The organism is Aquidulcibacter sp. (genome assembly GCF_044346625.1).
Classification (GTDB): Bacteria; Pseudomonadota; Alphaproteobacteria; order Caulobacterales; family Aquidulcibacteraceae; genus Aquidulcibacter.
On sequence record NZ_JBIIYV010000011.1, the window covers coordinates 1 to 56,845 of the forward strand.

Here is a 56,845-nt window from a genome sequence, read left to right on the forward strand (position 1 = left end):
CCCAATCCTAAACCAGAATGATCAATGACCAACCGCCAATCCCCCCGCTCCGCCAGCTATGTGACGAGCGCTGCGCAGGGGGATTAGCTGTCACCGCGTGTTACACCACCAAATGGGACGTGATCTGCTCTGCAGGCAAACTATCTTCTAATGAGGTTAGGTTACGGTCATGCAACTGACGATCTTTGAAACTGGCCGCCCGCCTGAACCCATTCGGGGGCATTTTCCCTCCTACCCCGCTATGCTGGAAGCCCTTTTGGCTCCTCATATGCCGGGACTCGTCTGTCAAATAGTACACGTGTTAGACGGGCAAGAGCTTCCCGACCCCAGTTCGGTTGAAGCCGCTCTCATCACCGGCTCACCCGTTGGCGTTTATGATGACTTTGATTGGATATCCGACCTCAAAGACTGGATCCAGCACGCTGGCGCGAGGCAAGTCCCACAGGTGGGGATATGCTTTGGCCATCAACTCATGGCAGAGGCCTTTGGTGGACGTGCGCACAAAGCACCGCAAGGCTGGGGTTTGGGCCGTCATACCTATAACGTAGGCAATGCTGAGCCTTGGATGGTGGGGTCAAAGCAAAGGCTGCATCTGGCGGTGAGCCATCAAGATCAGGTGCTGGAGGCACCAGCCACCGCGCGAGTCTTAGCCAAGTCAGATTTCACGCCTTACGCCGCCTTGGTATATGATCACGCGCCAGCTCTGTCCTTCCAAGGCCACCCCGAATTCTGCTCCAGTTTCGCCGATGCTTTAATTCGGTCGCGCCGTGGCACACGGTTTTCTGAAGACATGGCCGACGCCGCGCTAGCGAGCCTGGAAGCACCTTTGGATGGTGACGTGGTCGCGGCATGGGTTGCAGGTTTTTATGCCCATGCCTTAAGTTCTAAAAATGCCAATCTGGATCGAGCCGCTGCTTAGAAAAAGCGACGGCTAGGCTTGGGTCGCCCATGGCCATAAAGCCGCAATTGCGGCAGCCATCGCTGATCTTCCCATAAAGGAAGGCTTGGCCATTTAAGTCCAACATAGCACCTCCAGCTGCAGTCAACACGGCATCCCCCGCTGCCGTGTCCCATTCCATGGTCGGACCAAAACGAGGATAAAGATCGCCCTCGCCTGCCGCGATCAAGCAAAACTTCAAGGATGAGCCCCGTCTGACCAGTTCCGAGACTGGGATTTTCTTCAAAAAGGCTTCGGTGGCAGCGTCTTGATGGGAGCGGGAGGCCAATACGGCCAAGGTCTCGCGCGCCGCGCGCGTCTGGATCAACTGCCAACCTCCACTATGGTCAATCTGCCAAGCCGCACTGGGGTTCGTCCGTGAATCCCCCACCCAAGACAGCCCAGTTTCGGGCATATGAACAATGCCGACCACGGGCCTGCGCCGCCGCACATAAGCAATATTGACGGTATAATCAGGATCACCCGACACAAATTCCCGCGTGCCGTCGAGGGGATCGATCAGCAAGAAGTCGGCATCTGGATCGGCTACGGCCGTTAAACCATCGTCTCCCTCTTCCGTGATTAGCGGAACATCAGGCAGAAGTGTGCTTAAACCCTCTAGAATAACCGCATTGGCGGCTAGGTCCGCTTCTGTGACGGGTGACCCATCAGACTTTGCTTGGGCATGGATCCCGCCGCGCTTAACTTCCAAAATGGCAGCACCCGCACACCGCGCCAACGCTTCAAGCGCGATTACCAATTCGTCTGGCACCGAGGAAACTGGGCTTTCGGAATGTTGCATATCAACCTTGTTGTTAAGAGCTGGGCAGTATCGCCCTATGTCATGGTCGGGTTTTGCGGGAGTAAATACCCGGCTGATCAAAAGTTATGGGCCAAACCCATTACATGATCAATCAACGGTACGGCCTGATCAGATTCATAGGGTTTGGCAGGGCTATGTCCCCACACAGGCCCCGGCCAAGCGGGATCATTATCATGACGACCAACAATATGAATATGCAGCTGACGCACCATATTGCCCAATGCGCCAATGTTGACCTTGCTGACACCGGGAAGACTGGCCACCAAAGTGCCAAGCGCCTGAATTTCGGCCCAAACCTGCTCAGCATTCTCAGGCGTTAAACCAAAAAGCTCTACCGCCCCTGGTACGCGTGGAACAGCCACCAGCCATGGATACCGCACATCATTCATCACCCGCACCTCACATAAGGGGAAGTGCGCGGCAAAGAGCGTATCAGCTGCCAAGCGGGGGTCGAGTGAAAAGGCCATTAGCTGAGGAAACTCGAGCGCAAAGGAATCGCTGCCCAATAGTCGAACTCCAGGATGGCATCGGGGCTATCCGGTCCTTGGAAGTCATAAGCGGAGACATTCTTCGTCGCGATCAGGCGCAGACGCAACGCACCATGTCCGTTGCTCAACAATGCCTTGTCGAGCACTTCGCTCCAAGCGTAAATCGTGTCGCCCGCGAACAACGGATTGATATGACGACCGGCGTTAATTGCGAGAATTTCGGCGGCATTGGCTAAGCCGTTGAAGGCCAAAGCGCGGGCAATCGAGATCACAACCCCACCGTAAATCAGGCGCTTACCCTGTCGGGACTGCGCTTGGGCAACCGCATCGAAATGTACTTTGGCGGTGTTTTGATAAAGCCGCGTGGCGATCTGATGCTCTGCCTCTTCGACCGTCATACCGTCAACGTGATCGATACACTCCCCAATCTGATAATCCTCAAACGCATAGGGCGAGCCAGCCAATTCGAAATCATAGTTGCCCGACCAAGCAGGCACCGGCACGGGTAAGTCTTCCGGTGCGACAAAAGCGGGCAGCTCTGGTATGATCGGCGTTGGCGCAGGCGCTTCACAATCGCCCTTGTGCACCATGACCCAACGTACATAGGACAAAATGGCTTCGCCCTGCTGATTGAAGCCAGTCGTGCGGACATATACCACGCCTGTTTTGCCATTTGAGTTTTCTTTGACGCCAATCACTTCCGAAATGGCTGACAGCGTATCGCCCGGGAAAACAGGCGCAAGAAAACGACCGTCAGCATAGCCCAGATTGGCAACCGCATTGAGACTGATATCTGGCACGGTTTTGCCAAAGACCGTATGGAACACCAACAGGGGGTCGATTGGAGCGGCATCCAAATCGCCATCACGGGCAAACGCGTCCGAACTATAAAGTGCGTAGCGAGAGCCTGTCAGTGCTGCGTAAAGCGCGACGTCGCCCTCGGTGACCGTCTTCGGCGTCGCATGCCTTAAGACCATGCCGACTTGGAAGTCTTCAAAATAAAGTCCCGGATTTGATTTGGTCATTAAAGTGCCTCTCTGCGCCGTTGGTTAGCGAGCGAAAGGCCCGCCTGCAAGGCTTTGAAGCGCTTGAAGTTGGCGACCAATGTTCACATGTCCGACAAAGCATTGCGCGGACCCATAAGCCATGAGCTTGGCCAAAGCATGACAGATCAACCCTTTGTGATAATCAGACCTGCAGATGGCCTCTCTTACGGATGGAAAGTGCCTTCGAAGTTATAGCGCACAGACCGAAAGCGCCCTATATCAGCTTTTCTCTGATCAATTTTTGGGGGTAAAGGTTTGAGCTCTGGATTATTGGCGCTGCTGGACGACGTCGCAGCAATTGCAAAAATCGCGGCCGCAAGTTTGGATGATGCAGCCGCTCAAGCTGTCAAAGCAGGCGGTAAGGCTGCGGGCAAAGCGGCCGGCATTGTCATTGACGATGCGGCGGTTACGCCGCGCTATGTGGTGGGCTTTGCTTCAGAGCGGGAACTCCCCATCATCGGCAAGATTGCCTTGGGCTCACTTAAGAACAAGATGCTCATCCTGTTGCCCGGGGCGCTATTCTTGAGCTTCTTTGCGCCTTGGATCATCACCCCACTCTTAATGTTGGGCGGTGCCTATCTGTGCATGGAAGGCTATGAGAAGGTAATGGATATTGTCCGCCCTCATGGCGGTCATGGCGACGAAGACGCGGCAGACGATGGAGACAAAACCTCCCTCGAGTTGGAAAATGAGAAAGTAGCCAGTGCTGTTCGGACCGACTTTATTCTCTCGGCTGAGATTATGGCTATTACGCTTTCAACTGTCGCAACCTCACCTTTGTGGCTGCAAGGCGGGGTTTTGGCGGTCGTAGGGCTTGGCATGACCGCCTTGGTTTATGGGGCGGTTGCCTTAATCGTGAAGGCCGATGACGCAGGTGCTGAAATGGCACGCTCCGAAAATGGGGCAATTTCGGCCTTCGGGCGCGGCCTCGTGCTCGGTATGCCAGTTTTCCTAAAAGTGTTAACTTGGGTCGGTATGGTCGCCATGTTATGGGTCGGCGGTGGGATCATGGTGCATGGCCTTTATGAACTAGGCTATTCCGCGCCAGAGAAAACCATTCATCACTTCGCAACCTCGGTCGCGGCAGTCGTACCCGTCGTTACAGGTTTTGTAACTTGGTTGGTCAGTGCAGCGATTGCAGCTGTAATTGGCCTGATTATCGGTGCAATAGTTGAACCGATCGCCCATAAAGCGCTGGTCCCAGCCTTCAGCGGTTTGAAGGGCTTGTTCAACCGGAAAGCGTGAAGCGATGATTTGTTAACCTACTTGACCTGAGGCCTATGTTAGGCCATCCGTTATAACAAATGTCAGTAGTACATTCTCCCTCGCGTCATGTCTGCTCCGCAGCCAGTGCACCAACCACCTGGTACCACGCATCAGCAAAGCGCCCCTTTGACCGAACCACCCCCTTGGTTGGGGAAATGACCGCCGATGTCGTGATCATTGGTGCGGGCTTTACCGGTGTTTCTGCCGCGCTTGACCTAGCCACGGCAGGTCTGAATGTGGTCGTGCTTGAAGCCAATGAGATTGGGGCTGGAGCATCTGGCCGAAACGGTGGGCTTGCCTGCTCCGGCTGGCGTCATGATCAGAAGTGGTTGGAAGCGCGCATGGGGCACGAGGATGCACGTCGGCTATGGTTGTTAGCTGAAGATGCGAAAGCTGATCTGGTCGCGCGCATGCATGAACTCCATATCGATGCGGATTGGACCCCGGGGCAGATCCTTGCCGCCCATACACCCGCCTTAATGCAGGAGCTCGACGATGATGCGGACCATATGGCACGCGCTTACGGCCATGAACGTCCAGGTCGCCTCGACAAAGAGCAAGTTGCGCACGCCCTTGGCACATCTGCCTATCTCGGTGGCTGGCGCGATCCATCGGCTGGCCACGTCCACCCTCTCAAGTTGCTCTATGGCCTGATGCAAGCAGCCCTAGTCGCCAAAGCAAATTTGCACGAGTACAGCCGGGTGATCGAAGTTGGGTCTGACGGCGGCAAGCGCTTTGCGAAGACCCCGACAGGACGGGTTGTAGCCGATCATATCCTTTTATGCGGTGACGGCTATCTTGACGGAATTGAGCCCGATGTGGAGGCCCGCGTGCTTCCCATTGGCAGTTTCATCATCGCAACCGAACCACTGCCCGCGAACAGCCAGATCCTACCGCAGCACGATTCTGCCATGGATACGCGCTTTGTTGTCAATTATTGGCGCAAGACAGCAGAACGGCGTTTGATTTTTGGCGGCGGTGAGAAATACACGCCAAGCTGGCCCAGCGATATAGAGAGCTTTGTACGGCGCAATCTGGTGAAAATCTACCCAGAACTCAGCGACATACAGGTCACTCATGCTTGGGGCGGGGCTCTTGGTATCACCCCCACCCGCCTGCCTTACTTGCGTCAGGTCCGTCCTGGTCTGTTGTCGGCGTCAGGCTACTCTGGTCAAGGTGTTGTTCTGGCACCTTATTTTGGACGTATTCTTGCTGCCTGCGTCTTAAGCCAGCATCGCGACTTAGACGTCCTGTCACGCATGCCCGTGCCGCATTTCCCGGGCGGTCGCGCACTTCGCTGGCCGCTTTTGACGGCAGCTATGTCTTGGTATGCGCTGCGAGATAAACTACCGTGAGACGATCCACTGGCTGAGGAGGCCAAGACGTGAAGCTTTCTGAGCCCCGCCTGTTTCGCACCCAATGCCTGATCAATGGCGCTTGGACCGGCACCAGCGACGATGCAATCTATGACCCTGCAACCGGTGACGTCTTGGGCAAGGTCCCAAGACTTGGTCGCGAGGCGGCCGAAGAGGCTGTGGCAGCTGCACATGCTGCGCTTCCTGCCTGGCGGGCCAAGACCGCAAAGGAGAGAAGCGCGATCCTGCGGCGCTGGTTTGACTTGATCCTCATCCACCAAGAAGATTTGGCACAGATCCTTACCGCAGAGCAGGGCAAGCCGATCACGGAAGCGCGCGGGGAAATTGCCTATGCCGGTTCCTTCATCGAGTTTTATGCCGAAGAGGCTAAGCGCATCTATGGCGAAACTTTACCTTCACCAAAGGCGGATAGCCGAATACTCGTATTGCGACAGCCGTTAGGCGTAGTAGCGGCCATTACCCCATGGAATTTCCCTGCCGCCATGATTGCTCGCAAAGTCGGCCCAGCGTTGGCTGTGGGCTGCACCATGGTCTTAAAGCCTGCTCCCGAGACACCCTTTACCGCGCTGGCTTTGGCTGAGCTGGCTTGTGAAGCCGGCGTCCCTGCAGGCGTGCTTAATGTCGTAACTGGTGATGCTGTCGCGATTGGCGAAGTCTGGTGTGCCAGCGATGTTGTGCGGGGTTTGTCCTTTACCGGCTCTACTCCGATCGGCAAGCTCTTGATGCGCCAATGTGCCGATACCGTGAAGAAGCTGGGCCTTGAGCTGGGTGGCAATGCACCCTTTGTCGTATTCGATGATGCCGATCTGGACGCAGCGGTCGAAGGCGCTGTCGCGTCGAAATTTCGCAATATGGGTCAAACCTGTGTGTGCGCAAACCGGATTTATGTGCAAGATCAAATTCACGATGCCTTTGTTGCCAAACTGACCGCAAAGGTTGCCGCCATGAAAGTAGGGCCGGGGACCGAAGACGGGGTTACGCAGGGACCTCTCATCAATCAGGCAGCCCTCGCCAAGGTCCAAAGCCATGTTGCCGATGCCCTCAGCCAAGGCGCGAAGGTTCAAACTGGTGGAAAGGTTAGCGCTTTAGGAGGTACTTTCTTTGAGCCCACCGTCATAACGGGCGTAACGTCGGCCATGAGGTTCGCCCAGGAAGAAACCTTCGGCCCTGTCGCACCAATCTTCCGCTTCCAAACCGAAGCCGAAGCCGTTGCGGCGGCCAATGACACACCATTTGGCTTGCAGGCTTATTTCTATACCAAGGACTTAGCGCGCACCTTTCGTGTTGCTGAAGCATTGGAAGCAGGGATCGTGGGGGTTAACTCTGGCCTGACCTCATCAGAAGGCGTGCCTTTCGGTGGGATCAAGCAAAGCGGCTTGGGACGCGAAGGCTCGCACCACGGGGTCGAAGAGTATCTTGAACTAAAATACGTCTATTTGGGCGGCATTAATTGAACTGAAACTGTGTATAAGTGACGCCCATCCCGCTCGTGTTAATCTTTGTTAACCAGTCTTAGCTTAGACTTAACAAAGTCAATCAAAACGAGCGGATGCGTACAGAAAGTGCCATTAGACTTGTCAGCCTTTTTGGCCCAATGGGGGCGTGATGTCGTGACGGCGGGTGGGGCCGCCGCTGTGGCCGGTTATCTCGCATACCGCTTTGGCAAGCAAAGACGTGTCCCCCTTTCTAGCCCCCGTGCCAGTGCAGCCATCGCTGCCTCAGGTTCTGTCGCGCTCGTCTGGCCGGACAATGACGATGGAGAGGGCTGGGGTGAACCGGAAGAAGAGGCCGATGCCTCGACCCGCGCGACCCTACTAAAACGTCTCGACCTCACGGCAAACAGCCCGGTCGAAGAGCCTTCGACATTCGATATCCTAGAAGCCATGGTAGCCGCCTCTGCTGAACTCGGCACACGCCTCGCGCTCTTGCGCCAAAGGGGCGAAGCCTTCACCCTTTCGGTTTTGGGGCTAGAGGTCATGGGCAAGCCTCATGGTGCGAAAGCCATTGTCTGGCTAACGCCCGGTGCGGCCGCAGGGGACCTTGCAGGCGCTGAGAAAGCCAATTTCCCGGCTTGGCGTACCGACAGCCAGGGTGCGCTGCTCTGGGCCAACACCTCCTATCTGAAAGCGGTAGAAGCGGTCGATTTGGAGGATGCGCGCGCACGCGACTGCGCCCTAGACCAGAAAGCGCGAGACGATGCAGCCCAAGCCGCAAAAGGCCAAGCCTTCGCCTATACGCGGGCAATTACCATTGATGGCAAGCGAAGAATGTTGCGGATCAGCTTGTTCCCGGCAGACGACGGGGCTTCTGGTGTTGCCTTCGATGTTACTGAAGAAATCGAAGTGCGCGACACCTTAGCGCGAGAAGCCAAAGCGCATGAAGAGACGTTGAACCATTTAACCGACGCAGTCGCGGTGTTTGACTCAACCCGTCGCCTGACAACGCACAATAGCGCCTTCTCAAACCTGTGGGGTCTGGAAGATGCGTGGCTAAATGATGGGCCAAGCCATGGCGAATGGTTGGATCGGTTGCGCCAGTCAGCCAAAATTGCCGCAACACGTGACTTTGCAGCATGGAAGGCGAAGGAACTCTCCCACTATCAAGAACCCGGCCTGATCCCGGATGAAACCTGGACCATGCCGGATGGTCGCATCTTGCGTGTCGCGCGGCAACGCCAGCCTTCTGGCGGGCTCTTGATTCTGTTTGAAGACATCTCCGACAAAATGGGCCTGCAGGCACGGTTTAAAACTTTGATTGAGGTTCAGCGCGCGACACTGGACAAATTGGGCGAAGGGGTCGCGGTGTTTACGGCGGACGGGCGACTTTCCTTAGCCAATAGCGCATTTGCCCGGATGTGGGGGCTCGACCAAAGCTTCCTTGATGCGCTACCAGAATTTGATCTGGTTGCAGAGCGCGCGATCCTTGTACACCGCGATCCTGCCTTCTGGAGCGAGTTAAAGGCCCGGATATCTGACCCGTCACCACGTTCGCGTCAGGAAAAGCAAGGTGAGTTTGTCTGCGCCGATGGCACAAGCCTTACTTGGTTGACACGCCCCTTGCCAGATGGTGCAACTTTGGCAGCCTTCGCAGATGTGACGGCTGCCCGCGAAGTGGAGACTGCGCTGCGCGATAAGGCGGCGGCCTTCCAAGACGCAGACCGGCTTAAGACTGAGTTTGTACGCAATGTCAGTTATCAATTGCGTACGCCGCTGACCACCATTGGAGGCTATGCAGAGCTTTTGGCAGCGGGCGTAGGTGGCACTTTGACCGAGTCCCAATCAGACTATTTGAATGCTATCGGATTGGCCTCTGGCCAATTGGAAAAGCTTATTGAGAATATTCTGGACTTGGCCATGATTGACGCGGGCCAGATGTCACTGGACTTGGGTGATGTCAGTTTGGCGGAAACCCTCGAAGTCACAGCGGAAATCGCACGTACCAATTCGGTCAATGACCAAGTTCGAATTGTGGTGGAGTGTGACGATAGCGCTGGGATCATCCGTGCAGACAAGGCCCGCATTCGGCAGATATTGTTCAACCTTGTGTCGAATGCACTGCGTTTCACGGGTAAAGGCGACATGATCACCATTGGCGCGCGTCGGTTTGACGATACAGTCCGCCTCTGGGTGAGTGACACTGGCCCCGGTATCGATATGGCGCGTCAGGCTTCTGCCTTTGAGGGCTTTGCAGATGGCGACCGGCGTGCAGGCGTCAGCCTAGCCTTAGTTAAGCGCTTTGTAGAGTTACATGGCGGCTGGGTTTCTTTGGCGTCCCCTAATGCCAAGGGTGTCACCGTGTCCTGCTATTTGCCAGCTAGGGCTACCCATCTCCATGCAGCGCCAGAGCTGGATCTGGTTAGCTAGTATCTCTTTAGGCGTTCGCATAGGTAGAGTGATCGTGGTCACGGGTGGCCACCGCGCTCGCCAAAGCAGCTTGAATGCCCTTTACGAGAGATTCAGGCGTCACGGGCTTCGCGATATGGACGTCGCAACCAGCATCAAGCGCCTGCACGACGTGTTCGTTCATCGCATTGGCACTGAGCATCGCGATAGGGGTGCGGGGCAGTTGTGCTGTCAACTCAAGAATACGGATCGCCTGAGTGGCCTTAAGGCCATCCATTTCTGGCATTTGCATATCCATCAAGACAACATCAAAATTGCCAGCTTCAAATGCCTCTAAGGCCTTCACACCATTTTCGACCACAGTGAGGTCGACGCCATACGGCTGTAAGATCATCGCCACCACTCGCTGATTAGTCGGATGATCTTCTGCCAACAAAATCCGTAACAGCCGCGACGGCTCGATTTCATCGGTGGCTGCCGGGGTCACAGTAGCTGAATGCGTCGCGCTTAGATTGTCAGAAGCATCCAAGGAAATGGACCGGGCCAAGGGAAGTTTCACCATGAAGGTCGAGCCTTGGTTTGGGACCGACATTACACTTATGGTACCTTCCATCATCTCGGTCAGCGCCTTACAAATCGACAGTCCGAGACCTGTGCCACCAAACTGGCGCGTAATGGACCCATCAGCTTGCTCGAACCGATGGAATAAGCGGGCGCGCGCTTCGCTATCAAATCCGATACCCGTATCGGAAACCTTGATGATTAGAGTTGCAGCGTCCCCATCATTATCTGGCTCGATAAGCTCAACCTGAACTGCGACCCCACCCTCTTTGGTGAACTTCACTGCATTCGACGCGAGGTTGGAAACAATTTGGCGAATTCGAACCGCATCGCCTTTGAACAAGCCGCGCGCATTGGTTCCGAAGGTTAGACTGAAATTCAGGCTTTTCTCATTGGCTGCGGTCTGCATCAAGTGCACGGCCGCCTCGATCGCCTCTTGTAAATCGAACGTATCGACTTCTAGGGACAATTTGCCAGCCTCAATTTTCGAGACGTCGAGAATGTCGGTGAGGAAGCGTTCGAGGGTTTGGCCCGATTGGCGGATTAAGCTGACCATCTCAAACTGTTCGCCGCTCAACTCAGTGCGACCCAGCGCTCCTGCCAAGCCAATCACCCCGTTTAGAGGCGTACGAATTTCGTGGCTCATATTAGCGAGGAAAACACTTTTGGCTCTGCTGGCAGATTCCGCGGCAGCCCGGGCTTGGCGGATTGCAGCTTCAGATCGGCTATTGCGCAGAACATAGGCCAATTGGTGTGTAATCAAGCGCCAGTTGATGGGCTTCACAACAAAAGACGTTGCCCCTGCGGCGAAAGCCAAATCAATAGCCTCCATATCATCACGGCCCGTGATCACGACAACAGGCACACCCATTAGCCGTGGATCGCGCGCCATCGCTTCCATGAGCTCAAAGCCATTCAAATTCGGCATATCGAGGTCAACGAGCGCGACGTCAAAGTCGCCCTTTCGTAGGGTCTCCATGGCGATCAGGCCATCTTCTGCAACACAGACTTCCATGCTCGGACTGGTGAGATGGGAAATGGCAAATTCGCGCAGGATGGGGTCGTCATCGACCACCAAGACCCGCGCGAAGTCCGTCATTACAAAATGGTCAATGCTGGCGGGCGAGGTGTTCATGTGCCCCCCAAGCCTAAAGGACGTAGCGCACAGCAGGGTTGGACGCGCGAACCACGCAGCTTCCGCAGCCGAGCGCTTCGCTTAGTCTTTGGCAGTTGGAGAGGCATAAAGCGCTGCACCATTGCGTTGATCAAACCCCACACCGAGCAAATTTACCGGAATTTTGCAGAAAAATGTCGCAGAAATTCCTTAACTTTGGGTCAAATGAACGTGGAATTTTTTATTTAAGCCCCTAAAATCTCTACACATATCTAGAGTAGCGGCGCGGGGAGTAGGCCTAAATCTTCTGGACTAGAGTCAAGTCAAGGGCGACCGTCAAATTTTTCCCTAATTTGGAGAATATTGCGCTGTCTTTAATAGGCAAAAGGTCAATCAACGGAAAACGTCGCGATTTCCTCACGTAACTGGCCAATGCCAAGATTCTCATGCGATGAGATCGGCAAAACCTCAGGGTGTGCAGCAGGACGCTTCTTCAATGCCTCTTTGGTGGCGCCAAGAACGGCATCCAGCTCCCCTTTCTTCAATTTATCGACTTTTGTGAGGATGATTTGGTAAGATAAGGCCGACGTATCCAGCATGCGCATGACTTCAAGGTCATTAGGCTTAAGCCCATGGCGGCTATCGACCAAAACGAAGGCCCGCTTCAAGGTTGCACGGCCCCGCAGGAAGTCACGCGTCGCTTCGTTCCAGCGCGCAATCTCTGTTTTCGACGCCACCGCATGGCCATAGCCGGGCAAGTCAACAATCCGAATACGCTCTACCTCGTCTTTACCGGCGATGGCAAAGAAAATGAGTTCACGTGTACGTCCAGGTTCGGAGGATGCCCGCGCCAGGCCTTTCCGACCAACTAAAGCATTCACAAGGCTGGACTTGCCGACATTCGAACGCCCGGCAAAGCAGACTTCCGGGGCACCCATTGGCGGCAAATCAGACATGGTCTTGGCCGCCCAGAGGAAACGCGGCTCCAAACGAAACAGCCGTTCTCCTGGCGGGAGATCACGCATCGGAACCATGGGTTCAGACATGATCAGGCCGTCTTTTTCTTGCCAAGCTTGGCAAAAAATTCGTCAATCGGGTTTGAGGTTCCTGACCGCTTTGCAATCACATATTGCTGCACAATCGTGAGCAGGTTGGACCACGTGTAATAGATGACCAGACCAGAGCCGAAGCCTGCGAAAACGAATACGAATATCCATGGCATCAGCGCAAAGATCTGGGCTTGCATCGGATCCGTGGCCGTTGGCTGCATCTTTTGCAAGAGCCAGAACGAGACGCCATACAAGATCGGCCACGCACCAATTGCCAAGAACGTCCCAATGAGCGGCAAGGCTGTTGGGTCATAGGGAAGCAAGCCGAACAGGTTAAAGACAGTCGTTGGGTCCTTGGCTGACAAATCGGGGATCCAGCCATAGAAAGGCGCGTGGCGCAGTTCAAGCGAGATCGAAAGCACTTTGAACAACGCGAAGAAGATCGGCATTTGCAGCAGGGCTGGAATACAGCCGGCGACCGGATTGATTTTCTCGGTCTGGTAAAGCTTCATGGTTTCTTGCTGCTGGCGTTGCACGTCTGCGGCAAAACGTTCTTTGATCTCGGCCATTTTGGGTGCGAGATCGCGCAGTTTCGCAAAGCTCTTATAGCTCGTGTAGACTAGCGGGAAGGTAACGATCTTGATAACCACGGTCACTATCAAGATAGCAACACCAATGTTATTGGCCACCAAACCATTGAAGAACATCAACATCGCGTAGAACGGCTTGGTCAGGAACCAGAGTATACCCCAGTCCACCCCGTCCGCAAACTCGTGCAAGCCCAATTGCTCCCCAAGCGCACGCAATTCCGACACCCGCTTCGATCCAGCGTAGAGGTGCTGGGTTGTGGTCAGGCTTTGGCCGACGCCCAACGCGACAGGGGCAACCAAGTAACTCGACTCAAACACCTCTTCATTAGGCAATTGGGTGACTTTAAACGCCCCCTCAATCCTGGCTTTTTGATCCGGGATGAGGGCTGCGAGCCAATACTTGTCCGTGAATCCAAGCCAACCGCCTAAGGAAGCTTGCTGCAGGGCTTCGCCCTTCTCAAGCTTCTGATAAGTCATTTTTTTGAGCTTGTTGTCAAACATCCCCACCATGCCTTGGTGGTTGACGGGATCAGGTAGCTCTTTGGTTTTGGAATGGCGGCGGATTGCACCGTAGGGCTGCAGCGTGACGGGGGCCGCGCCTGCATTCACGACCGTGTCGGTGACGGTAAAGAGATAATTCTTATCAACCTTCACGACGCGCTTGAACGTCAAGCCTTGGCCGTTTTCATAGGTCAGAGTGATTGGAGTGGCAGGCGTCAGTTTCTCGCCCGCTTTGGCCTGCCAAATCGTGTTGGGTCCAGGCAGTGCACCAGCACTGCCATCTGGGGCAGTAAAGCCAAAGAACGCGTAATAGCCATCTGCTGTTCCTTGCGGATGCAGGAGTGTGACCGCCTTAGAATCCTTTTTGATTGTGTCCTGATAGCGCTTCAAAACCAAATCGTCGAAGCGCCCACCCAAGGTCGACACGGTACCGCTGACAGCATCGGCATCAATGCTAATGCGTTGGCTTAGGCCCAAAGCGTCTGGACGGCTGACCGGCTGACCGGCAGACGCTGCGGCTTGAGCAGGCGTAACAGCTTGCTGAGCTGGAGCAGTCTTTTGTGCGGCAGCTTGCGCCTCGCGCTTTTGCGCCATCTCTGCCTGCCGAGCCTTTTCGCGCGGTATCTCGTAGAAGTATTGAAAGCCCAGAAGGATCGCCAGCGACAAGGCAATCGCGATCGCGAGGTTCTTTGTATCAGGCGCTGAGGGTGGCGGAGACATGGGAGACGGGGACATTGGGGTCCTTGCTATCAGCTTCTAAGATGTGGCTGTGGCGATTGTTACAGATAGAGGGGCAGACTTCGCCGACAGCCTTAAGAACAGGGTAGTCAGGTCGTCAAGCAAAGCAGGCCATTCTGCTGTCACAGTTGCAGTACGTGCGACAGCTACATAGTCAAAACCCGGCCGACCATGAAGCGGCAATAGCTGTAACATTGCCGCGCGCAAGCGGCGACGTGCCCGATTGCGCGTGACGGCATTGCCGACTTTTTTGGAAGCCGTCAGGCCATACCGGATCAGGCCCTTTGTTTCAGCCGCTACATCAGCAGAAGGCCTAGCCTGCAATAACACAAATCGCCCAGCGGCCTTGCGACCCTGAGCGACATGCAAAAACTGACGACGGATGGTCAGCCGATCAATGGTGGCAGGCGGACTAACGGACATGGGACTGCCCAGGCCGCCGATAATCCTAAGCGCTCAAGCGCTTGCGGCCCTTGGCGCGACGACGAGCCAAAACCAGACGACCGCCTTTAGTGGCCATACGGGCGCGGAAACCATGGCGACGAGCGCGGACGAGGTTAGATGGTTGAAACGTGCGTTTCACGGTTGTTACTCCTGGCGGACAACCGCCTTGATCGAGAAGAAATTTGAACGCGCGCTGTTACCGAGCGCGTGGCGAAGAGTCAATCTCTGCACGCAGGCAGAGACTTCCATTCAGAGGTTAGAACTGCTTTCTAAAGCTCAACTCCACAGAACGGCCGCGTGGTGCCAGCAAGGCCTTTTGATAAGCTTCGGGCGTATTGCCTGCAGAGTCGCGGACGCTCTGAGCAGAATCTATCAGATTGTCGACTCGCAAGATCAATCGAGACCCTTTCAAGAAGGGTGCTTTCTTGACCCAGTTTGGACGCGCTTCGAAGTTTAAGAAGCCGCGCAAATTGACGGCAAATAGATCATCAAAGTAAAGGTCCGTCGCGCCAGGGACCCCGCTTGCACTGGCAATAATCTTGCTCTGCCCGCGCCATTCCCCGAAAGCGCGGAAGCCAATCCCCATATAGGACCAACCGCCATTAAACTCGACTGTGTGACGGCGTGAGCCACCACCGTCATCAACAGCTGCCCCTTCGAGCAAATCCAGCTTTGGCAAATTGGGGGCCAGAACGATGGAGTCTTCCAGCTTGAGGGAATGGAAGATGGAGATGCTCCAACGACCGGCCTGACCACCTTGTCCACCGCCAAAGCCGCCGCCGCCAAAGCCACCACCGCCGAAGAAAACCCCGGCGGGAGGCCCACCGCGCCCACCAAATCCGCCGCCAAATCCGCCTGGAGTGCCCGTGGCGGGACGTTGACCGGCTGGTTGGCTGGTTTGACCTGTTGTTGGTGTACTCGTTTGGCTCGCACCCGTTCCAGCGCTAGATCCGCCTTGGGTTCTGCTAGGAGGCGTCGCGGTACTTTGTAGCCCATTGCCACTTGCGTTCTGGGGAGTTGGCGGGCGTTGTCCACCACCACCTGGACCACGCCCCATCTGTGGACCGAAGCCTTTGGAAAAGGAAAAGCCATAGCGGAAAATTGTACTGTCAGCGGAATCGTAATTGATCGGGCGCTGGTCAATCCCCGTGAGAACGCCGGCACTATTGCGTTCAAACCGGCGCGGATAAGCAGCCTCTAATGCGGGCGTTAGAAGTGGAAATGAAGCGATGGTGTCTTCGCTGGAATTAACTGCATAACTGAGTGTCAGATCGAGGCCTTCGAACTTGGCGGGCGAATAATTCACACTGAACGTGGTATCTGCGCGGCTTTCCGCCTTTAGGCCGGAGTTTCCGCCGCTTGTGCGATTGACCAAAACAGTTTGGCCGGTTTGAAAATCAAAAACCGCGGACCCCGGCGTGACGAGAACAGGATTACCCAATTGCTGAATGCTAGGCGCGGCTTCTGAAGCATCATAAGCCATGGAAAGGCGAACCGTGCTGATCGGGGACCAATTGACGCCGAGCCCACCTCCTTGCAGACCGCCAAAATCTGACAGGTCGGTGTAAAAGCTGTTCACGCTGACACTCAAATCGCCAAACTTTTCACCAAAGCCCGAACGCCGACTGGTTACAGGGATCGAGAGATTGCCCCGCGCCGTCACATCACCCCGGCTGAGATTGGTGAGCGTGACCAGCCCATTGCGGAAGGACTCCGAATCGAGCTGGCGATCTTGATAACCAATGCGGAAGGATCCCCGGATCGGCCCCGCTGGCACATCAAGAAGCGGCCCGGTTGTATTGTAAATCGCTTCAAAAACGCTGGCCGTAGAATTGGATGTCTGTGGCTGCGTCAAGGCAGACAGTGTTTTGGTATCTGACTTTGTTTGATCAGCAGAGCCTGTGGCCGTCCACTGCCAGCCGGCGGTTGTGCCGTTAACAGTGACAGCTGCACGCGAGGTGTCGACTTTTGACGTGCGCTCGATGGGCGTGATCGCGACCGGCAGCCCGGTTGGGGTAGGGGCTAGACCCAACAGACTTTGACTTTCGTTTGAGTCAAAGCGGAGGTCGAAGGTGGCCCCCATCGATTTTCCGAAATTGCGATTGTAACTGATGCCCAGCTCTGCGGCCTGTGTCTCTGGTAAAAGCGTCCTAAACGCAGAACTGGTTGGCGATGTGGCACGACGTACGCCACGCTCAGCCTCTGTGACGCTGTTCTGACTTGACACCTCTCCATTGATCGACAAGCGCCCTTTGGCCCCGATGGTTAACAAGCCAAGTTCCAGTTCACCGCGCGATTGCTCACCTTCCGCCGCTGTCCCTGCGCTCAACTCCGTCGTGATAGCACGAAAATTGTCTTTCAGAATGAAATTGATAACGCGCTGATCCGCCGAATAGCCATATTGGAGCGCGGTCGATTCAGGGAAAATCTCAACACGCAAAATTGCTTCTGAAGCAAGGCCTTGCACATCCCGGAAGCTGCCGATGCGGCGACCATTCAGCAAGATAACAGGCGGACCGCTGCCACGACCACGACCGGAACCTGCGCGCGGCCCTAAAGCTGCCAGTACCTCAGCAATGTTGGAAGCCCCGAGGGCTGTGATTTCAACTGGGTCCAAAGTGGTTTCTGGGACAGCATCTCCGGGCACAGAGTTTGGGCCACGCTGTGCACGCACCACAATTTCATCGACCGGCTGTTCTTCGACGGCGGTTGCTGGATCCACGGGTTGGGCCGTTACGGGGACAGAATTAGCTTTGGCTGGCTGCAGCGAGGCGGTTTGGGCCAAAAGTGGCGTTGAAACAACAAAAGGCAAAAGCGCAGCCGCGCTGCTTAAAAGTACGAAACGGATGGACATCGGGGAGACCTATTTTTCTTTTTGGACGGCTTTAAGCCAGCCAGTTGGAATTTTGCTTAGCGTGTTCAACGTGGCTATACGTCTATTCCGTCGCATAAGATGATGACAAAGTTGTTATGATAAAAACGAGTGCTAACGGACCATTTTGCCAAAGGTTCAGCGAGTAACAGCTTCCCATATAGGACTTCAATTCCAGGCCGAAAGATGATGAGCAGAATCAATCGACAGATTATCTTGATCGAAGGCCCAATCGGCGCAGGCAAAACCAGCCTCGCCCTGCGGCTGGCGGAGGATTTGGAAGCTAAAGGACTAGAAGCCCGTGCTTTTCTGGAGTTCGATCCCGATCACCCTATCCGAACGGAGCAAGTCGATCTTTTGTCGGGTCGGGAGCCTGAGCCCAGAGCGTATGGGCTAGAACCTTGGGCGCGACTGGCGGCCCAGTGTGTTGTCAATCGGGGAATTGTTTTACTAGATGCGACCTTGATCCAAAACACACTGCTGCCCGCTTTTGCCGCTGGTGTGCCTGAAGAACAAATTCTTCACCTTGCCACGACGCGCCTAGCCGCCTTAGCCAAGGCCAAACCAATGGTCCTATATCTACATGTGGACGATATGGCCGACCACCTCGAGCGGTTGCATAGGTCAAGCACGCCGTCATGGTCTGCAGGCAATTTGGCATGGATCGACGCGACTGCGTGGGCGCAGGCTAGAGGTCAGAGGGGCATGCCAGCCTTGATCGGCTTTCATGAAGCTTGGCAGATTTGGGTAGAGACTTGGCTGTCACAACTTGGCGATACAAGTCTGGTTCTTCGTGCCCGCAGCGAAGAGACCACCTCCTTAAGCCAACTTGTTTTAAATCATGCAGCTAAACCCAGCTGAATGAAGCTATTTTGCTACTTCACCTGACGAGAAACGTTGACGAAGCGGTCACTCTCTTCCATGTCACAGACAGGTTATCTGGGGATGAGCATGGCAGGTCCACAAGCACACGATAAGCGCCCTTTGTCGCCACACCTGCAAGTCTGGCGTTGGCACGTGACGATGGCGACATCGATTTTTCACCGGGCATCGGGCGTTGCCCTCTACTTGGGCGCAATGGTTCTAACTGCGTGGGTGATGGCCTTGGCAAGCGGCCCTGAAGCCTATGGGGCATATATGGCCTTCTTGATGAGCCCGCTGTGTCTCTTGATCCTTTTTGGCATTACAGCAGCGGCCTGCTATCATTTGGCCAATGGCATCCGCCACTTAGCTTGGGATGCTGGCAAAGGGTTTGACCCGAAGGTGTCCACCGCGACAGGTTGGGCGACGATCATCGCCGGTGCCGTCGGGGCTGTTTTGGTTTTTGCACTCGCATTTTTGGCTTAAGAGGCAGACGATGACCCATTCATTACGTACGCCATTGTCTCGCGCCCGTGGCCTTGGTTCGGCCAAGCATGGCGTTGGCCATTTTATCCAGCAACGCGCGACCGCAATTTTCCTAACCGTCCTGTTGCCTTGGTTTGCTTTATCGGTCCTTTTGGGAACCGATGGCAGCTATGACAGCGTCATTGGCTGGATGAAGCACCCACTCAATGCTGCCGGGACCGCCCTTTTGGTTCTAACCGGTTTGTTCCACATGCGCCTCGGCATGCAGGTAGTGATCGAAGACTACATCACTGGGCCTGTTGCGCGCACTGTATCTTTGCTCGCCAACACGGCCATCCCCGCTATCTTAGCAGTCATCGCGATCCTTTCGGTCGCCAAAGTATTCGTTGGAGCTTAAGCCCATGACGGCGGACTATCAGTGGAATGACCATACCTTCGATGTTGTTGTTGTCGGCGCTGGCGGCTCTGGGCTGCGCGCCGCTTTGGGTTCGGCCCAAGCCGGCTTGAAAACAGCTTGCATCTCAAAGGTCTTCCCGACCCGGTCACACACGGTGGCGGCCCAAGGCGGAATCTCTGCAGCGCTCGGTAATATGGGCGAAGATGACTGGCGCTGGCATATGTTTGACACCGTGAAAGGTTCAGACTGGCTGGGCGACCAAGATTCCATTGAGTATCTGACCCGCAATGCGCCTGCAGCGGTCTATGAGCTCGAGCATTGGGGCGTGCCCTTCTCACGAACCGACGATGGCAAAATCTATCAGCGCGCCTTCGGCGGTATGACCCGCAATTATGGTGAAGCGCCTGTTCAGCGCACCTGTGCTGCCGCCGACCGCACCGGCCACGCCATCTTGCACACGCTTTACGGCAACTCTCTGAAATATGACGTTGAGTTCTTCATCGAATATTTCGCCCTTGACCTGATCATGGACGAGACCGGTGCCTGCATCGGTGTGACAGCTTGGGAATTGGCGACAGGCAAGCTGCACCGCTTCCGCGCCCAGCGCACAGTTCTGGCTACTGGCGGCTATGGCCGTGCTTATTTCAGCTGCACCAGCGCGCACACCTGCACTGGCGACGGCAATGCCATGGTATTGCGGGCAGGCCTGCCTTTGCAGGATATGGAATTTGTGCAATTTCACCCAACCGGCATTTACGGTGCAGGCTGCCTCATCACCGAAGGCGCACGTGGCGAAGGTGGCTATCTGACCAATTCGGAAGGTGAGCGCTTTATGGAGCGTTATGCGCCGACCGTGAAGGATTTGGCTCCACGAGATATGGTCTCTCGGGCGATGACGATGGAAATCCGCGAAGGCCGCGGCGTTGGCCCTGGCAAGGATCACATCCACCTCCACCTCGACCATTTGGATCCAGCCATTTTGGCCCAACGTCTACCCGGGATCTCGGAAAGCGCCAAAGTGTTTGCTGGCGTGGACGTCACTAAAGAGCCGATCCCAGTTTTGCCAACCGTGCATTATAATATGGGCGGGATCCCGACCAATTATCATGGCGAAGTGCTAACCAAAGTCGGCGGCGACCCCGACCAAGTTGTTCGTGGCCTTATGGCCGTTGGTGAAGCCGCTTGCGTGTCGGTCCATGGGGCCAATCGTTTGGGCTCTAACTCCTTGATCGACTTGGTCGTGTTTGGCCGCGCTGTCGGCTTGCGCTGTGGTGAAACCGTTCAGTCAGGTGCCCGCCAGCCAGAACTTACAAATGAGATGACCGACAGCCACTTGGCCCGTCTAGACCGGTTCCGCCAAGCCAAGGGCGGCACGCCCACGGCAGCGCTTCGCTTGCAGATGCAGAAGGTGATGCAGAACCACTGCGCGGTTTATCGTGAAGGTGAAACCTTGGACGAAGGCTGCAAGGAGATGGATAAGGTGTTTTCTGGTGCACCAGATATCGCCATCACCGACCGCTCCATGATCTGGAACTCTGACCTCGCTGAAGCCATGGAATTCGACAATTTGCTGAGCCAAGCCATGGTGACCATGTATGGCGCGGCAAACCGGACTGAGAGCCGCGGTGCCCATGCCCGTGAAGACTATTCAGACCGCGACGACGTTAATTGGATGAAGCACACGCTCACCTGGTATGATGAGGCAACGGGTTCGGTCAAAATCGACTATCGCCCTGTGCATATGAACACCATGAGCAACGACGTGGCTACCATCCCACCGAAGTTGCGGGTTTATTGATCGACAATTGGCGACAATCGTTTTGGGTTGGCGCAACCACCACGATAAAGACCAGCCCCATGCTCATGTGCTGATCCGTGGCAAGCGCGCCAGCGGGGATGATCTGATGACCCTACGCAAGGTCATCAACTATGGCACTCACGACCAAATCTGCCATGGCCGGGCTGAGGGCTTTGTCGAAGACCACGTCACCACTAGCCTGGGCAAGCATGCCATCATCAATCGCGGCTTAGGATATGGGGCATTGGCCGTAAAGGCTAGCCAGTAGCATCTTAATCAACCTGCGCCCTTTCATCTCGATCGGGATGAAATCGTCCATCCACCGGGCTGATCTATGATAAATTCCTGATCAGGAATTTTTTAGTTGTGGCATAAGATGAATCTGTGTATTTTCCTGATCGGGAAGTTAAATTGACCAATACCATGACCCCTGTCACTTTCGGAAAAGCGGTACGTAGCGCGCGCAAAGCACAAGGCTTGCGCCAGGACCAACTGGCTGGCGCAGCGGGCGTCGGCGTACGCTTTGTTATTGAGTTGGAGGCTGGCAAGGCCAGTATTCAATTGGGCAAGGCGCTGGCAGTGGCGGCAGCGCTGGGGCTTCAGATGGATGTCACGGGACCAGCGCCATGAGCCGCCTGTCTGTCTGGTGGGAGGGCCAGATCGTTGGCACCCTGTTTCGCGACGCCGATGGCGATTTAGGATTTTTCTATTCATCAGATTGGCTGGCGCAGCCTGCTGCCAGAGCAATTTCGACCGCCCTGCCCTTGCGCATTGAGCCTTATGGCCGTCGCCAGACGCGCAGCTTCTTTGCCGGCCTACTGCCCGAAGAAGGCCAAAGGGATGCCGCAGCCAGTGCACTTGGCTTGTCCCGGAGCAATGACTTTGCTCTGCTGGACGCCATGGGCGGTGATGTCGCAGGCGCTTTGGCGATTTGGCCGGAGGGGCAGGCAGCGCCGGTCTATCAGCCTGCTTATGAGCCCGAACCACTCACCGAAAGTGCTCTCGCTAAGATACTAGACTCCCTGCCCCTGCGCCCATTGCTGGCAGGGCAAGCAGGACTGCGACTATCGTTGGCAGGAGCGCAAAACAAAGTTCCTGTGGTGGTGCGCGATAACCAAATTTGCCTGCCGTCGCCGGGTCAACCAACTACCCATATCCTTAAGCCGGAGATGACCAGATTTGCAGGGAGCGTCGAGAACGAAGCTTTTGTCATGCGACTGGCAAAGGCGATTGGCCTGTTGGTCGCACCTGTTGATCCCCGCGTGGTGCAGGGCCGGAAGTTCCTGCTGATCGAGCGATATGATCGCCAACTTGGCCCCGATGGTTCGATGCACCGCGTGCATCAGGAAGACTTCTGCCAGGCGCTTGGCCATCAATCTGAAAGCAAATATGCCGCCGAGGGCGGGCCTACCTTCAAGACCAGCTTTTCACTGGTGCGCAGCGTTACCACCAGACCTGCTATAGAGGTGTTGAAGCTGTTGGATGCCACTATCTTCAACCTGATCATCGGCAACGCCGATGCGCATGGAAAGAACTTCAGCCTGCTTTATTCGCCAAGCGATGGAACGGTGCTCGCCCCACTCTACGACCTTCTGTGCACAATGGCCTGGCCTCAAGTCGCAACCCGAATGGCGATGAAGATCGGTGGAGCCGGAGCCTTGGAAGAGTTATCACCCCGAGCATGGGAGAGGTTTTCTGAGGATGCCGGATTGCGCATGCCTTTTGTGCGCAAGCGGGTCCTAGAGCTTTGCCAGTTGGTAGCTGGCGCGCTTCAGGACACAGAAAAGGACCTTGAGGATCGCGATCTTTCGGGTGGCACAGTCAGATCACTTGGTGCGATCATTGCCAAGCGCGCCGCGGGGGTGGCCAGTGTTTCAGACCCAAAGACTGCCTAGCACATGCCACAGCTTCCTGCAGACCAGCCATTGTGCGATTTTTCACTGACCCATGAAACTTCAGCTCGACGGACCCTCGGCGCAGCTGCGCCTCACTGGGAAACACATCGTAACCGATCGAACAGGCAGCAGAGATCTGTGGAGAAGTCGGGCCCCTAGCACCAAGTTGCGTGGGTAAAGTCGTGGGCAGAAATCAGGGTGATCATTCAATCCCTGTTTTATTTGGAAAAGTATCAAAACCGGTGGGGCAGGAGATCTTGTGTGTTCCTCTCCGTATCTCGACATGTCTCAAGCTCGAAAGATCGAGGTAGTTTGGTCATTATTGAGGCGATCATGTTAGTGCCAATAATTGTCGGAATTGTGGGTTTTGCATCGGCCTATTTACCGCTTCCTGAGCGGGTGCGCGGCACTTGACCCAAGCCATTACATGGATGTCTGGCCAACCCTACCCCCGCTCATCCTTAGGCGAGCCCATCACGATGTAGCTGGTGATGGTGGAAACTTGCGGCAGAGCACCAAGGACTTCGGTGTGGAAATGCTTATAGGCGGGCAGGTCTGTCGTCTCGACCCGCAACAAATACTCCACTGTGCCGGTTATATTGTGGCATTCACGCACTTGCGGTGCGCGTTTGATTGCAGCCTCAAAATCCGTCTGCTCCTGCTTGGTATGGCGGGACAGACCCACCGTCACATAGGCCAGAAAGCCAATGCCGAGGGCGGCGGAATTCAACTGTGCGCGATAGCCTTGGATGATGTCTCGCCGCTCTAATTCCTGCACACGCCGGAGGCAGGCTGAAGGCGACAGGCCCACTTTGCCCGCGAGGTCGACATTGCTGATGCGCGCGTCATGCGAAAGAACGCGCAATATTCTTCGATCTGTCTCATCCAAAGTACTCATAACATGTGTAGTTTTAGCCGTGACTACTGAATTTGCAAGAACATGCGATCATTTAACGCATAAAATTGCGTCATGATGACACAAGAACTTTTCCTCGGCCTATGCGGCTTTGCCCTCGTTTCCTCAATCACGCCAGGGCCCAATAATCTGATGTTGATGGCGTCAGGCACCAATTTCGGCTTTGCCCGCACTCTGCCTCACATGTTGGGTGTTTCGATTGGCTTTGTTGTAATGACTGTCCTGATCGGCCTTGGCTTGGCGCAAGTCTTTGTAAGCTTCCCGATTGCCTACACGGTCCTGAAAGTCGGGTCAGTGGCCTATTTGATCTATTTGGCTTGGAAGATTGCCACAGCGGCAGCGCCAAAGGGTGATGCGGCTTCGACGGCGAAACCCTTCAGCTTCTTGCAGGCGTGTCTATTCCAATGGGTGAACCCAAAAGCTTGGACCATGTCCCTCATGTCCGTCACCGCTTATGTACCAGCAGATCAGCCAATGATTGGTCTTTTAATTGTGGCTTTGGTGTTTGGCGCAATCAATTTGCCAACAGTTGCCCTATGGGCCTTTCTGGGAATGCAAATGCGGCAATTCCTGCAAGACCCGGTCAAACTACGCGCGTTCAACATCATTGCCGCATTGACGCTTTTAGCGTCGCTTTACCCTGTGGTGACGCACGATTTGCTGGCCCATCCGGCGTTGGCGACACCCTAAGGCTTAGACTGCGGGCAACTCAAGGACGAAGCGCGCACCGCTGCGGTCTTCACGATTTTCAGCCCAGACGGCACCGCCATGGCTCTCGGCAATCTGGCGGGCAATGGCCAAGCCAAGGCCCGAATGTTTGCCAAAGGCGGCTTGGCCTTCTTCCCCGGCACTGGTTGGGCGGTGAGTGTAGAAGCGATTGAAGATGCTCTGCAGGGATTCTTCTGGAATACCGGGGCCTTCATCTTCAACCGTGATCCGGATTACCTTTCCGTCCCGCGCGCCGAGTAAAACAACTTTGCCGTCTGTCGGTGAGAACGACAGTGCATTATCGAGTAAATTCGTCAGAATGCGTGAAATTGCTTCTTCCCGCCCGCTTACCGCCAAGCGGTCTGTCTCATCTGGGTGGCGTACAACAATTTCAACTTCGCGAGCGTGACCAATCGACCCATAGGCTTGAGCCATGTCATCGATCATATCGGCCATAAAGAATTTTTGCTGACTGGCGCGAGCCAGCTCTGCATCCAGGCGGGATGCATTGGCGATATCTGTCACCAAGCGGTCGACCCGTCGGGCATCATTCAAGATAATCGATTCAAGCTTGGCCTTACTACTCGGCGTCGTCGCACGGGGCAGGAGTTCTGCAGCATTGCGGATCGCTGCCAAGGGGTTCTTTATCTCATGGGCTACGTCAGCGGCAAAGCTCTCATTGGCGTCGATGCGGTCTTGCAACGTTGCGGTCATCGCAGCGAGAGCATCTGCCAAATCCCCGATCTCATCTGGCCGCTTTCGAAGCGCATCGGCATCCAATTCCTGTGCCCGGCCGCTGCGCACATTGTCTGCGGCGGCGGCTAAACGGCGCAGCGGCACGGCGATCGACCAAGCCAACATACTAGCAGAGATTGCCGTCACCAAAATGGCAGAGAAAATAAACGGGTAAAGTGCACGCCGTTCTGCTTCTACGATCTCGCTAACGTCACCGCTTTCAAGCGTCAAAACCCCCACGACAGCGCGAATGCGCTGAATGGGGACCGTAACAGAAACAACCCGGCGGCCATCTTCATCAAAGCGTTCGCTTTGAACAATATTGCCTTGCAGGGCGGTGGAAACTTCCCGGATCAGCGCCTTTTTAGGATCGTCACTGGCCCCTTGGATAAAGACCCGCACATTGGAAACCGCTTTGCCTGCTACTTCCCCAATATCGGGTGCTGCAGGCCCTAGTGGAGGCAATTCGCGCACATTGACAATATCATCAAGGATCGTGCTGTCAGCAATCGGGCGCAAGTCGCGGCTGAATAGGCGCAGGCGTGCACCCGGCTCACGTGACAACCGCCTCAGAATAGCTCGGGCGCGGCCCTCATCCAAAACAGGTACGGCGTCAGCTGGAATGGCTGCTTCGGCCAAGACACTGGCAATGGTTGAGCCCTGCGCGCGCAAGGCGTCCATACGCGCCTTTGTCAGGCCAGATCGCAACTCGTTGAACAGAAGTGAGCCCAGCACCAAAATAACGATGCCGGCAAAGTTGGCTATAAAGATAATGCCCGCAATACCGCCACGGCGGCGTTGCCTCCGGGTTTTTCCGAAGGGTGCCTGAGGCTTCCTTTTAGGATTCTTTGTAGCGATAGCCGACCCCATAAAGCGTCTCGATGGCATCAAACTCACCATCAACTTCGCGGAATTTCTTGCGCACACGCTTCACGTGGCTGTCAATGGTGCGGTCATCGACATAGACGCTGTCGTCATAGGCAGCGTCCATCAACTGATCGCGGCTTTTTACAAAGCCTGGCCGTTGGGCGAGCGCTTGCAACAAGAGGAACTCGGTCACCGTAAGGCGAACTGGCTTGCCCTTCCAATAAGAAGCATGGCGATTGGGGTCCATGGTCAAGGAGCCGCGCGTGACGACCTTCTTGTCGTCTTCCGACGGACTTCCTTCATCTTCTACTGCGTCAACTGGGCGAGAGCGACGAAGAACTGCCTTCACCCGTTCCGACAGCAAACGCGTCGAGAAGGGTTTGCGGATGAAATCATCAGCACCGACCGAGAAGCCGATTACCTCATCAATCTCATCATCCTTCGACGTCAGAAAGATAACGGGCACGTCTGAACTTTCCCGAACACGGCGCAATAATTCGACGCCATCCATGCGCGGCATCTTGATATCAAGGATCGCAATGTCAGGCGGGTCCGAGATCAATGCCGGCAGAGCTGTGGCACCGTCCGGATAGGTTCGCACGTCATAACCTTCACTCTGAAACAGAATTTCCAGGGAAGCGCGGATGTTTTCGTCGTCATCGACCAGAGCAATTGTCGTCATAAGCCCACTTATAAGGCGGTTTGTGGCCGCATGTTACCCCTCGCAAGGCAAGATTATGGCGAATAAAGTGTTTATGAGACGCTAAGCTGCGCAAATAAAAGGCTAGCTTGCCTTAGCGCGCTCTTCCAAGTCGAGCATCTCGTCAAGATAGGCCATGGCTAGATCTGTCAGCTCAAACTGCGGTTCGGTCCAAAAGTCCTCAACCCCACTCGGAATGGCGGCATCTAGGACCGCGTGAATTTCGCTTTCATCATCATTCCACAGGATGGACACATCAGCCAAGCGAGCGGCTTCGCGCCCAAGGCTTTGGGTTATCACCGCATCATCCATGCGCTTGGCGCTGACCCGCAATAGCGTCAAGCCACCACCAATATCCTCCGAAATGTCCGCATAGGACAGGATTGCATTGAGCAAAGCCCCTGAAGGCGGGGCCACTGGCACGGCCACTGGGGCAGTCTTTGGCTTAGCGGCGCGACGACGGGACTTTGGGTAAGATAAGATGGTCATGTTCAGGTCTCACTCTGTGTGTGAGTTGGTTATGCACCGCCACTACGACAAAATCGGGCGTAGAATTTGACCACAATGAGTCTGCAATGAGTCCACCGATTATTTGGAGGAGGCCTTGGGCGGATGAGGTGCCGTTCACCATTGTTAGGCAGCAGCGAGTCCTATATGCGGTCCGTCAATCAGCCGACGAAAGTTCCCGCTCCCATGACCAGCCATACAGACCTTGCAAACGCCATCCGCTTTCTTTCGATGGATGCCGTTCAGGCGGCCAATTCTGGCCACCCCGGTATGCCCATGGGCATGGCAGATGTGGCAACAATCCTGTTCACCAAGTTTCTGAAATTCGACGCCAAGGCCCCGAACTGGCAAGATCGCGACCGCTTTGTGCTCTCGGCTGGCCACGGCTCGATGCTGATTTACTCACTGCTTCATCTTACTGGCTATGAAGCCATGACGATGGACCAATTGAGGCGCTTCCGCCAAATGGGTGCCCTTACAGCGGGCCATCCTGAATATGGCCATGTGCCAGGGGTTGAAACGACAACCGGCCCCCTAGGCCAAGGCATTTCAACTGCCGTCGGCATGGCAATGGCCGAAGCCCATTTGCGGGCAACTTTGGGCGCAGATGTTTGCGACCATCACACATGGGTTATCGCGTCGGACGGCGACTTGATGGAGGGGATCAGCCATGAAGCGATTTCCTTGGCAGGCCACCTCCGCCTGAACCGCCTGATCGTTTTATGGGACGATAATGAGATCTCCATCGATGGGGCTTTGTCGGTGGCCGAGACCGGCGACCAGCTTCAGCGCTTTGATGCCGCTGGCTGGCAAACAAGTCGGGTTGATGGCCATGATCCAGTTGCGCTGGAAGCGGCTATGACCGCGGCCATTTCGTCTGACCGGCCGGTCCTGATTGCCTGTCGCACCCAAATCGGCTTTGGCTCTCCCAATTTGGCAGGAACCGCCAAGACGCACGGGTCGCCGCTTGGCGCTGGCGAGATTGAAGCGACACGCAAAGCGCTTAACTGGCCACATGCACCATTTGTTGTGCCCGACGAAATTCTAGCTGACTGGCGCGCCGCTGGCAGTCGCGGAGCGCAAGCCCATGCAGATTGGCAAGCACGCTTGGCAAAGCGCGCGGATCGCACTGCAATCGGCGACCTTTTGAACTCAAAGATCGACCATGCGCAACTGCGCACCCTCATCGAAGCCTATTGTGCCACAATGGCCGACAAAGCCCCTTCACTTGCGACCCGCGAGAGCTCTGGGGCAGCCTTGGAAGTTTTGGTTCCAGCCCTTGACCTGCTCATGGGCGGTTCGGCGGATTTGACCGGTTCGGTCAACACAAAAGTAGCCGGCATGAAAGGCTTTGGGGCGAACGCCTATCAAGAGCGCTACGTCCATTATGGCGTGCGCGAACATGGCATGGCGGCGGCCATGAACGGCATGGCCCTACATGGCGGCGTGGTGCCCTATTCTGGAACCTTCCTCGTGTTTGCCGACTATTTACGTCCAGCCCTGCGCCTAGGTGCACTGATGGAAATTCGCACCATCCATGTCTTGACCCATGACAGTATTGGCTTGGGCGAAGATGGGCCAACCCACCAACCTGTTGAAACCTTGGCTTCCTTGCGGGCCATCCCCAATGTCAACGTATTCCGCCCTTGTGATCCCGTTGAAGTCGCTGAATGCTGGGAATTAGCTTTGCTGGCCCCGAAGACTCCATCGGTCTTGTCCTTGACCCGCCAAAAGCTCGCCTTCCAACGCAAAGACGGCTCGCCAACCAATCGCAGTGCACAGGGTGCCTATGTATTGTCACCAACGAGCCTGCCAGAAAAAGCGGTCTTGATCGCAACGGGTTCAGAAGTTGAGATTGCGATGAACGCCCAAGCCAAATTGGCGGAAGCCGGGATTGGCGTGCGTGTAGTGTCAGCCCCTTGCCTCGAGTTATTTGAGAGCCAAACTTCAGCCTATCAGAACGAAGTTCTTGGTGGCGATCTTCCGAAGATCGCAATAGAAGCGGCCGTTCGCTTCGGCTGGGATCGCTGGATTGGCCCGACGGGGACCTTTATCGGCATGAAAGGCTTTGGTGCGTCTGGGCCTTATCAAGCCCTCTACGCCCATTTCGGCATCACCAGCGAAGCCATTTGTGCCGCCGTTGAGGCGCTTGGCTGATCTTGGCTGAGCCACGCGTCTCGATCCTTATCGTCGCTTACAAAAGCAGGGCGCACTTACCGCGCTTGTTTGATTGTCTCGACGCGCAGACTTTTTGCGATTTTGAGACGATACTGATCGACAATGCTTCGCCAGACGGCACCGGTCCCGATGTGGCAACTCAAGCGCGCGCGACCCAATTTGTAGCGAATGCGCACAATACAGGCTTTGCAGCGGCCAATAATCAAGCAGCTAGGCTCGCCCGCGGTCATTGGGTGATCTGCCTCAACCCGGATGCCTTTCCAGAGCCAAACTGGCTCGAGGCGCTAATGGCCGCAATCAAGGTTTACCCGGATGTGACAGCCTTTGGCTCCACCCAGATCCTGGACGAGGATGCGCGCCTATTGGATGGGGCGGGCGATGTCTATCATGCATTTGGCATTCCCTTCCGAGGCGGCTATCGCAAGCCTTGGCCAAGTGACTTGGTCGATGGGCAGACCTTTAGCCCATGTGCAGCAGCTTCCATGTGGCGTGCAGACCAGTTTGCCCAGTTAGGCGGGTATGAGGAAAGCTTCTTTTGTTACTGTGAAGACGTTGACCTCGGCTTTCGTCACCGTTTGGCGGGTGGCCAGGTCATTCAATTGGCTGACGCACATGTCCGTCATTTGGGCTCTGCGTCCAGCGGGCGTTTGTCAGAATTTGCCGTCTATCACGGCACGCGCAATAGGCTTTGGACTTTTGTCCGCAATATGCCGGTGGCCCTGTTTTGGTTGTTGCTGCTGCCCCATCTAGGGGCAACCCTCTTGTTGTGGGCGCACACGGCTTGGCGCGGCGCAGGCGGCGCCTATGGCCGTGGATTGGCAGATGGCCTCAAAGGGTGGGGCACTGCTTGGCAAGCCCGAAAAGCCATCCAAGCCAATCGCAAAGTCAGCCTAAGAGCTTTAGCTGGCCAATTTGCCTGGTCGCCATTTACCCTTTTGAAGCGCGCGATTGTCCTGCGTCAGATCACTCGACCGTAACGGACTTCGCGAGGTTGCGGGGCTGATCTACGTCTGTACCTTTGGCCACTGCGACATGATACGCCAGTAAGTGGATCAAAGGCGAATAGACAATCGGGGCCACAAATGGATCGGCTTTTGGTGCCTCGATCGTATAGCGCGCGACATCGCCTGCTTCTTCAATCCCCAGAGCATCCGAGAACAACGTCACACGACCCTTGCGCGCCGCAATTTCTTGCACGTTCGAGATGGTCTTTTCAAACAAATGGTCATGCGGAGCGATGGCAAAGACCGGCGTAACTTCGTCGATCAAGGCAATCGGACCATGCTTCAACTCACCTGACGCATAGCCTTCGGCATGAATATAGCTGATTTCCTTGAGCTTTAGTGCCGCTTCCAACGCTATCGGATAAGCCATGCCGCGACCAATATAGAGAATCGACCGGGCGTGACTGGCTTCTTCTGCTGCTGCCGCAATGGTAGATTCAACCTTGAGAGCTTCACGAATAAGGCGCGGGGTTTCCATCAACAGATGCGCCAGACGGCGCTCTTCATCGCGGTCAATCTTCTTGCGAGCCAAAGCTGCGGCAACCGAGATTGCTGCAAGGGCAGACAATTGCGCCACAAAAGCTTTTGTTGAGGCCACACCGATTTCAGGCCCGGCCAAGGTCGGCAGCACGGCATCTGCTTCGCGCGCGATCGAGCTTTCAGGAACATTGACGACTGCAATCGTCTTCCAACCCTTCCGCTTGCACAAACGTAGCGCCTCTAACGTATCGGCAGTCTCACCCGACTGGGAGATAAACAAGGCCGCAGCACGTCCAGCTGCTACGGGCTCGCGATAGCGGAACTCTGAGGCGATGTCGGTTTCACACGATAGCCCTGCCACTTGCTCGAACCAGTATTCGCCAACACGGCCTGCCAAATAAGCGGTGCCACAGCCGATGATCCACAACTGGTCGATCTGGGCGAAATCAACACCAAAGTCCGGCAATGTCACGCGCTCTTCCAAAGGGTCGACATAATAGCCGATCGTGCGGGCGGCAGCATCGGGCTCCTCGTGGATTTCCTTTTGCATATAGTGGCGATAATTGCCCTTTTCGACGGCTGCAGCACTTGCGGCCACAGACTTGATCGGACGCTCAACAGGATTGCGCGCCACATCATAGATGGCATGGCACGTCCGGCTTAGGACAACGAGGTCGCCCTCTTCCAGATAGATGACACGGTTGGTGAATGGGGCAACGGCAATCCCGTCTGAGCCCAAATACATCTCACCTTCGCCAACGCCGACCACCAAAGGGCTGCCCTGGCGCGCGCCGATTAGCAAATCCTCCTCACCTGTAAACAGGCAAGCAATTGCAAAAGCACCACGCACCCGCTTCAGTGCCTCAATCACCGCATCCTTTGGGCTCGCGCCCAAATCGAGCGCACGCGAGACCAATTGCGTGATTACTTCTGTATCGGTTTCAGAATCAAAGGTACGGCCTTCGGCTTCAAGCTCTGCCCGCAGGGTACGAAAGTTCTCAATTATGCCATTATGAACCACGGCGACCCGATTGGTCGCGTGGGGATGGGCGTTGCGCTCCGATGGGGCACCGTGGGTGGCCCAGCGCGTATGGCCGATGCCAATAAGGCCGGGCAAAGGCGACGTCACCAACACATCTTCTAAATTCTTGATCTTGCCTTGGGCGCGACGACGCTCAATCTTGCCATCGACCAAGGTTGCGATCCCGGCGGAATCATAACCGCGATATTCAAGCCGCTTCAGCGATTCAATGAGACGGGCAGTCACAGCCTCTTTGCCCAAGATTCCAATAATGCCGCACATCTATAAGCGCCTTTCAAGTCTTGCGAGACCTATATGAGTGCAGTGTAGATAGAAACCTTCACCCTGACGCGCCACCCCCTCCACTGTCACTCTTGGTGACAGCGCGTTGCACCCTTTTTCTCAAGCAAGTGCGATCAGGGCAAGGGCTTTGGATAGACTTGCTGGAGGAAGGCCTCGACTTCCTTCGACGTGGCGAGCGCAACCTCTTCCTGGGGCAAGTGACCAATATTTGGGTAGGCGACCAGCCTGGAACCCTTGATCTCTTGGGTAAAACGCTTGGCGTCTGCGAACGGAATCCAGGGATCGGCCTCACCCCAAATCACCAAGGTTGGCGCAGTAATGGTTGGGATTTGCTGATAGGCTCCGGGTGCATCGGGGCCCGCCCGCATCCGGGCAAGCGTGGCTTGACGATTACCTTCGCGCATCAAAAGGTCATGATAGCGCTTCACCATTTCTGGCGTCACCAAAGCATCATCCACCATCACTTGCTTGAGGTTGGATTCAATCATGCCCTTAGTGCTGACACGGGAGAACACGTCACCAAGAATTGGTGCACGTGCCAAACGAAAGATAAGGGGTGGCTTGCCTGTATCGCGGGGGTAGCCAGCTGCGTCCACCAGAATAAGGCCTGCGACTTTTTCAGGGTGGGCCAATGCATAGCGCCAAGCCACAGCACCACCCATGGAATTACCACCCAAGACAAAGCGATCGACTTTGAAATGCTGCGCCAAATCGTCCACGACCTGCACATAGGTTGTGCCGGAATAGACCCCACTCTTTGAGGGCCCGGTCAGACCATGGGCAGGAAAGTCAAAACTGATCACCCGCCAATTGTTTTTGAGTTGTCCCACCCAAGGCTCCCACGTATGGAGGGAAGCATTGGAGCCATGGGCGAGGATCAGCACGGGGGCATCACGCTTGCCTTCATCCCGGACGTGTAGGCGGACGCCATCACTGATGGTGATGAACTGCGAAGTTGGCGAGGTATAGCGGGCCTCAACGACTGCACGCGGCAAATCGGGGCTGCAAGCCACAGACATCATGCCAGCCAGAGCCACCCCTATCAAAGCCAAAAATCGTTTATGCATCACGTCTTCCTCCCCAATCATCTTTTTGTCTGTCGTTTGCGGACTTTAGACCAAGCCTCTCACCAAGAGCCAATATTGGCGGCGCTGGCCCAAGGCTCTTGTGGGGCCAAAGCGGCACCACGTTGCAAGAGTTCAACTGAAATGCCGTCTGGTGAACGAACGAACGCCATATGACCATCCCGCGGCGGGCGGTTGATGATGACACCACGCGCTGCCAGATGAGCGCATAAACCATAGATATCCTCGACCCGATAAGCCAAATGGCCAAAATTACGGCCGCCTTCATAAGCATGCTCATCCCAATTGTAGGTCAGTTCTACCATCGGCAAGCCGCCAGGAAGGCCGCTTTGTGGGGCCTCGCCTTGCGCTCTGAAACGATCTGCATCGACGGGGCCCGCCAAAAACACCAAAGTAAAGCGCCCCTTCTCATTCTCGGTCCGGCGAAGCTCAACCAGACCCAAGCCACCGCAGAAGAATTCCAAGGCGGCGTCCAAATTGCCGACGCGGATCATGGTGTGCAGATATTCCATCTTGAGACCTTTCAAACAGTCACTTCTGTTGGGTAGCGCTCGTCGCGGGCTTGTTCTAGCGCGGCTTTGAGGGCGGCGGCAAATGCGACGCGTTCTGGCGGTGACAGACAAGTTGCTAAGGGCAGCCTAGCCCCGCCGGCAGATAGAGTCACTTGGGTCTCGTATTCGTTGAGTTCATCTACAATAACGCGGGCAAAACTGGGGCTAACGCGCCACCACCCTACCCTACCACGATGACACGTCTTAGAGATTGCCACTTGCGCGGCACTCACCTTCACCGTTTCGCATTCCCGAGCCCCCGCTTTGAAGTTCACCTTAAACGCCAGATAGACCAAGATGATATCCAAGCCGAAAAAGCCGATCACAGGCCAGGCACCAATCGCAAGAAAGGCAAGGCCTGAGAAAAAACTCATGGCCGCTAAGGACAGCATCACAATCCGAAAACCATTTACCGAGAGCGATCGGTTGGGGCGCAGCACGGCGTCCATATAAATGGCGTCACGCTGATCAAATTCTGGGGCATCGGAAAGGGCGGTGATCGACGTGCTCATGACGCCTAAGCTAGCGCAAACTTTCCGAAAGCACAGTTGAAGAATGTAGTAAGTCCATGACTTCGTGGAGGGGCTAGCGACTACGTCCACAATTGGCTATGGCGGGCATATGGCCACAAAAGCAAAAGTCACAAAATCGAAACTGAAAGTCGCCGAGATTGCAGCCCTTTATGCGCAATTGGCGGCAGAGCGCCCCGATCCTCGCACCGAGCTGGACTATACAGACCCCTATACGCTGGTCGTGGCAGTCGCCCTTTCGGCTCAAGCGACGGATGTCGGGGTCAATAAGGCGACCAAGCGCTTGTTTGCAGTCGCAGATACGCCTGAAAAAATGGTGGCTTTGGGCGAAGAGGGTGTTGCGAGTTACATCAAGACCATTGGTCTATGGCGCAACAAGGCGAAAAATGTGATCGCCTTGTCTGAGCTGTTGCTAGAAAAATATGGCGGCGAGGTGCCCCGCAGCCAAGATGCCTTGACTGAGTTGCCAGGTGTTGGCCGCAAGACGGCCAATGTCGTGCTGAACGAGGCCTTTGGTGAGCCGACTATTGCCGTCGATACACACATCTTCCGCGTCTCGAACCGGACTGGCCTTGCACCTGGGAAAAACCCAGATCAGGTTGAAGCGGTGCTGGAGCGCGTGACACCGGACACCTACAAAAAGGGTGCGCATCACTGGCTGATCCTACATGGCCGTTATGTCTGTGATGCGCGAAAGCCTGCCTGTTGGCGCTGTGGTATTGCAGAGATTTGTAAGTTCAAGACCAAGACACCTAACCCTGCTGACGCCCCCAAAAAAGTGAAACCTGCGGTGAAGAAGCCAGTCAAAAAAGTGACCAAACCGCCCGTTGTTTGAGGCTGTGCACCCCTGTCGCCACAGGCTGATTCGCAGCCTATAAGCGGCGCTTCTCATTTGTGTTCACCCTCCGCCGGAGCCTTAAATCATGTCAACTATCCGTCCCGTCCGCAGGGCCCTTATCTCGGTTTCGGATAAGACAGGTCTGATTGAAACGGCGCGGCAATTGGCCGATCAAGGGGTGGTTCTGGTTTCTACCGGCGGAACCAGTAAAGCACTGGCAGCAGCAGGCTTGGCTGTCATCGATGTGGCGGATGTAACAGGCTTTCCCGAAATGATGGATGGCCGGGTGAAGACCTTGCATCCAGCGGTCCACGGCGGCCTTTTGGCCCTGCGCCATGTTGCCGATCATGAAGCCGCGATGACCCAACACGGGATTGAAGGGATCGATCTCTTGTGGGTCAATCTCTATCCGTTCGAGGCGACTTTGGCGTCTGGGGCCGACTTTGAGACCTGTGTTGAGAATATCGACATTGGTGGGCCTGCGATGATCCGGGCGGGGGCTAAGAATTTCGATTGGTGTGCTGTGGCAACCGATCTGGACGATGTGCAAAAGGTCCTGGCCGATATGACGGCCCATGGCGGCACAGAGGAAATCACGCGCAAACAATTGGCAGCAAAAGCCTATGCCCGCACCGCCGCCTATGATGCGGCGATTTCGGGCTGGTATGCTGGTCAAGTCGGTGATGCCTCACCCGATTGGCGCGCGTTTGGTGGTCCGAAAGTCCAAAGCCTGCGCTATGGTGAGAACCCCCATCAAGTCGCAGCTTTCTATGCGACAACCGAGAAGCGTCCGGGTGTGTCAACCGCCCGTCAATTGCAAGGCAAAGAACTCTCCTACAATAATCTCAACGATACTGACGCTGCCTACGAATTGGTCGGTGAATTTGATGCAAGCGAAGCCGCTGCCGTGGCCATTATTAAGCACGCCAACCCGTGTGGCGTCGCGATTGGGTCGTCACTGACGGACGCTTACTTGCGTGCTTTGGCCTGTGACCCGGTTTCAGCTTTTGGCGGTATTGTGGCCTGTAATCGCAAATTGGATGGCGCAGCAGCCGATGAGATCGTCAAAATCTTCACCGAAGTTGTCATTGCCCCCGATGCCGATGAAGATGCGCAGGCCATCTTTGCCAAGAAGAAGAACCTCCGCCTCCTGCTGGCGGGTGGTTTGCCTGACCCCACCCAAGCTGGCCTGACCTTCCGTACCTTGGCGGGCGGCTTCTTGGTCCAGAACCGCGATACCGGGCGCATTTTGGCACCAGACCTTAAAGTGGTGACCAAGCGTGCCCCAACGGCGCAGGAGCTAACCGACATGCTGTTTGCCTTCCGGGTCGCCAAGCATGTGAAGTCAAACGCGATTGTTTATGCCAAGCACGGCGTCACCGCCGGCATTGGTGCTGGGCAAATGAACCGGCGTGATTCAGCGCGTATTGCTGCCGTTCGCGCCGTTGAAGCAGCTGAGACCGCAGGGTGGAGCCAAGCGGCCACCATCGGGTCTGCTTGTGCTTCTGATGCCTTTTTCCCTTTTGCCGACGGCTTGTTACAGGCTGTTGAGGCTGGCGCGACAGCCGTTATCCAACCAGGCGGCTCGATCCGCGATGATGAAGTGATTGCAGCGGCAGACGAGGCCGGCATCACCATGGTGTTCACAGGCATGCGCCACTTCCGGCACTAAAGGCGGGGATGATGAAGAAGTTTCCTCGCGAAACATTAGATGCTCGCGCACAACGCCTGCTTCCCTTCTGCCAGATTGTTCGGCCAGAGGGGCAAGGCCCGTTTCCGACCGTTTTTTTGTTTCACGGGTGCGGCGATCCCGATGGTCCACAACCGGGCTATGCTAAAGCTGCGGCGGCCAAGGGCATTGCCAGTGTCGTGGTGGATTCCTACCGCCCTCGCGGTATCAGCCTGATAGAAGCACGCATGCTCATTTGCTCGGGCATGCGTCTGTGGGGTCGGGAGCGCGCAGGCGACTTGATCTCGCTGATGCATTGGGCGCGTAGCCAAGACTGGGTGCAGGCAGATCGTCTCGCCGCAGCGGGCTGGAGCCATGGCGGCTGGACGGTGATGGACGCCTTGGCCTTGGGCGCAGAAGTAGCAGAGTTTGCGGACCTAGTGGGCGTACCTGCTGACCCGCTTGAAGGATTAACCACGGCATTTCTGGTCTATCCTTGGTGTAGCCTTGGGGCACAAACGCTGCGAAGGGGTTGGCAAAAGCCCATACCGGCTTTCCTGATGTTGGGTGAGAATGACACACTGTCTGGTACCAGGTACCCCCTCAAGGCCGCAGACAAAGTTCGCGGTACCGGTGCGCCGGTCGAGACCCATATTTATCCCGGTGCCACCCATTCATTTGACGAAGAAACCTCGGTCAATCCAACGTTTCGGTTCAATCCCGCCCAAACCGCAGACGCACAGGCGCGCTTTGCTGACTGGATGGCCCGTCAACTACTTTAGAGTAGTACGCGCGGGTTCATAATATTTTTAGGGTCAAAGCTGGCCTTAATCGCGCGCATGAGGGCCAAATGGGCCTCAGGCTCCCGCCGCAGAAACTCATCGCGACGGCTGATGCCAATGCCATGTTCGGCCGAGATCGAGCCGTTGAACGACATCGCAACGTCATGGACCGCCTCATTCATCTGCGGTACCAGTGCCTTATAGGCCTGTGATGACATCGTGCCGGGCTGGATCACATCGTAGTGGATATTGCCATCGCTACAGTGGCCAAAAGCCACAATCCGTGCACCGGGTACTACCTTTTCTGCCGCGGCATCGGCGAGAGTCAGGAAAGCCGGTATCTTGGAAACGGGGACCGAGACATCGTGCTTCGCCGCTACGCCTTCCGGCTTTTGGCACGCACTCATCTCCTCGCGCAAATACCAGAAGGACTTTGCCTGCGCCTCATTCTGGGCGACGACAGCGTCAAGGGCGAGCCCTGCCTCAAGGGCTGAGGCGAGCGCATCTTCCACTTTCTCGACCAGATCGGCATTGGCCCCCTCAAACTCTACCAAGGCCAGCCAAGGCGGCACATCGGCAAAGGGGACCCGCACATTGGCGATGTTTTTGAGCGCGAGCGAGACGCCCAGATGGTTCATCACTTCAAACGCGGCCACCGCTGCGGTCTCGGCTTCAAGGCGATGCAGCAGTTCGACAGCTTGCTCGGGCGTTTCCAAGGCCAACAAAGCAACGGTCATGTAGCGGGGTTGGGCAACCAGCTTCAGCGTTGCAGCGGTAACCAGACCCAAAGTCCCCTCGGCCCCGATGAATAACTGCTTGAGGTCGTAGCCCGTATTGTCTTTGCGCAAGGCCGAAAGGCCCTCATAGAGCGACCCATTAGGCAGCACAGCCTCAAGCCCCAAAATCTGGGCGCGCATCATGCCGTGACGACGCACATGGACACCACCGGCATTGGTCGAAATCAGGCCCCCAATGGTGGCCGAGCCCTCTGAAGCCAAACTCAACGGGAAGCGCTTGCCGATTTGACGCGCCGCTTCTTGGACTTGGGTTAAGATCACACCGGCTTCAGCCACGATGGCATCATCGACCGGATCGACCGAGCGAATGGCATTGAGGCGCTTGGTGGAAATCAGCACTTCACCTTGAGGAATTTGAGCGCCCACGAGGCCTGTATTGCCGCCTTGCGTGGTAACGGCCAAACCCGCCTCGTTGCATTGGCTGATAATCATTTGCGCTTCAGCGGTTGAGGAAGGCATCAGCAAGATCGGCGCAGCCCCACTCCAACGGTCGCGCCACTCAATCAAATGTGGAGCGATCAGGTCAGGATCTTCCGTCCAGCCTTGCGGCCCGACGAAATCTTTAATGCGGGTCAAGGTCGAAAACTGCGCGTCCATTTGCGGCCTATCGTTTCGTGACGAAAAGGGGGCGTTAGAGCCCGTGATACTGGCGGTACCAATCCACAAAGGCATTTACGCCGACTTGGATAGGTGTGGAGGGTTTATAGCCGATTGCCGCGACAAGTGCAGTAACATCTGCGGAAGTATCGGGGACATCACCGGGCTGAAGCGGCAGCATTTCCAGGATGGCCTTCTTGCCCACCGCATTTTCGATGGCGGCTATATAGTCCGCTAACAAGACCGGGCTGTTATTGCCGATATTATAGATGCGGAAAGGCGCTGACGACGTGGATGGGTCCGGCGCGTCACTGTCCCAATTCGGATTTGGTGCAGCAATCTGGTCGCTTATGCGGACAACACCTTCAACAATATCATCAACATAGGTGAAGTCGCGGCTGTGATGGCCAAAATTGAAGACCTGGATTGGCTCTCCCGCGAAGATCGCCTTCGTGAACAAATAAGGTGACATATCGGGCCGGCCCCACGGGCCATAAACTGTAAAGAACCGCAAACCTGTGGTCGGCAAGCCGAACAAATGGCTGTAAGAATGGGCCATTAATTCATTGGCGCGCTTGGTTGCCGCGTAAAATTGTAACGGATGGTCTGCGCCATTGGTTTCAACAAAGGGCATATGCGTGTTGCCGCCATAGACACTCGACGTGCTGGCATAAGTCAGATGCGCAATTTTGTGGGCCCGACAGGCCTCCAAAATATTGGTGAAACCAACGATGTTAGACGCAACATAAGCGCGTGGATTATCTAACGAATAGCGCACGCCGGCTTGAGCAGCCAAATGGATCACACGGTCAAACGCGTGGTCCGCAAAACACGCGTCGACTGTGGTGTGATCACCCAAGTCCGCACAGATGAAGGTGAAACTACCCGGGGCCTCTGCAGCAACGCGCTCTAACAGGGCTAAGCGGGCCCCTTTCAGAGCTGGGTCATAATAGTCATTGACGATATCAAAGCCCACGACGTCATCACCGCGCCGCACCAAGGCAGCAGCAGTATGAAACCCGATAAAGCCGGCAGCCCCAGTGACCAGCACGCGCATCTTTCCGTCCCTCACAATTGGGCCAACTTTCAGGTGGCACCAGCTCAATGAAGTGCCGTCGGCCAAACCCTGTACCCACCCGCGCATCATCGCTGGATTGGTGCACGAATGCCACCGTCTCAAGCAGACAACATGACCAAGTAGGTAATTGTAATCCGGCTTGCCCGTCTGTTAAAGTGCCACAGGTTTGAGGGAAGGGGGACAGATCATGTCAGCAATCTGGCGGCAGTGGTTGACGGTTTGGTGCTATTTGGTTCTGGGTCTGGGCGTCATCTTTGCGGGAAGCGCCTGGCCACAAACAGATGCGGCGGTCCGCCTTTTCTATGATGTGATTTATTGGCCATTGGATGGGCAGAGCGGGTGGCATGAAAGCTTGCGCCTCACCGCAGCCATTCTCGGTGCCGTGATGATGGGATGGGCCCTGACCCTGCTCACGCTCGTGCAAACGGCGTTGAAGCAGCCAAACCTGTCGCTTTGGCGACCGATGACGGGGGCGATTTTGGTTTGGTGGGGTGTCGACAGCACCATTTCTGTTGCCCTGAACACGCCGGGAAACGCCATCTCCAATACCGGTTTCTTATTGCTTTATCTGATCCCGGTTTTCGCAAGCGGTGTTCTTAAAAAGCAGGTCTGAACTTAGTCGGCGTCCATTTTCAAAGCAGCGATGAAGGCTTCTTGCGGGATATCGACGCTGCCGAATTGGCGCATGCGCTTCTTACCGGCCTTTTGCTTATCCAAAAGCTTGCGCTTGCGGCTGGCGTCGCCGCCATAGCATTTCGCCGTCACATCCTTGCGCATGGCCGAGATGGTTTCCCGCGCAACCACGCGGCCACCAATGGCGGCTTGGATGGGGATTTTAAACAAATGCTGCGGGATAAGGTCCTTCAGCTTCTCGCACATAGAGCGCCCACGCATTTCAGCGCGGCCGGCATGGACCAGCATCGACAGGGCATCAACGGGCTCTTCATTCACGAGAATGGACATTTTGACCAGATTGCCGGGCTTATAATCCTCAATCGTATAGTCGAACGAGGCATAGCCTTTTGAGATGCTCTTCAAGCGGTCATAAAAGTCAAAAACGACTTCATTCAAAGGCAATTCATAGACCAACATCGCACGCGTGCCGACATAGGTCAGCTCGCGTTGGTTGCCACGGCGATCTTGGCACAATTTCATAATGCCACCCAGATACTCGTCCGGGGTTAGGATGGTCGCCTTAATCCAGGGCTCTTCAATTGCCTCAATCGCCATCACATCGGGCATGTCGGCTGGATTGTGCAAATGAAGCGTCTCGCCATTCTTCATCTTGATCTCATAGACAACCGAAGGGGCGGTTGCGATCAGGTCGAGATTAAACTCGCGGCTCAGGCGCTCTTGAATGATCTCCAAATGCAGGAGACCCAAGAAGCCGCAGCGGAACCCAAAGCCTAGAGCCGCACTGGTTTCCATTTCGTAGGAGAAACTGGCGTCATTCAGGCGCAGCCGGCCCATCGCGGCGCGCAAATCTTCAAAGTCGGCGGCATCAACTGGGAACAGGCCGCAGAACACCACCGGCTGGGCAGGCTTAAAGCCCGGCAGCATGCTGGTCGTTTGACGACGCTCTTCTGTGATTGTGTCACCAACCGCTGCATCAGCCACTTCCTTGATTGAAGCGGTCAAGAAGCCGATTTCGCCGGGTCCCAATTCGTCTACTTCGGTAATCTTGGGCTTAAACACGCCAACGCGGTCAAGGGCGTAATTGGCCCCCGTCGCCATCATGCGGACCTTCATGCCCTTTTTCATCACGCCATCAATGATGCGGACAAGAACCACAACGCCCAAATATTGGTCGTAGTAAGCGTCCATCAAAAGAGCCTTCAACGGCGCATCGCGGTCGCCTGTCTTGGGAGGCGGCAAGCGGGTGATAATGGCTTCCAGAACATCCTCAATGCCGAGCCCAGTTTTGGCCGAGATCATCACGGATTGAGAGGCATCGATCCCAATCACTTCTTCGATCTGCGCCTTGACGCGATCAGGTTCTGCGGCGGGCAGATCAATCTTGTTCAGGACCGGCACGATCTCTAGATCAGCATCAATCGCTTGATAGACATTGGCCAAGGTCTGAGCCTCTACGCCTTGGCTGGCGTCCACCACCAAGAGGGCGCCTTCGCATGCTGCTAAAGAGCGCGAGACTTCATAAGCAAAGTCGACATGGCCCGGGGTGTCGATCAGATTTAGGATATAGTCTTGACCCTCACGCTGGAACTCGAGGCGCACGGTTTGCGCCTTGATCGTAATGCCACGCTCACGCTCAATATCCATGCTGTCGAGCACTTGTTCCTTCATCTCACGCTGGGTGAGGCCGCCGGTCAATTGGATCAGGCGGTCTGACAAAGTGGACTTGCCATGGTCAATATGGGCAACGATGGAAAAATTACGGATGTTTTCACGGGGAGTCATGGGGTCGACATAGCCTGACAGGCCCGCAGGGGAAAGGGCCAGATACCGTTAAGCAATCAATCTGGCCCCAGCGCGCGCAGATGGAAGATCAATACTTGCTCGGGGGCCGTCAACGGCAGGCCTAAGCCGACCTCTTGTAACAGCCGACCTGGCAGCACTTGGCCTTCGCCCGTCAGATCCAACGCTTCCACACTCGAGCCAGCCGACCACGATCGGAATTTGCTTGGCCAAGCCAGTTTCACGCGATAGCTCCTGTCTGGGTCGAGGCCGTGGAACAGGACGCGCGGCAACAGGCGCTGCACCTGACTTCGCATAATCGCTATGGAGAAAAGGGCTTCGGTCTGATCTTGCGCGATCACACCCATACCCATCAGCTCGTCTGAAGTCTTTAAGCGCACCAGATTGCCGGTATGCAGCAGGTCTCGGTGCGCCTTATGGCATGCAATCGCCTCTTTCAGGATCGAAAGCTCAGCTTCAGACTCTTCCAACAGATTGAGCTCAAGGCCCATATGCCCAATCATAGCCGTCCCTGCCCGCATCGCCATGGAAAGCGTGCGTCCGGTGATATGGCAGCGGCGCGGCCCGACATGGGCGCCTAGAACTTCCAGTGGGAAGAAGAAGCTGGCCCCACGCTGGATATCTTGGCGGTCGAGCGCATCATTGCTGTCCGACGTCCAAATCCGGTCGGTATAGCTCAACACCCCATAATCAGCGCGTGCGCCACCTGAGGCGCAGGATTCAAACTCAACGCTCGGGTGGGCGACGCGCAGGCGCTGCAACAAGGCATAAAGCGCATCAACTTGGGCGTGCGAGCGCTGATAGCCTCGGTGATCGCCTGGATGGCTGATGTCGCGGTTCATGTCCCATTTGACATAGGCAATCTCATGGTCGCGCAGCACAGCATCGATCCGCTCAAACAGATAGTCGGAGACCTCTGGCCTGGAGATATCCAGCACGAGTTGGTTCCGGAATAGCACTTGCTCGACCTGGGCCAAGCCCAGCACCCAGTCGGGATGGGCGCGATAGAGGTCAGAATCTGGATTGACCATTTCAGGCTCAAACCAAATGCCCATCTCCATGCCCAGCCCGGTGACATAGTCAATCAGCGGCTTTAGGCCCTCGGGATAGACATCTGCCGACACATACCAATCGCCCAGCCCTGAAGTATCATCGCGGCGGGAGCCAAACCAGCCATCATCGAGCACAAACCGCTCGACGCCAACCGCCGCTGCGCGATCAGCGATGGCCTTGAGGCGGTCGAGATCATGGTCAAAGAACACCGCTTCCCACGTATTATAGTGGACGGGGCGCACCTTGGCGCGGGTCTCTGGTCGCAATATCTGACGGCGGACATGGGCATGGAAATGCTGACTGAGACCCGAGAGGCCTTCACGGCTATAAGCGGCATGAATGATTGGCGCGTGGAAAGTTTGACCCTGTTCTAAGCGGATCTCACCGGGTCCGAGCAGGGCCCCAAGCCCTATAAACACCCGTCCATCATGGAGACTATCCACCCGGATACGATGATTGCCGCTCCAGCCCAAATGCAGACCATAAGCCTCACCCTGGCTCTCATCCGTCGTGTCGGTACATAAAATAATGGCGGGAAGCCCGTCATGCGAGGTGCGGCCCCGACGGCTTTCGCGCAGATAGGTGCCCGCAAAGCGCTTGATGCGTTCGCGCTGAAATTCCAAGGCCCAGCGGCCCGTAAATCCGATCAGATCCGTCATGTGATTGGCGATGGGCAGCACCGCTGTGGTGCATTCGGTGACTTCAAGTGGGCCTTCGCCCAAATTAGTCAGGGACGAATTAACAGTCAGAACTCCCGTTACCGCATTGAGGCGCAAATCATAGGTCAGACCAATCTGGGTGTGGTCATCGCGGCAAAAAATCTGAATGCGATCGGTGTCGACAGCGGTTTCTGTGACCACAAACCGGCTACCCCAATCTTGCCCGGCCCGGTGCACGACCACACCCGTTGGCCCGAGGAGGCCGAGGCCTGCCTCCATCGCCAAGGATGCGGACACAAAGACGTCGGCACTGCCCGGCCCGCCTTGATAGCTGGCGAGCGCCTTAAGGAGCGTTGGGTCAACATTATCAGGTAATCTTGGGCCCCAATGCAGGATTGCAGGTGGAGCCCCGAGCTTTACCGCCACCACCAAACTCGCCCCACCGCCGTGCAGGATCAGATTATCCATAATGTTATTGTTCCTAAAACTAAGTCTGCCAAGTCTCGCACGGAAAGCCCGCTTTTATTTTCCATTTCCGAAGCTTGCCTCAGGCGGAAGGGCTTACTAGTGTCAGCGGCTAAAGAAAAGGCAAGGGGGAAATGCCATGTTTCAAGGCAGCGCGTCGGCGTTACAAATTGGTATTTTCTTCGGGCTAACCGCCCTCATCGCCATCCTGACCTATTGGAAAGTACATGGCGCAGGGGCTGGCCATAAGGATCGGCAGAAGGACGGCGGAACTACCCGAGAAGTCTTTCTCGCAGGGGGTGGCCTGTCTTGGCTGTTTGTCGCTGGCGCCATCACGCTAACCAACCTCTCGACCGAGCAATTGGTCGGCATGAATGGCAATCAGATGCTCTTGCTAGCTTGGTGGGAGATTTGCGGCTTCTTTGGTCTCCTTATTTTGGCCTTTGTCTTTGTGCCCATCTACTATCGGAACAATTGTACCACCGTGACGGAGCTGTTGGAGAAGCGCTATAAGGGCGGCAGCATCCGCACCGTGATTTCTGCGCTGTTCCTGATCGGCAATGTGCTGATCTATTTGCCAGCGGCGCTTTATAGCGGCAGCTTGTTCCTGCAAACCATGTTTGGTGTCGACTGGTCGCTTTTGTGGTTTGCGGCACCTATGGCCATTATTGCTGCCCTTTATACCATCACCGGCGGCCTGCGGGCGGTGGCGGTGATGGATACCTATTCTGGCATTGGTGTTCTGGCGATTGCGTTTCTTGTTGTGATCTTGGCGATGGCCGCGGTCAATTTTGATCTGGTATCTGGCGTTCCCGAAGAGCGCATCTCCATGATCGGCTCCTTCACCTCGCCCATTCCGTTCCACACGCTGTTTACCGGCATGTTGTTCATCCAAATCTTCTATTGGTCGACCAACCAGAACATCACCCAAAAGGCCATGACGGCCCCCACCGTGCAAGAAGCCCAAAAAGGGGTTTTGGCTGCTGCTGTCGTGCGTATCCTGATCATCCCCGCAATCGTGGTGATCCCCGGCGTTGTAGCTTACAAGCTTTTTGGCAGTGTGGGAGACGCCGCTTATGGCAAGCTTGTTGCCCACGTGTTGCCGTCTTGGATGTCGGGTGCCTTTGCCGCCATGATGGCCGCTGCGGTGATCGCTCATACCAGCGCTATTCTAAATTCCAGCGTCGCGCTTTATTCCATCGACTTCCATGAGAAGTTCATCGGTACGGTGAAGAACCATTGGCGCCTGGCAGCGATTGCCTCCGCCGTTTTGACGGTGACCTCAATTGCGCTGATACCCGTGTTCCAGAATGCCAAGAGCATCATCAATCTCTTGCAAGAGTTGAATGGCCTCTTCTCCATGCCCATCCTGTCTGCCTTTATTGCAGGGCTGTTGTTCCGCAATGTCGATGCGCGGGCAGCGATTGCTGGCCTTGTGTTTGGCTTCCTGCTCTATGGCTTCCACAATTTCGTGCTGTACAAGCCTGACACCTTGTATCCGGGCGAGACCTTCTATCAGCACATCGGCCTTTATTGGCTGCACTATATCGACGTGATGCTGATCGTCTTGATCACCTCAGTCATCACAGCCTTGAGCGTCAATCGCTGGGTGTTTGGCAATAAGGCCGTGTTCATTTTCAGCGCCAAGGGGCGCGCGATGAGGGCGTTGGAACCATGAGCGGTAAGATCCTTGTTATTGATGAAGGCACCACCTCCACCCGCGTGATGCTGTTTGAAGCCGATGGTACCTGCCTCGGCAGCGCGCAACGGCCTTTGACCCAGCACTATCCGGCACCTGGTTTGGTCGAACATGATGCCGAGGAAATCTGGACCCTCACTTTGGCCTGTGCGCAGGAGATGGTGACGAAGGCGGGTGGGGCCTTACAGATTGCCGGCATTGGCATCACCAACCAGCGCGAGACCATCGTGTTTTGGGACAAGACGACGGGCAAGCCTTTGGCCCCTGCCATTGTGTGGCAAGACCGTCGGACGGCCGATTTGTGTCAGGCTCTGAAAGATCAAGGTCAAGAAGCCATCGTGCAGGCCAAGACCGGCCTCTTGCTCGACCCCTATTTCTCCGGCTCCAAGATCGGCTGGGCCCTGAGTAATTGGCCTCAACTCGAAGCGGCAGGGGACAAGCTCGCAGTTGGAACAATTGAGAGCTATCTGGTCTATCGCCTGACCGGTGGCGCCCACATTTCAGACGCGACCAATGCCTCGCGCACGGCGCTGATGGCTATTGGCAGCGCGGGTTGGGATGATGGCCTATGTGACCTTTTCGGTGTGCCACGGCACATCTTACCCCAGATCGTCGATTGCGCCGGGCCGTTAGGCCAAACGCTGCCTGAGCTGTTCGGCGGCTCCATTGCCATTTCCGGCATGGCCGGCGACCAACAAGCCGCAACCATTGGCCAAGCCTGCTTAGAGCCCGGCCAGACCAAAGCAACCTTTGGCACCGGCGCCTTTGTCCTGACCCAGACCGGCCGGACACTGCCGCAATCCAAGAACCGTTTACTCGCGACCATTGCGTGGCAATTGGACGGCGTGCGCCATTATGCACTGGAAGGATCGGTCTTTGTGGCCGGAAGCCTGATGCAATGGCTGCGCGATGATTTGGGCCTGATCGAGCGGGCCTCAGATTCTGAAGGCCTTGCGCGCGCTGTGCCAGACAATGGCGGGGTCTATCTCGTGCCTGCCCTATCGGGCCTTGGCGCACCCCATTGGCAGCCCCATGCCCGCGGCGCGATCCATGGCCTCAGCTTCTCTGCCAAGAGGGCCCATGTGGTGCGTGCGGCCCTAGAGGCCATGGCGCACCAGACCTTTGACCTCAAGACCGCTTTTGCGGCTGACGGGGCCGATTGGGCCGAAGTCCGGATTGATGGCGGCATGGTTGCGAACGACTGGATGGCGCAGGATCTCGCTGATATTCTGACTATTGATGTCGAGCGTCCGCGTTTCATCGAGACAACGGCTCTGGGTGCTGCCATGCTCGCAGGCGTTGGCTGTGGGCTTTATGGCTCGCTGGAAGAGGCAGCAATCATGCGGGGCCAGGTTGAGCGCTTTAGCCCCGCAATGGCCGATCCAGTCCGCCAAACCCGTCTCAGCGGCTGGGCCGATGCCCTCAAGCGCGTCCTAGATTAAGTCCCTAGATTCAAGGAACTGACAAGCAGTCCTGTCTTTTTGACAAGGGTGCTTGACATTACCTTGCCGATGTGTGACAAGTGTCCTTGTCATAATAGCAAGGAAGCCTGACATATGTCGGAGGTTATCAATCAAAAGCGACCGGGAAACCCTTGGATGAAATTCGTGGTCAGTACCGCGATTTGGGCGGTCGTGGGCGGGATTTCCGGTTATCTGATTGCCACTCATACTAAGGGAACCAAGGTTGAGGATGTCGCACGGTTTGTTTTCGAACGAGATTTTGTTCCTTATATGAGCGCCTTGTTGGGCTTCCTCTTGCTTGGTGCCTATATTGCGTCCGCCATCATCTTTGCGCTCGCTATCGTCAACAAGCGTGTCGCCAACAATCGTGCCTTGACTGGTGGCCTCGGCACTAGTCCCTCCGCTCGCAAAGCTTACCCTTATCTTGTGGCGTTTTACGTCGCTTACGCAGCACTACTTGGCATCCTGACTTTCTACGAATTTCATCCTAAGGGACCTTCGAGCATGTCTTGGCCCCTGTTCTTGATTGGCCTCGCAAGTGGTGTTGCCATGGTTTGGACCGGCCACAGACTTTGGTTCCTTTTGGATGAATTCTTTCGAGCAATTTGGCTGGAGGCTGGGGCGCTAGCATCCTACATCATGGTGACCATACTCCTCGTCGCAGGTTCCGCCGTGGCAACAGGCCTGATGCCCGCCGTTTCGCTCTACTCGGGCCTTGTCCTCTACCAAATCATCTATCTGATCGCCTACGGCTGGGTGGTAAGCAAGCGAGACCCCACGATGCTCGAAGTGGAGGAGCCAGAGGACGCATGAAAAACCGTCTCAAAGTTCTCCGTGCCGAGCGGGATTGGTCGCAATCTGATCTCGCGGACGCACTCGACGTCTCCCGCCAAACCATCAACGCCTTGGAAACAGGGAAATACGATCCCTCCCTGCCCTTAGCCTTCAAGATTGCGCGTCTATTTGCGTTGCCGATTGAGGCCATCTTTGAGGATACCCCATGAACGATACCTCCTCCTTGCCCAAAAAAGCGAAATGGTCGCGACAGGCCAAGATCAATGTCTATATCGTCGGCTCGCTCTTGGCTGGGGGCGCGATTGGCTTCTTGGTGCGTTTAAATGCGGCAACCGGACCCAGTGGCCTATTCATCGGACTAATAAGCCTCGCCATGATGATCGGGGTTGGTGCGACCATTTACTACACTAAACTCCTCGATGAGTTGGCCCGTCACACGCATGAAGCGGCATTTTATTGGAGCGCCGTGTTCTCGCTCGCAATCTGCTTTGTGCCAATTGCCGCCCTCATCGGCTTCCCCAAGTTTGCGTTGCCTAGCCTAGAGATCCTGCTCGGCACCAAAACCCATGCCTTCGCGGCTGGCATGGCCGCGTCCATTCTGGTCCTTCTTGTATCTTACTTCGCCATTTGGACGCACCTTTGGCTCAAACGAAATCGGGCCTGAGCCAGCCCCTCAAGACGTTGTTTTAACCTCCCAACCCAACCATAACTCAGATGAGGATTATGATGATGAAAAAGACTCTATTCGCAGCTTTGTCAGCTTTCAGTTTTGCCCTATTCCAAGCGCCATCCGTGATGGCTCAACCGGCACCAGCTGCGGCGGCAGCGGCTACCACCCAAAAGGCCACCCCGGCCATGTGGGTGGTGAAAGATAGCGACACCACCATCTATCTGTTTGGTACCTTTCACTTGATGGCCCCTGGCATCGATTGGAACCATGGCAAAGTGAAAGCCGCCTTCGAAAGCGCGGACACTTTGCGCCTCGAGATCGCCAATATGGAGGCCGAGGCCCCGATCATTGCTAATCTAATGGCCTCCAAGGGCCAATTGCCCCCCGGCAAGACGATTTATGATGGCCTCACCGAAGCCCAAAAGTCGGCCTTAGGCACCATCATTGCGCAAAGCGGCTTTCCGCCCCAAGCCATCCAGCAAATGCAGCCTTGGATGGGAAGTCTGATTTTGGCAATGGGCCTCTATCAAAAGCTTGGCCTCGACCCGAACCAGGGTGTCGACAAAACCCTCGACGGATTGGCCCGCGCGGCAAACAAGCCGGTGGAAGGCTTTGAAACCGGCGCAGAGCAAATTGGCTTCTTCGCCAATTTGACCGACCAACAGCAAAAGGCGATGCTGGTCTCAACCATCGAGGATTGGGACCAAGCGACAAATATGCTGAATGACATGATTGATGCTTGGAAGACGGGTAATGCGGACAAACTTGGCGAGTTGATGACGACCAGCCTTCGCACCCAACCCGAATTGGCCAAACTGATTTTGACGGATCGCAACGAGCGCTGGGCCGAATGGGTCTCCGCCCGTATGGCTAAGCCCGGCACGGTGTTTGTGGCTGTCGGTGCCGGTCATTTGAGTGGCCCCGATAGCGTGCAGGCCTTCTTGAAGCAAAAGGGCATTAATTCTACGCGGGTGGGAACCAAATAAATATTTGCTGTTGGGCGCTGGCCCCCTTGCCTTTGGGGTCGACCAATAGGTCGACGGGTCGGGGGTGAGGGGTTCGCTCTATTTCCCCCAACCGACAATTCTCAGTGCCCTCAAAGGAGCGCGCAGCACTATCTGAGCATCTGTACGCGGTGACATGCGCAGCTAGTGCTGCGCGCGCCAACACCCAGCGTCACCCCGCCGAAGCAAAGCGCAGAGCGGGGACTTCATCGGACTTTGCGGATCAAGATCTCGCTTCGGCCATGCCGTTCGCGATGACCATGTACGCAGCGAAGGGGTACTCCGCTCGATGCCAAACCCGCTGGAACTAGCGCGTTGGGACCGGCGTTTCGCCGCGATAATCATAGAAGCCGCGGTCGGTTTTCCGACCGAGCCAGCCGGCTTCCACATATTTGACCAAAAGCGGGCATGGGCGATATTTCGTGTCAGCCAAGCCTTCATTCAGGATCTGCATGATCGACAAAATGGTGTCGAGGCCGATGAAGTCTGCCAGTTCCAATGGGCCCATCGGGTGATTGGCACCCAAGCGCATAGCCTTATCAATGCCTTCAACCGTGCCGACGCCTTCATAGAGCGTATAGACAGCTTCATTGATCATCGGGATCAAGACGCGGTTGACGATAAAGGCCGGGAAGTCTTCGGCATTGGTGATCGTTTTGCCCATGGCAGTAACCACTTGGGTGGCCGCTTCATAGGTTTCTTCATTGGTGGCAAGGCCACGAATAACTTCCACCAGCTTCATCATCGGCACAGGATTCATAAAGTGCAGCCCGATGAACCGCTCTGGCCGATCGGTGGAAGAACCCAGCCGCGTAATGGAGAGCGATGAGGTATTTGACGCCAGAATCGTGTCTGGCCGGACAATGGCACACAAGGACTTGAAGATCGCGCGCTTGATATCTTCTTTCTCGCTGGCCGCTTCAATGGCCAAATCGATGGCGGACAGGTCCTCAATCGCCGTGGTCGTCACAATGCGCGCCATGGCGGGGGCAATTTCGGCGTCTTTGATCAAGCCGCGCGCCGCTTGACGGGTCAAATTGCGCTCAATCAGCGTGCGACCTGCGTCTAACTTATCTTGGGAGATGTCAGTCAAAAAGACATCATATCCTGCCAAAGCCGCAACATGGGCAATGCCATTCCCCATTTGACCCGCGCCAACAACGCCAATTATTTTGATTTGTGCCATTTGATGGAAAGACCTGCCCTTTGATATCTAACTGCTTTCTTCGCAGTTGCAGCAAGCTAAGCGCGAGGCGCGATTACGGCAAGCACCTTGTGCTGCAAACCACGCACTTCAGCGGCATGCCCCTTGCAATCTACCCATCGTAACAGCGTTGGCCGTCCCGTTTCGGATCGTTCCGGTGGCCCGACGCTTCTGTTTTGATGACCAGGAGGACTAGATGGCCAATTCAATCGACCTACATGTGGGCCGCCGTTTGCGACGTCGCCGTCGTTTGATGGGCATGACCCAGCAGCAATTGGCCGATAGCGTGGGCATTCGCTTCCAGCAGATCCAGAAGTATGAATGTGGTGCCAACCGCATCACGGCGAGCCGCTTGTTTGAGTTGGCGGGTGCCCTCTCGATCGCGGTGCAATATTTCTATGATGGCTTGACCACTATGACGGCCGCTAATGAGCCGCCAGCCAATGATGATGAGATCGGGTCAGAAGTATTGCGCCAGAAAGAAACATTGGAACTGATCCGCGCCTATTATCGTCTGGGCGAACGCCCACGGCGGCGCCTTCTAGACCTTGCTAAGGCCCTGAAAGACGACGCAACAGACGCGGCTTAAGGTTTAGTCGCACTACTTCTTCAAGACAGTCGGCCAGTTACGGTTGGCAGCAGCAATGTTGCCAGCCGTATTTTGTTGCCAGCGAGTCTGAATATCCTTGTTGTAATTCAGATAGAGCTTGCCGCCGACAATCGCCCACGCATTGGGATCAATCCCGGCTGTATAGCCCTGGCTGACCGCCCAAGCGCAATAGCCACCAAATTGGGGCGCGTAGCGCGCGGGATTGGCGGCAAAAGTGTCGCGATTAGCTGCGCTCGCAAACTGGAATTCGGCACCCTGATAAGTGGCTTTGAATTGGGCCGTGCCTTTTACTGGCTTGCCAGCTGAAAAATAGGCGACGGGGTCATAGCCCTTGATGGCGACGTTGGAGCCAAAGCTAGTCCAGACCGGAGCTTTATCGGCGAGAGCAGGGCCAGCAATCACCAGCGGGCTAAGGGCAAGGGCCAAAATCAGGGCAAGTTTGAGGGGTTTCATGGTGGGAATCCTTTCCGTGAATGAGATGTTTAATAAGGCATGGTCTGGGGAGGAGACGGCGGCGTTAGTTTACATCGCCACTTGGGTCATAGGGATTGTATCTTGGCTCATGGAGGCATCGGCCACAAAAACGCGACGTAGATCACCCAACATGCCAAAAATATCTGGCAGTCGAAGGCCGATCAGAACGACAGAGCCGGTCAGCAAGGTCGCCGCAGCGGCAAACAGGCCACCGCCGTCCTTGTTTGGATCAATGCCCAAAGGCGTGAACAGATGGAAGCTAACCGCGCCTGCCATCACTGCAAAAGCGATCAAAGCACCCAGCGCATTTAAGCGCTGTAGGCGCGGCAACAAACCCACGATCAATAAGGTTGAAGCCACAAGCTCTGCCGAGCCAATCACATATTGGCTGAAAAGCCCGGTGTGGGCGAAAAGCCCGGGCAGCCCCAAGGAGCCCGCCCAGCCATCCAGCGCCCCGAAAATGACTTGGGTCTTTGGGTGGTCGGTAAATTTATAGCGCAAGCTATCGAGAAAGATGGCTGCCCCAAAAACCGAAATGGCCGCAGCCGCAATGCTCTTAAACTTCATGGCCGTGGCCTCCTATCGTGTCTTGTAGGAGGATACGGGGGGAGGTCGGCTTTGGTTACAGGGGGGACTAGAGATCGAGCTGACCTGATGCATGCTCAGAAAATGTCGCCAATTACCAGGACATTCTTATGCTTCTTTCAACCCGCCAGCTGATGCAGTTTCGGCAGCCAATCACTCAGACCACGCGTCGTGCGGCCCACAACCTTGGCCGCTTCATCGGCGCGGCGCAGGCGAACCGCGTCTTGCCACCAGGGTCTAGCTTCAAAAGCAGCGACCTCATCTGGGGTCATGTCGCCGCCCTGCATCCTTAAAGTCTCGACACTGCCGGGCGACAATAAGGCGCGATAATCTGGATCGGTCGTAACGAGATAGCGTTTGGCGGCGACGTGCAAGCCAACAATCGCGGCAACACGGCTGCCCAACAGCCCCTCCAGCAAGGCAGCACCATCTTCGGCGTGTGTCTCAGGCGAGGTAATCTTATGGCCAATATCATGAACCAGACCGGCAATCGCCAGTTCTGCATCGTCTGGCGATTGGGCGGCCAAGGTCTCCGCACATTGTAGACCATGGTCGAGTTCCGTGAGCCCCTCAACCTCGACGGAAGCTTGATCGGACCATGCCTCCAAATGGGTAATCAGGACATCGATACTGGTAAAGGGTTCATTTTGCATCTGTGTTTCCCCAATTTTCAGGCATAGGCGGCCAACGCCCAATGCCACCCGCTTCAATCAACATCCCGGTCATCGTGCGATCCGCATGACAGGCGCGCCAGCTGAGCAGGGCTTGCGCGGCGCTGAGTAGCCGCGATGGCTCAGTTACCGGTGTACGCCAAGTCGGGTCGAGCGATAGATCAAAGGCGATTGCTTCGCCACTGCCGAACTGAACATAGCCAATCGTGTCGTCGCGGTGGATCATCATGGTCTTGTCTTCAAGTCTACGGTCCCAAGGCCAAACATGGGGTCCAAACGGGATGTGGGTATAGCGCCAATCCCATTCCCAATGCGCCGCCACCCGCCAGTGCGCAGGCTCTGCGCCGTTCAAGAACGGCGTCAATGGCAGGCCATCACATTGCAACGGCACCTCGATGCCCATGACCTCAGCCAGTGTTGGGAAAATATCAACCGCTTCGGTAAAGCGATTGACCACGCTGCCGTGGGCCTGCGGTGCGCGCGGGTCGCGGAGGATGGACAGGATATGATAGCTCGCCTCAAACCAAGCGCATTTTTGAATAAGGCCATGATCGCCGAGATTTTCGCCATGGTCAGAAGTGACGATGATAAAGGTATCCTCCCACTGACCGCTGGCCTTCAGGGCCTCCCAAACGCGTGCCAGTTGGGCATCGACTTCTGAGATCATGCCAAAATACTGGGCCTGAATTTGCGCCATGGCTTTGGCGTCTTTAGGTGCCGCAAGGCCCTCGACTTGAAGCAATCGCTTGTGGAAGGGGTGGCAGTCTGCGGCGGGCTCTATCGGAGGCGCACAGTCGTTTGGATCATAGGCATGCGCATACTCCCCTGCCGCCGCGAAAGGCTCGTGCGGGCGAATATGGCTAAGGTGGGCAAACCAAGGTTTTTGCTTTTGGGGAAGCCAGTTTAGAAAGCGGTCGGTCAGCCAAGCTGTAATGCTGTGTTCCGCTGGCCTATTTGGCTCGGTTGACGCAGCCTCGCGCCAATCATCACTCACTGTGTGGCCCTGCTCGCGCAGAAATTCGAGCCATTCAGTTGGATGGCCAGGGCGAGAGACGAGACCCGGTTCAAAACCCGGAAGAACGCCTTCATAGCTTGCTAGCCGAGGATCGTCCGGCCCCGTGGTCACGCGCGGGTCCACGCTTTGGTCCGTATAGCCAAACAGGCAAGGTTTATAGCCGGCCCGCCGGGCGGCGAGGGCGATATTGTCAAAGCGTGCATCCAATGGCGTGCCATTGGCAACGACGCGATTATTCATCTGGTAAGTGCCCGCATAAAGACACGCGCGACCCGGCCCACAGGGGGCGGAATTACTATAATGCCGCGCAAACCGAACACCTTGTTGCGCCAAATAGTCCAGCGCGGGCGTGCGCACCAAAGGGTGGCCAGCGGCAGACAGACAGTCCGCGCGAAATTGATCCAGCGTTATCAAAAGAATGTTCAAAGCCTATCCCCCTGCCCACTGGTATGCACATGCGCCATGACAAGCCCGTGACAAACGATTGCGTTGCAACCCACCAAATGTGGCCAGCAGAGTCCCGCTTATCTTACCTCACCAACGCACCTTTCCGGCCCGCCCTCACCGCTTCCGTCGCCAATAGGTAAATGGCTCTTGATAGACTTCTTGATCGAGGTCCGTGATCACGCCTTGGATGCGGGCTTGGGCGTCTTTGACGCCTTGATTATAGAAGATCGGCCCTAGTTCGGCGGCCAAAAAGTCGAACAAGGCCTCAACCGCCAGATTGCCAACTGGCTCGTCAAATTGTTCGGCGCAAAATTGCTCCAGCGAGGTGACGGCCTCTTTGCGCAGGGCAGGCGGTAAGGGCTTCATGGCATATGTGCCTTTCGGTGATTAGCTGGCAGGTGTGCCGGATCCCAACTTGCGAAACGCATGGGCTTTGTAGACGCCCAGGACTTTCAGCTCTGCGGAAAAAAACTTCAATTCCTGCAATGCCAATTGCACATTGCGCTCATTGGGATGGCCTTCAATATCGGCGTAGAATTGGGTGGCATTGAAACTGCCGCCGATCTGATAACTCTCCAGCTTCGTCATGTTGACGCCATTGGTAGCAAACCCGCCCATGGCTTTATAAAGGGCTGCGGGAATATTGCGGACCTGGAATACGAAGCTGGTGATGCACTTGCCATCTTCTAGGTCTGCATCGTCTGGCGTCGCAGAGAGAATGACAAAGCGGGTCGCGTTATGGGGCTCATCCTCCACATCGGGCCGCAGGATCGGCAGATCATAGAAGGCAGCCGCGAGGGTCGAACCAAGCGCGGCAACACTTTTATCGCCCATCTCGCTGATTTCGCGGACAGCGCCAGCCGTATCAGCGGTCTTGACGGCTTCTGCCCCCAGTTCACGTATGATTTTGCGGCATTGGCCTAGCGCCATGGGGTGGGAGCGGATCTTTTTGATATCGCTCAAAGTCGCGCCTTTCACGCCCACCAATTGGTGGTGGATGGGGGCAAAATACTCCCCAACAATATAAAGGCCCGCTTCAGGCAGAAGATGGTGCACATCGCCGACGCGGCCGGCCAAGGTGTTTTCAATCGCAATCATCGCGCGAACAGCCTTGCCACCGGCCACCGCGGCAAACGCATCCTCAAACGTCTGACAGGGCAGAGGC

Annotated in this window: 54 protein-coding genes (1 of these 54 cut by a window edge); 26 read left to right on the top strand and 28 right to left on the bottom strand. The window is 55.9% G+C overall.

Going from position 1 to position 56,845, the window contains the following annotated elements; translation table 11 throughout:
* The first annotated feature begins 169 nt into the window (after window positions 1-169).
* The gene (locus ACIQ20_RS04765) at window positions 170-919 is read left to right on the top strand and encodes a type 1 glutamine amidotransferase (protein WP_395777882.1); all 750 of its coding nucleotides are present in this window, start codon (window positions 170-172) and stop codon (window positions 917-919) included.
* Here the strand turns inward: ACIQ20_RS04765 and cysQ are convergent.
* The 3 genes from cysQ to ACIQ20_RS04780 all read right to left on the bottom strand — a co-directional run bounded on the left by cysQ (window position 885) and on the right by ACIQ20_RS04780 (window position 3,273).
* On the bottom strand, window positions 885-1,739 hold the full coding sequence (gene cysQ, locus ACIQ20_RS04770; protein ID WP_395777884.1) for a 3'(2'),5'-bisphosphate nucleotidase CysQ: 855 nt from the start codon (window positions 1,737-1,739) through the stop codon (window positions 885-887). The two genes, ACIQ20_RS04765 and cysQ, sit on opposite strands and share 35 nt — an antisense overlap.
* 77 nt (window positions 1,740-1,816) lie before the next feature.
* Window positions 1,817-2,227, bottom strand: coding sequence for an HIT domain-containing protein (locus ACIQ20_RS04775; RefSeq protein WP_395777886.1), 411 nt, complete (start codon window positions 2,225-2,227; stop codon window positions 1,817-1,819).
* Entirely contained in the window at window positions 2,227-3,273 is a 1,047-nt protein-coding gene (locus ACIQ20_RS04780) for a MaoC family dehydratase (protein ID WP_395777888.1), read from the bottom strand. Before ACIQ20_RS04780 ends, ACIQ20_RS04775 begins: the two co-directional genes overlap by 1 nt.
* Window positions 3,274-3,549: 276 nt before the next feature.
* Between ACIQ20_RS04780 and ACIQ20_RS04785 the strand changes: the two genes are divergently transcribed.
* The 4 genes from ACIQ20_RS04785 (at window position 3,550) to ACIQ20_RS04800 (ending at window position 9,799) form a co-directional block, all read left to right on the top strand.
* Window positions 3,550-4,539 (top strand): DUF808 domain-containing protein, encoded by a 990-nt coding sequence (locus ACIQ20_RS04785; protein ID WP_395777890.1) that lies wholly within the window; start codon window positions 3,550-3,552, stop codon window positions 4,537-4,539.
* Between the two features lie 176 nt (window positions 4,540-4,715).
* A complete protein-coding gene (locus ACIQ20_RS04790) occupies window positions 4,716-5,915 on the top strand; it encodes an NAD(P)/FAD-dependent oxidoreductase (protein WP_395777892.1) in 1,200 nt (399 codons plus the stop codon).
* 29 nt (window positions 5,916-5,944) lie between these two features.
* Window positions 5,945-7,390 carry an NAD-dependent succinate-semialdehyde dehydrogenase gene (locus tag ACIQ20_RS04795; RefSeq protein ID WP_395777894.1) on the top strand — a complete coding sequence of 482 codons (1,446 nt, stop codon included), beginning with the start codon at window positions 5,945-5,947 and terminating at the stop codon, window positions 7,388-7,390.
* A 120-nt stretch (window positions 7,391-7,510) separates the two neighbouring features.
* The gene (locus tag ACIQ20_RS04800) at window positions 7,511-9,799 is read left to right on the top strand and encodes a PAS-domain containing protein (protein ID WP_395777896.1); all 2,289 of its coding nucleotides are present in this window, start codon (window positions 7,511-7,513) and stop codon (window positions 9,797-9,799) included.
* 7 nt (window positions 9,800-9,806) lie between these two features.
* On the opposite strand, the gene ACIQ20_RS04805 is transcribed toward ACIQ20_RS04800, so the two are convergent.
* The 6 genes from ACIQ20_RS04805 to ACIQ20_RS04830 form a co-directional block, all read right to left on the bottom strand.
* Window positions 9,807-11,474 (bottom strand): response regulator, encoded by a 1,668-nt coding sequence (locus ACIQ20_RS04805; protein ID WP_395777898.1) that lies wholly within the window; start codon window positions 11,472-11,474, stop codon window positions 9,807-9,809.
* A 368-nt stretch (window positions 11,475-11,842) separates the two neighbouring features.
* Complete coding sequence (gene yihA, locus ACIQ20_RS04810) at window positions 11,843-12,451, bottom strand: ribosome biogenesis GTP-binding protein YihA/YsxC (RefSeq protein WP_395777991.1); 609 nt, start codon at window positions 12,449-12,451, stop codon at window positions 11,843-11,845.
* A 50-nt stretch (window positions 12,452-12,501) separates the two neighbouring features.
* Window positions 12,502-14,328 carry a membrane protein insertase YidC gene (yidC, locus tag ACIQ20_RS04815; RefSeq protein WP_395777900.1) on the bottom strand — a complete coding sequence of 609 codons (1,827 nt, stop codon included), beginning with the start codon at window positions 14,326-14,328 and terminating at the stop codon, window positions 12,502-12,504.
* 21 nt (window positions 14,329-14,349) lie between these two features.
* Window positions 14,350-14,754: a ribonuclease P protein component gene (gene rnpA / locus ACIQ20_RS04820; RefSeq protein WP_395777902.1), complete on the bottom strand. Its 405-nt coding sequence runs from the start codon at window positions 14,752-14,754 to the stop codon at window positions 14,350-14,352.
* Between the two features lie 25 nt (window positions 14,755-14,779).
* Complete coding sequence (gene rpmH, locus ACIQ20_RS04825; protein WP_085341306.1) at window positions 14,780-14,914, bottom strand: 50S ribosomal protein L34; 135 nt, start codon at window positions 14,912-14,914, stop codon at window positions 14,780-14,782.
* A 117-nt stretch (window positions 14,915-15,031) separates the two neighbouring features.
* The gene (locus tag ACIQ20_RS04830; RefSeq protein WP_395777904.1) at window positions 15,032-17,629 is read right to left on the bottom strand and encodes a hypothetical protein; all 2,598 of its coding nucleotides are present in this window, start codon (window positions 17,627-17,629) and stop codon (window positions 15,032-15,034) included.
* A 207-nt stretch (window positions 17,630-17,836) separates the two neighbouring features.
* On the opposite strand from ACIQ20_RS04830, the gene ACIQ20_RS04835 reads away from it, so the two are divergent.
* From ACIQ20_RS04835 to ACIQ20_RS04865, 7 genes are all read left to right on the top strand, one after another.
* On the top strand, window positions 17,837-18,508 hold the full coding sequence (locus ACIQ20_RS04835; protein ID WP_395777906.1) for a hypothetical protein: 672 nt from the start codon (window positions 17,837-17,839) through the stop codon (window positions 18,506-18,508).
* A gap of 90 nt (window positions 18,509-18,598) precedes the next feature.
* Entirely contained in the window at window positions 18,599-18,994 is a 396-nt protein-coding gene (gene sdhC, locus ACIQ20_RS04840) for a succinate dehydrogenase, cytochrome b556 subunit (RefSeq protein WP_395777908.1), read from the top strand.
* A gap of 10 nt (window positions 18,995-19,004) precedes the next feature.
* Entirely contained in the window at window positions 19,005-19,391 is a 387-nt protein-coding gene (gene sdhD / locus ACIQ20_RS04845; RefSeq protein WP_395777910.1) for a succinate dehydrogenase, hydrophobic membrane anchor protein, read from the top strand.
* A gap of 4 nt (window positions 19,392-19,395) precedes the next feature.
* A complete protein-coding gene (sdhA, locus tag ACIQ20_RS04850) occupies window positions 19,396-21,189 on the top strand; it encodes a succinate dehydrogenase flavoprotein subunit (protein ID WP_395777912.1) in 1,794 nt (597 codons plus the stop codon).
* Window positions 21,190-21,196: 7 nt separating this feature from the next.
* Window positions 21,197-21,457, top strand: coding sequence for a hypothetical protein (locus ACIQ20_RS04855; RefSeq protein WP_395777914.1), 261 nt, complete (start codon window positions 21,197-21,199; stop codon window positions 21,455-21,457).
* 155 nt (window positions 21,458-21,612) lie between these two features.
* Window positions 21,613-21,819 carry a type II toxin-antitoxin system Y4mF family antitoxin gene (locus tag ACIQ20_RS04860; RefSeq protein ID WP_395777916.1) on the top strand — a complete coding sequence of 69 codons (207 nt, stop codon included), beginning with the start codon at window positions 21,613-21,615 and terminating at the stop codon, window positions 21,817-21,819.
* A complete protein-coding gene (locus tag ACIQ20_RS04865; RefSeq protein ID WP_395777918.1) occupies window positions 21,816-23,084 on the top strand; it encodes a type II toxin-antitoxin system HipA family toxin in 1,269 nt (422 codons plus the stop codon). Before ACIQ20_RS04860 ends, ACIQ20_RS04865 begins: the two co-directional genes overlap by 4 nt.
* A gap of 445 nt (window positions 23,085-23,529) precedes the next feature.
* On the opposite strand, the gene ACIQ20_RS04870 is transcribed toward ACIQ20_RS04865, so the two are convergent.
* A complete protein-coding gene (locus tag ACIQ20_RS04870; RefSeq protein ID WP_395777920.1) occupies window positions 23,530-23,982 on the bottom strand; it encodes an Lrp/AsnC family transcriptional regulator in 453 nt (150 codons plus the stop codon).
* 72 nt (window positions 23,983-24,054) lie between these two features.
* Here ACIQ20_RS04870 and ACIQ20_RS04875 point away from each other — a divergent pair, with 72 nt between their 5' ends.
* Window positions 24,055-24,690, top strand: coding sequence for a LysE family translocator (locus ACIQ20_RS04875; protein WP_395777922.1), 636 nt, complete (start codon window positions 24,055-24,057; stop codon window positions 24,688-24,690).
* Between the two features lie 3 nt (window positions 24,691-24,693).
* Here ACIQ20_RS04875 and ACIQ20_RS04880 read toward each other — a convergent pair whose 3' ends face one another.
* The 3 genes from ACIQ20_RS04880 to ACIQ20_RS04890 form a co-directional block, all read right to left on the bottom strand.
* Window positions 24,694-26,331, bottom strand: a complete 1,638-nt coding sequence (locus ACIQ20_RS04880) for a stimulus-sensing domain-containing protein (RefSeq protein ID WP_395777924.1) — start codon at window positions 26,329-26,331, stop codon at window positions 24,694-24,696.
* Window positions 26,282-26,992 (bottom strand): response regulator transcription factor, encoded by a 711-nt coding sequence (locus ACIQ20_RS04885; protein WP_395777926.1) that lies wholly within the window; start codon window positions 26,990-26,992, stop codon window positions 26,282-26,284. The genes ACIQ20_RS04880 and ACIQ20_RS04885 overlap by 50 nt, the downstream gene beginning before the upstream one ends.
* 102 nt (window positions 26,993-27,094) lie before the next feature.
* On the bottom strand, window positions 27,095-27,499 hold the full coding sequence (locus tag ACIQ20_RS04890; RefSeq protein ID WP_395777928.1) for a hypothetical protein: 405 nt from the start codon (window positions 27,497-27,499) through the stop codon (window positions 27,095-27,097).
* 204 nt (window positions 27,500-27,703) lie between these two features.
* On the opposite strand from ACIQ20_RS04890, the gene tkt reads away from it, so the two are divergent.
* Both tkt and ACIQ20_RS04900 read left to right on the top strand, forming a co-directional pair.
* A complete protein-coding gene (gene tkt, locus ACIQ20_RS04895) occupies window positions 27,704-29,674 on the top strand; it encodes a transketolase (protein WP_395777931.1) in 1,971 nt (656 codons plus the stop codon).
* Window positions 29,675-29,676: 2 nt separating this feature from the next.
* Complete coding sequence (locus tag ACIQ20_RS04900) at window positions 29,677-30,672, top strand: glycosyltransferase family 2 protein (RefSeq protein ID WP_395777933.1); 996 nt, start codon at window positions 29,677-29,679, stop codon at window positions 30,670-30,672.
* Here the strand turns inward: ACIQ20_RS04900 and glmS are convergent.
* From glmS to ACIQ20_RS04920, 4 genes are all read right to left on the bottom strand, one after another.
* Entirely contained in the window at window positions 30,659-32,482 is a 1,824-nt protein-coding gene (gene glmS, locus ACIQ20_RS04905) for a glutamine--fructose-6-phosphate transaminase (isomerizing) (RefSeq protein ID WP_395777935.1), read from the bottom strand. The genes ACIQ20_RS04900 and glmS overlap by 14 nt on opposite strands.
* 134 nt (window positions 32,483-32,616) lie before the next feature.
* Window positions 32,617-33,570, bottom strand: coding sequence for an alpha/beta fold hydrolase (locus ACIQ20_RS04910; protein ID WP_395777937.1), 954 nt, complete (start codon window positions 33,568-33,570; stop codon window positions 32,617-32,619).
* A gap of 59 nt (window positions 33,571-33,629) precedes the next feature.
* A complete protein-coding gene (locus ACIQ20_RS04915; RefSeq protein ID WP_395777939.1) occupies window positions 33,630-34,100 on the bottom strand; it encodes a VOC family protein in 471 nt (156 codons plus the stop codon).
* 11 nt (window positions 34,101-34,111) lie between these two features.
* Complete coding sequence (locus tag ACIQ20_RS04920) at window positions 34,112-34,651, bottom strand: DUF2244 domain-containing protein (RefSeq protein ID WP_395777941.1); 540 nt, start codon at window positions 34,649-34,651, stop codon at window positions 34,112-34,114.
* 109 nt (window positions 34,652-34,760) lie between these two features.
* Here ACIQ20_RS04920 and nth point away from each other — a divergent pair, with 109 nt between their 5' ends.
* The 3 genes from nth (at window position 34,761) to ACIQ20_RS04935 (ending at window position 37,958) form a co-directional block, all read left to right on the top strand.
* Window positions 34,761-35,504 (top strand): endonuclease III, encoded by a 744-nt coding sequence (gene nth / locus ACIQ20_RS04925; protein WP_395777943.1) that lies wholly within the window; start codon window positions 34,761-34,763, stop codon window positions 35,502-35,504.
* Between the two features lie 88 nt (window positions 35,505-35,592).
* Entirely contained in the window at window positions 35,593-37,179 is a 1,587-nt protein-coding gene (gene purH / locus ACIQ20_RS04930) for a bifunctional phosphoribosylaminoimidazolecarboxamide formyltransferase/IMP cyclohydrolase (protein WP_395777945.1), read from the top strand.
* Window positions 37,180-37,190: 11 nt separating this feature from the next.
* Window positions 37,191-37,958, top strand: a complete 768-nt coding sequence (locus tag ACIQ20_RS04935) for a dienelactone hydrolase family protein (RefSeq protein WP_395777947.1) — start codon at window positions 37,191-37,193, stop codon at window positions 37,956-37,958.
* Here the strand turns inward: ACIQ20_RS04935 and ACIQ20_RS04940 are convergent.
* Both ACIQ20_RS04940 and ACIQ20_RS04945 read right to left on the bottom strand, forming a co-directional pair.
* Window positions 37,955-39,352: an FAD-binding oxidoreductase gene (locus ACIQ20_RS04940; RefSeq protein WP_395777949.1), complete on the bottom strand. Its 1,398-nt coding sequence runs from the start codon at window positions 39,350-39,352 to the stop codon at window positions 37,955-37,957. The genes ACIQ20_RS04935 and ACIQ20_RS04940 overlap by 4 nt on opposite strands.
* 34 nt (window positions 39,353-39,386) lie before the next feature.
* The gene (locus ACIQ20_RS04945; protein ID WP_395777951.1) at window positions 39,387-40,409 is read right to left on the bottom strand and encodes an NAD-dependent epimerase; all 1,023 of its coding nucleotides are present in this window, start codon (window positions 40,407-40,409) and stop codon (window positions 39,387-39,389) included.
* Between the two features lie 208 nt (window positions 40,410-40,617).
* On the opposite strand from ACIQ20_RS04945, the gene ACIQ20_RS04950 reads away from it, so the two are divergent.
* The gene (locus ACIQ20_RS04950; protein ID WP_395777953.1) at window positions 40,618-41,043 is read left to right on the top strand and encodes a hypothetical protein; all 426 of its coding nucleotides are present in this window, start codon (window positions 40,618-40,620) and stop codon (window positions 41,041-41,043) included.
* 2 nt (window positions 41,044-41,045) lie between these two features.
* Here the strand turns inward: ACIQ20_RS04950 and lepA are convergent, their stop codons facing one another.
* Window positions 41,046-42,848: a translation elongation factor 4 gene (gene lepA / locus ACIQ20_RS04955; protein WP_313589561.1), complete on the bottom strand. Its 1,803-nt coding sequence runs from the start codon at window positions 42,846-42,848 to the stop codon at window positions 41,046-41,048.
* A 56-nt stretch (window positions 42,849-42,904) separates the two neighbouring features.
* Window positions 42,905-45,046 (bottom strand): alpha-galactosidase, encoded by a 2,142-nt coding sequence (locus ACIQ20_RS04960; RefSeq protein ID WP_395777956.1) that lies wholly within the window; start codon window positions 45,044-45,046, stop codon window positions 42,905-42,907.
* A 136-nt stretch (window positions 45,047-45,182) separates the two neighbouring features.
* On the opposite strand from ACIQ20_RS04960, the gene ACIQ20_RS04965 reads away from it, so the two are divergent.
* The 6 genes from ACIQ20_RS04965 (at window position 45,183) to ACIQ20_RS04990 (ending at window position 50,656) form a co-directional block, all read left to right on the top strand.
* Window positions 45,183-46,721 carry a sodium/solute symporter gene (locus ACIQ20_RS04965; RefSeq protein WP_395777959.1) on the top strand — a complete coding sequence of 513 codons (1,539 nt, stop codon included), beginning with the start codon at window positions 45,183-45,185 and terminating at the stop codon, window positions 46,719-46,721.
* On the top strand, window positions 46,718-48,184 hold the full coding sequence (locus ACIQ20_RS04970; RefSeq protein WP_395777961.1) for a glycerol kinase: 1,467 nt from the start codon (window positions 46,718-46,720) through the stop codon (window positions 48,182-48,184). The genes ACIQ20_RS04965 and ACIQ20_RS04970 overlap by 4 nt, the downstream gene beginning before the upstream one ends.
* Before the next feature lie 156 nt (window positions 48,185-48,340).
* The gene (locus ACIQ20_RS04975) at window positions 48,341-49,018 is read left to right on the top strand and encodes a hypothetical protein (protein ID WP_395777963.1); all 678 of its coding nucleotides are present in this window, start codon (window positions 48,341-48,343) and stop codon (window positions 49,016-49,018) included.
* The gene (locus ACIQ20_RS04980) at window positions 49,015-49,209 is read left to right on the top strand and encodes a helix-turn-helix transcriptional regulator (protein WP_395777965.1); all 195 of its coding nucleotides are present in this window, start codon (window positions 49,015-49,017) and stop codon (window positions 49,207-49,209) included. The genes ACIQ20_RS04975 and ACIQ20_RS04980 overlap by 4 nt, the downstream gene beginning before the upstream one ends.
* Window positions 49,206-49,664 (top strand): hypothetical protein, encoded by a 459-nt coding sequence (locus ACIQ20_RS04985; protein ID WP_395777967.1) that lies wholly within the window; start codon window positions 49,206-49,208, stop codon window positions 49,662-49,664. Before ACIQ20_RS04980 ends, ACIQ20_RS04985 begins: the two co-directional genes overlap by 4 nt.
* A gap of 65 nt (window positions 49,665-49,729) precedes the next feature.
* A complete protein-coding gene (locus ACIQ20_RS04990; protein ID WP_395777969.1) occupies window positions 49,730-50,656 on the top strand; it encodes a TraB/GumN family protein in 927 nt (308 codons plus the stop codon).
* 325 nt (window positions 50,657-50,981) lie between these two features.
* Here ACIQ20_RS04990 and ACIQ20_RS04995 read toward each other — a convergent pair whose 3' ends face one another.
* Window positions 50,982-51,860: a 3-hydroxybutyryl-CoA dehydrogenase gene (locus tag ACIQ20_RS04995; protein ID WP_395777971.1), complete on the bottom strand. Its 879-nt coding sequence runs from the start codon at window positions 51,858-51,860 to the stop codon at window positions 50,982-50,984.
* Between the two features lie 214 nt (window positions 51,861-52,074).
* Between ACIQ20_RS04995 and ACIQ20_RS05000 the strand changes: the two genes are divergently transcribed.
* Window positions 52,075-52,467 carry a helix-turn-helix domain-containing protein gene (locus ACIQ20_RS05000; RefSeq protein ID WP_395777973.1) on the top strand — a complete coding sequence of 131 codons (393 nt, stop codon included), beginning with the start codon at window positions 52,075-52,077 and terminating at the stop codon, window positions 52,465-52,467.
* Window positions 52,468-52,479: 12 nt separating this feature from the next.
* Here the strand turns inward: ACIQ20_RS05000 and ACIQ20_RS05005 are convergent, their stop codons facing one another.
* The 6 genes from ACIQ20_RS05005 to ACIQ20_RS05030 all read right to left on the bottom strand — a co-directional run.
* Window positions 52,480-52,941: a YHS domain-containing (seleno)protein gene (locus ACIQ20_RS05005; protein ID WP_395777975.1), complete on the bottom strand. Its 462-nt coding sequence runs from the start codon at window positions 52,939-52,941 to the stop codon at window positions 52,480-52,482.
* 69 nt (window positions 52,942-53,010) lie between these two features.
* The gene (locus ACIQ20_RS05010; RefSeq protein ID WP_395777977.1) at window positions 53,011-53,529 is read right to left on the bottom strand and encodes a hypothetical protein; all 519 of its coding nucleotides are present in this window, start codon (window positions 53,527-53,529) and stop codon (window positions 53,011-53,013) included.
* Between the two features lie 137 nt (window positions 53,530-53,666).
* Window positions 53,667-54,200: an HD domain-containing protein gene (locus ACIQ20_RS05015; RefSeq protein ID WP_395777979.1), complete on the bottom strand. Its 534-nt coding sequence runs from the start codon at window positions 54,198-54,200 to the stop codon at window positions 53,667-53,669.
* Window positions 54,190-55,659 carry a sulfatase-like hydrolase/transferase gene (locus ACIQ20_RS05020; RefSeq protein WP_395777981.1) on the bottom strand — a complete coding sequence of 490 codons (1,470 nt, stop codon included), beginning with the start codon at window positions 55,657-55,659 and terminating at the stop codon, window positions 54,190-54,192. The genes ACIQ20_RS05015 and ACIQ20_RS05020 overlap by 11 nt, the downstream gene beginning before the upstream one ends.
* 135 nt (window positions 55,660-55,794) lie before the next feature.
* A complete protein-coding gene (locus ACIQ20_RS05025) occupies window positions 55,795-56,046 on the bottom strand; it encodes a DUF2164 domain-containing protein (protein ID WP_395777983.1) in 252 nt (83 codons plus the stop codon).
* A 21-nt stretch (window positions 56,047-56,067) separates the two neighbouring features.
* A protein-coding gene (locus ACIQ20_RS05030) for a prephenate dehydratase (protein ID WP_395777985.1) crosses the window boundary here: on the bottom strand, window positions 56,068-56,845 show its 3' portion. 92 nt of this gene lie beyond the right edge of the window; only the last 778 of its 870 coding nucleotides appear in the window; the start codon falls outside the window, past its right edge; its stop codon occupies window positions 56,068-56,070.

Excerpts from the sequence above, each read along its gene's own strand:
- ACIQ20_RS04880 (WP_395777924.1), bottom strand. The coding sequence starts at position 26,331 with ATGCCATCGAGACGCTTTATGGGGTCGGCTATCGCTACAAAGAATCCT.
- ACIQ20_RS04935 (WP_395777947.1), top strand. The coding sequence starts at position 37,191 with ATGAAGAAGTTTCCTCGCGAAACATTAGATGCTCGCGCACAACGCCTG.
- sdhD (WP_395777910.1), top strand. The coding sequence starts at position 19,005 with ATGACCCATTCATTACGTACGCCATTGTCTCGCGCCCGTGGCCTTGGT.
- sdhC (WP_395777908.1), top strand. The coding sequence starts at position 18,599 with ATGGCAGGTCCACAAGCACACGATAAGCGCCCTTTGTCGCCACACCTG.
- rnpA (WP_395777902.1), bottom strand. The coding sequence starts at position 14,754 with ATGTCCGTTAGTCCGCCTGCCACCATTGATCGGCTGACCATCCGTCGT.
- ACIQ20_RS04915 (WP_395777939.1), bottom strand. The coding sequence starts at position 34,100 with ATGGAATATCTGCACACCATGATCCGCGTCGGCAATTTGGACGCCGCC.
- ACIQ20_RS04870 (WP_395777920.1), bottom strand. The coding sequence starts at position 23,982 with ATGAGTACTTTGGATGAGACAGATCGAAGAATATTGCGCGTTCTTTCG.
- ACIQ20_RS05010 (WP_395777977.1), bottom strand. The coding sequence starts at position 53,529 with ATGAAGTTTAAGAGCATTGCGGCTGCGGCCATTTCGGTTTTTGGGGCA.
- ACIQ20_RS04830 (WP_395777904.1), bottom strand. The coding sequence starts at position 17,629 with ATGTCCATCCGTTTCGTACTTTTAAGCAGCGCGGCTGCGCTTTTGCCT.
- glmS (WP_395777935.1), bottom strand. The coding sequence starts at position 32,482 with ATGTGCGGCATTATTGGAATCTTGGGCAAAGAGGCTGTGACTGCCCGT.
- ACIQ20_RS04920 (WP_395777941.1), bottom strand. The coding sequence starts at position 34,651 with ATGAGCACGTCGATCACCGCCCTTTCCGATGCCCCAGAATTTGATCAG.
- purH (WP_395777945.1), top strand. The coding sequence starts at position 35,593 with ATGTCAACTATCCGTCCCGTCCGCAGGGCCCTTATCTCGGTTTCGGAT.
- ACIQ20_RS05025 (WP_395777983.1), bottom strand. The coding sequence starts at position 56,046 with ATGAAGCCCTTACCGCCTGCCCTGCGCAAAGAGGCCGTCACCTCGCTG.
- ACIQ20_RS04865 (WP_395777918.1), top strand. The coding sequence starts at position 21,816 with ATGAGCCGCCTGTCTGTCTGGTGGGAGGGCCAGATCGTTGGCACCCTG.
- nth (WP_395777943.1), top strand. The coding sequence starts at position 34,761 with ATGGCCACAAAAGCAAAAGTCACAAAATCGAAACTGAAAGTCGCCGAG.
- ACIQ20_RS04885 (WP_395777926.1), bottom strand. The coding sequence starts at position 26,992 with ATGACGACAATTGCTCTGGTCGATGACGACGAAAACATCCGCGCTTCC.
- ACIQ20_RS04990 (WP_395777969.1), top strand. The coding sequence starts at position 49,730 with ATGAAAAAGACTCTATTCGCAGCTTTGTCAGCTTTCAGTTTTGCCCTA.
- ACIQ20_RS04875 (WP_395777922.1), top strand. The coding sequence starts at position 24,055 with ATGATGACACAAGAACTTTTCCTCGGCCTATGCGGCTTTGCCCTCGTT.
- tkt (WP_395777931.1), top strand. The coding sequence starts at position 27,704 with ATGACCAGCCATACAGACCTTGCAAACGCCATCCGCTTTCTTTCGATG.
- ACIQ20_RS05000 (WP_395777973.1), top strand. The coding sequence starts at position 52,075 with ATGGCCAATTCAATCGACCTACATGTGGGCCGCCGTTTGCGACGTCGC.
- ACIQ20_RS05015 (WP_395777979.1), bottom strand. The coding sequence starts at position 54,200 with ATGCAAAATGAACCCTTTACCAGTATCGATGTCCTGATTACCCATTTG.
- ACIQ20_RS04860 (WP_395777916.1), top strand. The coding sequence starts at position 21,613 with ATGACCCCTGTCACTTTCGGAAAAGCGGTACGTAGCGCGCGCAAAGCA.
- ACIQ20_RS04965 (WP_395777959.1), top strand. The coding sequence starts at position 45,183 with ATGTTTCAAGGCAGCGCGTCGGCGTTACAAATTGGTATTTTCTTCGGG.
- ACIQ20_RS04985 (WP_395777967.1), top strand. The coding sequence starts at position 49,206 with ATGAACGATACCTCCTCCTTGCCCAAAAAAGCGAAATGGTCGCGACAG.
- ACIQ20_RS04945 (WP_395777951.1), bottom strand. The coding sequence starts at position 40,409 with ATGCGCGTGCTGGTCACTGGGGCTGCCGGCTTTATCGGGTTTCATACT.
- ACIQ20_RS04765 (WP_395777882.1), top strand. The coding sequence starts at position 170 with ATGCAACTGACGATCTTTGAAACTGGCCGCCCGCCTGAACCCATTCGG.
- ACIQ20_RS04975 (WP_395777963.1), top strand. The coding sequence starts at position 48,341 with ATGAAATTCGTGGTCAGTACCGCGATTTGGGCGGTCGTGGGCGGGATT.
- ACIQ20_RS04950 (WP_395777953.1), top strand. The coding sequence starts at position 40,618 with ATGTCAGCAATCTGGCGGCAGTGGTTGACGGTTTGGTGCTATTTGGTT.
- ACIQ20_RS05005 (WP_395777975.1), bottom strand. The coding sequence starts at position 52,941 with ATGAAACCCCTCAAACTTGCCCTGATTTTGGCCCTTGCCCTTAGCCCG.
- lepA (WP_313589561.1), bottom strand. The coding sequence starts at position 42,848 with ATGACTCCCCGTGAAAACATCCGTAATTTTTCCATCGTTGCCCATATT.
- ACIQ20_RS04890 (WP_395777928.1), bottom strand. The coding sequence starts at position 27,499 with ATGACCATCTTATCTTACCCAAAGTCCCGTCGTCGCGCCGCTAAGCCA.
- ACIQ20_RS04910 (WP_395777937.1), bottom strand. The coding sequence starts at position 33,570 with ATGCATAAACGATTTTTGGCTTTGATAGGGGTGGCTCTGGCTGGCATG.
- cysQ (WP_395777884.1), bottom strand. The coding sequence starts at position 1,739 with ATGCAACATTCCGAAAGCCCAGTTTCCTCGGTGCCAGACGAATTGGTA.
- ACIQ20_RS04775 (WP_395777886.1), bottom strand. The coding sequence starts at position 2,227 with ATGGCCTTTTCACTCGACCCCCGCTTGGCAGCTGATACGCTCTTTGCC.
- ACIQ20_RS04970 (WP_395777961.1), top strand. The coding sequence starts at position 46,718 with ATGAGCGGTAAGATCCTTGTTATTGATGAAGGCACCACCTCCACCCGC.
- ACIQ20_RS04805 (WP_395777898.1), bottom strand. The coding sequence starts at position 11,474 with ATGAACACCTCGCCCGCCAGCATTGACCATTTTGTAATGACGGACTTC.
- sdhA (WP_395777912.1), top strand. The coding sequence starts at position 19,396 with ATGACGGCGGACTATCAGTGGAATGACCATACCTTCGATGTTGTTGTT.
- ACIQ20_RS04780 (WP_395777888.1), bottom strand. The coding sequence starts at position 3,273 with ATGACCAAATCAAATCCGGGACTTTATTTTGAAGACTTCCAAGTCGGC.
- ACIQ20_RS04980 (WP_395777965.1), top strand. The coding sequence starts at position 49,015 with ATGAAAAACCGTCTCAAAGTTCTCCGTGCCGAGCGGGATTGGTCGCAA.
- ACIQ20_RS04995 (WP_395777971.1), bottom strand. The coding sequence starts at position 51,860 with ATGGCACAAATCAAAATAATTGGCGTTGTTGGCGCGGGTCAAATGGGG.
- ACIQ20_RS04790 (WP_395777892.1), top strand. The coding sequence starts at position 4,716 with ATGACCGCCGATGTCGTGATCATTGGTGCGGGCTTTACCGGTGTTTCT.
- yidC (WP_395777900.1), bottom strand. The coding sequence starts at position 14,328 with ATGTCCCCGTCTCCCATGTCTCCGCCACCCTCAGCGCCTGATACAAAG.
- ACIQ20_RS04960 (WP_395777956.1), bottom strand. The coding sequence starts at position 45,046 with ATGGATAATCTGATCCTGCACGGCGGTGGGGCGAGTTTGGTGGTGGCG.
- ACIQ20_RS04835 (WP_395777906.1), top strand. The coding sequence starts at position 17,837 with ATGAGCAGAATCAATCGACAGATTATCTTGATCGAAGGCCCAATCGGC.
- ACIQ20_RS04940 (WP_395777949.1), bottom strand. The coding sequence starts at position 39,352 with ATGGACGCGCAGTTTTCGACCTTGACCCGCATTAAAGATTTCGTCGGG.